We start from the raw sequence: 57,671 nt of genomic DNA, 5'->3' as shown, positions 1-57,671 counted from the left end.
GTCGGCTTTTTTGCCACCGCCGTGGCGATGATTGTGACCGGATCAATCTCTGCCCGCGAAGCCTATGAGGCGGTGGACTGGTCGCTGGTGGTGATGCTGGGGGCACTGATTCCCGTCTCTGACGCCGTGCAGGGCACCGGGGCATCCGACCTGATCGCCGGGGGGCTGGCGCAGGTCTCGCACATGCTGCCCTCGATCGGGGTGATCGGCCTGATGATGCTGACAGCCATGGCCCTGACCCCGTTCCTGAACAATGCCGCCACCGCGCTGGTGATGGGGCCGATTGCCGCCAGTCTGGCCATCCAGCTCGGTATCAATCCTGATGCTGTGCTGATGGCGGTCGCCGTTGGCGCGGCCTGTGACTTTCTGACCCCGATCGGCCACCAGTGCAATACGCTGGTGATGGGGCCGGGAGGATACCGCTTCGGGGATTACTGGCGTCTTGGCCTGCCCTTGACCTGCCTTGTGCTGGTGGTCGGCACCATACTGATTGATCTGGTCTGGACCTGATCCCGCGTGACACAGCGGTGTCATTTTTGATGCTTGACACCGGTTTTCCCCACGATTATAAGGGCGCTCCCACCACGGTGGGGGCCAGTATGGCGGAGTAGCTCAGTTGGTTAGAGCACGGGAATCATAATCCTGGGGTCGGGGGTTCAAATCCCTCCTCCGCTACCAAATAAAAGGCAGACCTTCGGGTCTGCCTTTTGCTTTTACAGTCCATCTTTCTTCTGGCCTGCCAAACCTTGGTTGGATGAATTTTTTGTCTTTACAGCACAGTAGGGACCGATTATAAGGGCGCTCCCACCACGGTGGGGCCGGATATGGCGGAGTAGCTCAGTTGGTTAGAGCACGGGAATCATAATCCTGGGGTCGGGGGTTCAAATCCCTCCTCCGCTACCAAAAAAACCCTGATGACCTTGGTCGTCAGGGTTTTTTTCTGCCTTCAGCAAACAGCCATCCCCCGGATGAGACCCGCCGCAGGGCTGTGGTCAGCCCTTTTCCTCGACCAGCACCACCGGCACCCGGACAGTCATCCGGGTACCGCCGCCGGGATTTTCCTCGGCGCTGACAGTGCCGTGCAGCAGGCCAGTCACCAGATTAAACACGATGTGCAGCCCCAAACCACTGCCACCGATGCCCCGGCGGGTGGTAAAGAACGGATCGAAAATCCGCCCGCGCAGATCCGCCGGAATTCCCCGTCCATCATCAGAGTAGACCAATTCCACCCACCCCGGCTGAGGCATTGAGACCATCAGACGCAGACGCCCATGCTGCCCGGCGGGAAAGGCGTGGTCGATGGAGTTGGTGACGAAATTGGTCAGAATCTGTGACCATGTCCCCGGATAACTTTCAATCACCAGCCGCTGCGGACATGACAGGCTGAGGGTATGCCCCGCTTTCCGCAGCATCGGTGTAAAGCTGCGGATCACTTCCCAGAGGTATTCCTCGACATTGAACTGGCGACGGTCACCGCTGCTCTGGTCAACGGCAATCTGTTTAAAACTGGTGATCAGATCCGCCGCCCGGCGGATGTTGGTTTCCATCAGCGCCGTTGTTTCAGCCGCCTGCTCGACATAATGAGCCAGCTGCGACCGCCGCAGGGCGTCCTCCTTCAGGGCGGACCTCAGCTCCCGCGTGCGTTCAGCCAGAAAAGACGCGGCGGTCAGCGTAATTCCCACCGGGGTATTGATTTCATGGGCCACACCGGCGACCAGTTCGCCCAGTGATGCCATTTTCTCAGCCTGAATCAGGCTGTCCTGTGCGCTGCGCAGCTCTTCCAGTGCCGTTTCGGCAGCACGGCGGGCCTGCATCAGCTCCCGCTCCCGGCGGCGTTCGTCAGTGACATCAAGATAAATCTGGACTTCACCGCCATCGGCCATAAAGCGCCGCCGGACCTGTATATGCATATCCCCGGCCAGCTCCACCTCCGCCGCCAGCTTGTCGGGGTAGACCGAGCGCCCTGCCGCCGCCCGCTCCATCAGGATCTCGGCCAGACGCTCCGACAGCACGCCGGAGGCAATGGTGGATGAGATCAACGCCGCCTGCGATACCCCCCGCCGCCGCAGAGCGGGCGGAAAACCGAACAACTCCATCGCCCGGTTGTTCCACACCATCATCCGGCCTTCGGCATCAAACAGGATCAGGCCATCACTCATGTTATCGAGTGTCGCTTCCAGCAGCCGGGTCTTTTCGGTCGCCTCGCGGGACCGCTCCTCCACCTGCCGTTCCAGATCGCGGTTCAGCGCAGCCATGTTTTCATAAAACTGGGCATTCTCCAGCGACACCATCACCTGTGCCGCCAGCAGGCGCAGCACCTCCAGCCGGTCAGCCGTGAACAGGCCGGGGACCAGATTGTTTTCCAGATACAGCACACCGGTCAGATCCCCCCGCTGATACAGGGGCATGGCCAGAATCGACAGCGGCCGGGTCCGCATCACGTAGGGATCAGAGGTAAAATCCCCCCCCCGGACCGCATTCTCCAGAATAACCGTCTCGCCCGAACGGGTGACGAAATTAAAGATCCCCCGGGAAAACGGCAGAAAGTCTGCGGGCAGGTCTTCCGTTACCGGTATCTGCAGGCGATGCACCAGAAAACGGTCTGCCTCGGCCTCTCCATCGGCTTCAATCTGCCATCCGGACGGGCCTTTCAGCAACAGAACCCCGCGCTGCGCCCCCACCGCCCCCATGGTGATCCGCATCAGCCGCTCCAGCAGATCAGGCCGGTGAATCTCGCCGGAAATCGCCTGCGCCGCCCGCACCACCGCCATCAGATCAGCCTGGCTGTTGCTGCGCCGGGGAACCGCTGCCGGAACCCCATGCCCCCACGCCGGTCCGGCACTCATCCCCCGCCACAGGCTGTCCGGGGTTTCCCGCCAGCGGGAACGGAGCAGATCAGACAGGCCGGCAGCCCCCCAGATGTCCAGTGTCTCAAAAATCTGCCGCCGCAGCATACCGGCCACCGCCGTGCGCTGCCCCTGCTCATGGAAGGAGGCGGCAGCACACAGCACCAGAACCTCCTCCCCGATGTTGCCATTATCACGGGCAGCCTGCAGCGCCCGGGCATAAAGGTCAGAGGCATCCTGCCCGTCACTGATCCGGGCTTCCTCTGCCCGCAGCAGCAGCAGGCGGTGCAGATGCTGGACCGGGCATTCCGCTGTCCACAGTTCAAAATCCCGGATTGCCCGGCGCAGACGCTGCCGCCAAGGGCCATGGCCGGTGCGCCCGGCGCGGTCAATACTGCGCGCCACGATCAGGGCCCCGTAGAACACGTGAACCGAACGGGATACGGTTCCCTCAGCCCGCTCAGCCAGTGCATCGGCGGCAGACAGGGCTTCCAGCGCCTGAGAAAAGATCTCTGCCGCCGTCAGGGTGATCACGGTCAGCAACAGGGTGCCATATGCCATCAGCGGCATGCCGGTCGCCTGCAGATGACGGGCCTGATCCCGGCTGTCGGGCCACAGGGTCGAGATATCGGTTAACCCCCCGGGCTCTGTCAGGCGGGACAGAAGACGGTTGACCGCACCGATATAAGCACCGGCGATCCCATTGGGATAGCGGCGCAGAAAGGCTGTAGCACGGGCACAGTCCGCCACCAGATCCCGCAACGGTATGCCGCAGAACAGCCCCTGTTCCAGGGTTGCGGCAAGGGCATAGCCGGCGGTTTCCATATCCCCGCCATCCATCGCCAGACGGTGACAGTCCAGCAGGCCCCGCCGAGTCTGCTGCAACGGCTCCTGCCAGTGCAGGCCAAGATAATAGACCGGCAAAAGCGCCCGCGCTTTCAGGGTATCCGGCGGCGCGGCGCGCAACAGGGCCAGCGCCCGGCTGGCCAGACGGAAGGCCCGCTCCCGGTCCCCCTGCGCGGCACAGACCGACGTCAGCATGGCGTGGGCATACCCCAGATGCAGCGGGGTTCCGATCTCCAGCGCCAGCGCCGTGACCCGCAGGGCGTAAGCCGGGGCCAGATCCGGGCGGCTGATATGACGGGCCGCCGACACTGTCAGCAGCAACCGCAGCGCAGCCTCGGCCTGCGGCGTGCTCCTGCCGTCGGTTTTTCTGGCCTCAGCCGCCAGCAGCAGCTTTTCCGTCAGACGGAGACGGCAGAAAATGCCAAACCGACGCACCAGTCCTGTCTGGGACGGGACCGGATATCCAAGGCGCGCCGCCCCCTGTAAGGCGGTATCCACCGCAGCAGAAGACTCCCCGCGCGCCGACAGGGACAAAACCCGCAGCTCCATCGCCCGCGCTGCGTCAAGCGCACTCAGGGGCGGTGTCAGGGGCTGGTGCAGCAGCACATCCAGCACACTGTCCAGACGGCCCCAGTCACGCAGGACATAGGCGGCTTCCGCTGCCGCCAGAAAAAGGCTCAATGCCAGATCCCGCTGCGCCCCCCACGGATCCGGCTCCAGCAGGGCAATTCCACCCTGCGCAAAGGTCAGGGCGGACGCGGACCCGGCCGAAGCGATGGCAGCACGGGCAGCCCGCAGGTTGAGGGACGCCATCTGTTGCCGTTCAACCGGATCCGTCAGCTCCCCCGCCCCGGCATTGATCTGGTCAAGGGCAGAAAACAGCGCCGGGCCAGACAGATCCTCCCCCTGTGCCTGCAAACGGATCCGTCCGATCCGCAGATGCCAGCGGACCCGGTTTTCCGGCACATCAGAGGCAGAAACCATCTCGCGGATACGGCCATGCTGAAACCGATAACGGTGATCCGCCGCCCTGTCACCAGCCTCGGGGCCGACATCCCCCTCTGCTTCGCCAAGGGGCATGATCAGGCCGACCGCCAGGGCTTCCTGTATCGCCACCTCGACCGCCGCAGCCTGCACATCCAGAACACGGCGCAGCTCTTCGGGGTCAAACACCATGCCGATACAGGCTGCGGCCTGAAGGGTCGTCCGGGTAAAGGGGCTGATATCCCGCAGGGATTGTAAGAGAAAACCGACCAGAGTCTCCGGGGCCGGAAGGTGCGGAATCATCGCCGCATCCCACCGCCACACCGCCGCGCCCCCATCAAAGCGCAGCGCCCGGCGTTCATGCAGAATCGCGATGAACCGCTTCAGGAACAGAGGATTTCCGAAGGTGCGGCGGATACAGAGATCGGCCAGAGCCAGACCGTTTTCCAAGGCCGGGGTAAACGTCTGTTCCAGCACTGTCAGGGCATCGGCAACCGTCAGCGGGGGCGGACACAGGGTTCTGACCGGCACCCCCGCCTGCTCGACCGCTGTCAGGAACGCGCTGATCGCAGGGCTATCCCCATCACCGCTGTCATCCGGCAGAGTCGCGATCAACACCATCGAGCGCAGGGCATTTTCCTGCAGAAGGTACAACAGCAGATCCAGCGTGGACCTGTCGGCATGGTGCAGATCATCAAGCAGCAGAACCAGCACCTGACCGGGATCCAGCAGGGCCCGGACGAAACGGACAAAAACAGCACGGAAGGCATCACCGATCAGATCCGCCCCCGAAGACACTACGGGCTGTCGGTGCCCGATCAGCACTGACAGCGGCGGCATCGCCGCTGTCAACATCCACACCGGGCCGCTGTCATCACGGTCCAGCGCCGCTTCCAGCCGCGAGCGGACCGCGATCAGATCCCGTTCTGATCCGGACAGAATCCGGCGGAGAACCCGGGTGAAGGCCGCCATCAGCACGCCGAAAGGCACATTCCCCTGCTGACCGTCAAAATCACCGCGCACCAGCAGGGCCGATGCCGCCGCATCACAATCCCCGACCGCATCAAGCAGCGTAGACTTCCCGCCGCCGGAAGGGCCCCGCACCACATGCAGCGAGCCCCGGCCTTTCATCGCGTGCAGCAGGGCATCGCGCAGGCTGTCCAGCTCAGGGGCCCGGCCAACCAGACGGGACGATGCCGCACCGTTACCCTTGGGCGATGTGCCGCTGCCCGCTGCCCTGTCAGACACCGGGGCTGCCGGAACCGACTGCAGACTGAGGCCGGACAGGCACCTCTGTAACGCCTCCAGCAGGTCGCTGCCCCGGCTGAACCGGCCATCGGGATCTTTTTCCAGCAGGCGCATCACCACCTGACCGGTCTGCATTGAAACGGACGGCACCACCACATCCGGGGCATCCGGCAGACGCCCGAGGTGGGCATGCAACAGATCCTGCGGATCGTGGTCGGTAAACGGCAGACGCCCGGTCAGCAGAGCATACAGGATGATTCCGACCGCATAAAAATCAGTCCGTGGATCAACAGGGCGCGGCAGAAGACCGGTCAGCTCCGGTGCCAGACAGGAGGCATCCGGGCCATCGCCGAAACGCTGCCAGACTTCGCCCACCGGCATCGCCCACCCCTGCCCGGTCAGACGGACCGTCCCGTCAGGATCAAGCAGAATGTGTGAAGGATGAAGCACCCCCAGAATCAGGCCGCAGTGATGCAGCCGGATCACCGCATCGGTCAGTGCAATCCCCAGACGCAGGACCGCAGCCTCTTCCCACCGCTGCCAGCCGGTGTCGGCCCCCTCTCTGCCATCCGGCCCCAGACGAAGGGCCTGCGCCCCGGTATCAGCCATGACCAGAACCGGCCCAGATCCGCGGACCGGGCTGCCGTTAGGCATAATGCAGCCATAAGAGGATGGCTCCAGCGCCAGAACCGGCGGCGCCCCGCGCCCGGCCAGCTGGCACAGGACATTGTACTGGCGGGACAGATGCTCTGCCATCTCAGGGGCCGTCGCCACCTCGTCCTGCGCCAGCAGGGCGGTATCAGCCGGGAGCTTGAGAATCACCGGGCGGTCTTCTCCGCCGTCAACCGCCCGCAGCCAGCCCCGCCAGACGGCAAAGCTGCCACTGACGTGCAGGCATTCCTCAAACACATAGGGCATGGCAGGCCGGGCCTCTGGTACGGGCAGGGTGGATCTCTCCAGAGTCAGGAAAGATATGGCTTTTGGCAAGCTGGCAGTTGCCTGCCGACATAATTATCCCTGATCATACGACCCAAGGGATGCCGACCTATGGATTAGTCCCTAAACTTTATATCTTCCGGCCAGAGTGCAGCGCCTGCGGACCCTGAAAACCCCTTTAGAATCACATCAGGCCAGTGATCATAACACCGTCACCGACCGGGATTGGTTAAACTAAGGCGCCGCGACTCAAGTTTTTTCTCCCCCCGCGCCGCAGAACCCTTTAATATTTAGTCATCGGGGGGATGTTTTCGGGGAAGCCACCGGGCAACCGGTGCATATGGCAGTCAGACATCGAGGATATGATGGCACGCAAAACCGTTGAGCTTGGGCAGCGTTTTCAGGATGTGGGTAATCCGCGCGTGCTTTGGGAAGTTGAGTTTCTTTATACCGACGGTCATGGGGTGCCCCATGCCCGGCTGCGGAATGTTCAGACCCGGGTCGATGCGCGGACCTACAGCTGTACGGTTCTGACCGATCCGCGCCGCTTCAAGGTTGTCTCTGCCCCGGTGGCCGCCCCGGCTGCCGCCGCGCCGGACGCGTGACGACGGCGCAGCCCCGGCTGCGCTTCCATCCGCACACTGTTTTTTTTTCACAAAGCCGCCCACCCGGGCGGCTTTGTGTCTTCAGAGACTGAAGTACCCTTCTGAACAGCAAGCAGACAAAAACCCCACGCCCCTTATCAGGACGTGGGGTTTTGTTCTTTCAGTCCGGGCCGACGCCCGGTCTGGCTGACAATGCCAGAGCGGCTGTCCGTTACTTCGGCAGCTTGCCCTGCACGCCTTCGACGTACCAATCCATCGACAGCAGATCCTTATCCGTCAGGGCCTCACCGGCCTTGACGCGTTCTTTGCCATCCTGATCCTTGATCGGACCGGCGAACGGGTTCAGGGTCCCGGCTTCGATACCGGCCTTCACGTCCATCGCCGCCTTCTGCACATCAGCCGGGATCGCCGGATTCAGCGGGCCAAGCTTGACCATGCCAGCCTTGAAGCCGCCCCAGGTGGTGTCAGCCTTCCACTTGCCGTCCATCACCGCCTGTACGCGATCGATGTAATAGCCGGACCAGTCATCGATGATCGAGGTCAGCAGACGCTTCGGGCCGAACTTGGCCATGTCAGAGGCCTGACCGAAAGCCCAGACGCCCTTTTCTTCGGCGACCTGCACCGCAGCCGGGCTGTCCGTGTGCTGGGTGATGATGTCGGCACCCTGCGCGATCAGGGTCTCGGCGGCTTCACGCTCCTTGCCCGGATCGTACCAGGAGTTGACCCAGATCACCTTAACCTGAACGTTCGGGTTGACCTTCCGGGCCGCCAGAGTCACGGCGTTGATACCACGCACCACTTCCGGAATCGGGAAGGAGCCGATATAGCCGATGACGTTGGTCTTGGTCATGTGACCGGCAATGGTGCCGATCACCGCACGGCCTTCATGGAACCGGGCATCATAGATGCCCATGTTCTCGGCAGTCTTATAACCGGTGGCGTGTTCAAACTTGGTCTTCGGGAACTTCTTGGCGACCTTCAGGGTCGGGTTCATGAACCCGAACGAGGTGGTGAACACCAGATCATAGCCCTGCTGGCCGAACTGGGCGATCACCCGTTCGGCATCGGCACCTTCCGCCACGTCTTCGACGTAGGCAGTCTTGATCTTATCGCCAAAGTGGGCTTCCAGCGCCTTGCGGCCCACGTCATGCTGATACGACCAGCCGAGGTCGCCGACCGGGCCGACATACACAAAGCCGACCTTCAGCGGATCAGCCGCCTGTGCGGTGACAGCGCCACCGAACAGGCCCGCCACCACGGCAGCAATCGCCGCCAGACGGGTTCCCTTGAACATACCCATTGCTTCACGCTCCTGTCTGCGGGCTGCCTGCGGGCGGCTTGTTCCCCCGCCGGTCATCAGCCGGTAAAGACCAGTCAACACACCACACACCCACCCCGGAGGACGGCTGAAACCGTTTATCCTTCCGGGTGAAAAACCTTGCCGATACTGGCCGGGGCATTCAGGCGGATGCGCGTGCTGTCGCGGGAGATCAGCACCAGCACCACAATCGTCGCCAGATACGGCAGCATCGACAGCACCTGAGAGGGCAGATCAACCCCCATTCCCTGCACATGCAGCTGAATGATGGTGATTCCACCAAACAGCCATGCCCCCAGCATCGCCCGCCACGGCCGCCAGGTGGCAAACACCACCAGCGCCAGCGCGATCCAGCCACGCCCGGCCGTCATGCCTTCCACCCACATCGGGGTATAAACCAGCGACAGATAAGCCCCGGCCAGACCACAGCAGGCCCCGCCGAACAGCACCGCCCCCAGACGGATCAGGCGGACCGGATACCCGATGGCATGGGCTGCATGCGGGCTTTCCCCCACAGCCCGTACCACCAGACCGGCGCGGGCCCGGGCGAAGAACCACCAGATACCGCCGGTCAGCGCCAGCGTCAGGTACACCATCGGGTCCTGCCCGAACACCAGCTTGCCGATGAAGGGAATCCCGGACAGGGCCCCCAGCGACACAGCCGCCATCGGCTCCACCGTCTGACCGACGAAACCCTGCCCGACAAAAGCCGACAGCCCGATCCCGAAAATGGTCAGCGCCAGACCTGTCGCCACCTGATTGGTCAGCAGATACAGAGTCAGGAAGCCGAACAGCAGTGCCATCGCCATACCGGCCAGAACTGCCGCCAGCAGGCCGAACGTCATCGACCCGGTGGAGACTGTCGCCGCAAAAGCCGCCACCGCCCCGGTCAGCATCATTCCTTCAACCCCGAGGTTCAGGACCCCGGATTTTTCGGTCACCAGCTCCCCCAGCGCCGCCAGCGCCAACGGCACCGCAGCCCGCATCATCGCCACCAGCAGCAGGGCGGTGGCATCCAGCAGTTCAACACTCACGCCTTTGCCTCCTGCTGCGGGCGACCGAAGCGCACCCGGTACCGGATCAGAACATCAGACGCCAGCAGGAAAAACAGCAGCATCCCCTGAAACACCCCGGTGACCGCCAGCGGCAGCCCCATGCCGATCTGCACCGCCTCGCCCCCCAGATAGGACAGCGCCATCAGCAGCGATGCCAGCAGAATACCCACCGGATGCAGCCGACCGAGAAAAGCGACGATGATAGCGGTAAAGCCGTACCCCGGCGACACGGTCGGCTGAAGCTGACCGATCGGTCCGGCCACTTCCGACACCCCGGCCAGACCGGCCAGCGCCCCGGAGACCAGAAACGACAGCCATACCACCTTACGCTGGCTGAACCCGGCATAGCCCCCGGCGGCAGGTGTCAGGCCCATGACCTTGATCTGAAAGCCGACGAAGGTGCGGGCAATGATGAACCACCCCCCGACAACCGCAGCCAGAGCGAACAGGGCGCCAAAGTGCAGGCGGGTCTCCGCCAGCAGGACCGGCAACAGCGCTGAGTCACTGAACATCCGCGATTCGGGGAAGTTGAAACCTTCCGGATCCCGCCACGGGCCATGGACCAGCAGGCTGAGTATCAGGGTGGCCACATACGTCAGCATCAGGCTGACCAGAATTTCCGAGGCATGAAAACGGGTTTTCAGCAGGGCCGGAATCGCCCCCCACAGCATGCCGCCGACCATACCCGCCACGACCATCAGCGGCAGAATCCACCAGCCTTCCATGTCATAACAGGCCAGAGCCACACCGCCGCCGAAAATCGCCCCGAAGGTAAGCTGACCTTCCGCACCGATGTTCCAGACATTGCCCCGGAACCCCAGCGCCAACCCGATGGCACACAGGGCCAGCGGCGTCGCCTTCACCACCAGCTCGCCCAGCCCATAGGCCGTGGTCAGCGGTGAGACAAAAAACGTATACAGCGCTTCGGGTGCGTTGAAGCCCAGCACCTGAAACAGCAGCCCCCCGGCCAGCAGGGTCACCGCCAGCGCCAGCAGCGGGGTGACATAGACCATCGCGGGGGACGCGTGACCGCGTGGCTCCAGACGCGGCATGAACGACGGCTTATGCGCCATGGTCGCCCTCCCACTCATCAGCGGTTTCAAACAGGCCCCCCATCAGCAGCCCCACCTGCTCCACCGTTGTGTCACGGGCAGACCGCAGGGATGACAGGCGGCCATGACACATCACAGCAATCCGGTCAGCGATGGTGAACAGCTCATCAAGATCCTGACTCACCACCAGCACCGCCGCCCCCTGATCCCGCAGATCCAGCAACGCCTGATGAATCTGGGCCGCAGCCCCGGCATCAACCCCCCATGTCGGCTGAGCACAGATCAGCAGCTTCGGCTTTTGCAGGATTTCACGGCCAATGATGAACTTCTGAAGGTTCCCGCCCGACAGCGACCGCGCTTCCGCCCGCCGCCCGTGGGTGCGGACGTTGAAAGCATGAATGATCCGGTCCGCGTAAGCATTGACCTTGCGGAAAGAGATCAGGCCCCGATTGACCAGCGCCTGACGCCCATACCCGGACAGCAGCGCATTATCGGCCAGCGACAGATCCGGCACTGCCCCGCGGCCCAGCCGCTCTTCCGGCACAAAGCCCATCCCCAGATCACGGCGGCGCTTTGGCCCCAGACGGCCAACCGCCTGCCCGTTGATGTGGATCGCATCGTGGTCGGCACAGCGGTGTTCGCCCGACAGCGCGGCCATCAGCTCGTTCTGGCCATTGCCGGCCACCCCGGCGATCCCGACAATTTCCCCGGCATGCACCGAAATCGAAATATCTTTCAGATCAACACCGAAAGGCTGAAGCGCACCAAGACTGAGATTGGTGACCTGCAGGCGAGCCTCGCCCCGCCGGGTGCCTGACACGCTGCTGCGGGCGGTTTTCAGTTCCGTCCCGATCATCATCTGGGCCAGTGCCCGGGCGCTGTTCTCGCGCGGATCGCAGGACCCCACCACTTCACCGGCCCGCAGAACGGTCGCCTGAGAACAGAGCGCCCGGATTTCCTCCAGCTTGTGGGAAATATAAAGGATGGTGCAGCCTTCATCCCGCAGGCGGCGCAGGGTCTCGAACAGCGTCTCAGCCTCCTGCGGGGTCAGCACCGAGGTCGGCTCGTCCATAATCAGCAGGCGCGGGTTTTGCAGCAGGCAGCGGGTAATTTCCACCCGCTGGCGCTCCCCCACCGACAGATCATGGACATGACGCTGCGGATCCAGTGGCAGCCCGTAGCGCTGAGAAACCTCAGCGATGCGGGTCGCCAGTGTCTCCAGCGGCTCTTTCGCATTGATGCCAAGGGCAATGTTTTCGGTGACGGTCAGGGATTCAAACAGCGAGAAGTGCTGAAACACCATGCCGATACCCAAGGCACGCGCCTGAGCCGGGCTGCCGATGTGCACCGGCTGCCCATCCCACAGGATCTCGCCGCTATCGGCCTGCTGAACGCCATAAACGATTTTGACCAGAGTCGACTTGCCTGCTCCATTTTCCCCGAGCAGGGCATGGATTTCCCCCGGCTGCAGGGTCAGGGAGACCGCCTTGTTGGCGTGACAGCCGGGAAAACGCTTGTCAATGCGCCGCAGCTGCAGGCGCGGCGGGGGAAGCTGATCCGTCTGCACTCGTTGAAACCGTCTGCAAAGATCGAAAAAACCGACGCCGCCCCTACTTTTCAACGATAAGGACGGCGATCGCTGCGGCACATGCCACATGAAGCTGGTATGACAGGCGAAAAATAAAAGACAGTCCGCATGGCGTCCAGAGGATTCACAGACTCTGCGCGGGGATTTTTTGCACCAGCGAAACCTCCCCCATACCGGTCAGGCCTGCCAGACTTTCAGGGCCTGCACCGTTTCCGCCACATCATGCACGCGGACAATCTGCACCCCTTGCTCCCAGCCACGGATTGCAGCGGTCAGCGACCCCGGCAGGCGGTCTTTCGGCCGGTCTACCCCGGCCAGCCGCCCGATAAAGCTTTTGCGCGACGCCCCCAGCAGCACCGGGCAGCCCAGCCCGTGCAGCATGCCGAGGGTCCGCATCAGGGCTGCATTGTGCTCAACCGTCTTCCCAAACCCGATACCGGGATCCACACAGAGAGCCTCGCGGCTGATCCCTGCCGCCAGACAGGCCTCAACCCGCCGGGCCAGTGCCTCAAACACCGCAACCGGCGCATGGGGGTAGGACGGATCCGCCTGCATGGTGCGGGGATCTTCGCCCTGCATATGCATCAGCATCACCGGCTTACCCAACCGCACCGCCGTCGGCAGACTGTCCGGGTCACCGAGAAGGCCGGTCACATCATTCAGTATGGCTGCACCGGCAGCGACCGCGGCCTCCATCACCACCGCATGGCGGGTATCAATCGAGACCACCGCCCCGCGGTCAGCAAAAGCCCGGATCACCGGAACAACACGACGGATCTCTTCCTGCGGGGAAACCGGATCAGCCCCGGGACGGGTCGACTCCCCCCCGACGTCAAGAACTGTCGCTCCGGCGGCCAGCATCTCCAGCCCCCGTTGTACCGCCGTACCCGGATCAAAATGATCGCCGCCGTCAGAAAAACTGTCCGGCGTCACATTAACAATCCCCATCACGTGGGGGCGCGCCATATCAAGCCCGGCGAACGCAGGCCGACGCCCTTCCACCGCGGCCAGACGGCGCTTGACCATGCCCCAGACCGCCTCTCCCGCATCGCGGGCCCAGCCGGTCAGCGCATCCCGCGTGCAGTCCACCTGCGTCAGCTCTGACGGCCCGGTCTGCAACCAGACCCGCCAGGCCAGAACGGGAACGCCGGTCGCAGGAATTCCCCCGCCCAGCGGCGACAGCCACAGGGGCGGCAGCCCCGGCGCCGCCAGAGAATGATCCCCGGCTGCCACCATGGAAAAACCCCGCACCAAGGCGGGGCTTTCCACAACCGTAAAGGTCGATGTCATGCGGTTACTGCCCCGGCTGCGGTTCCGGCCCGGAGACCGGCGGAACCGAGGTCGGGACCGACGATTTGCGCGGGGCAGCATCGCCGCCACCGGCGGTCCCGGTTCCGGTGCCATCCCTCACCACCGGCTCACCGTTCATTACCGCCCGCAGTTCCTTACCCGACAGGGTTTCATATTCCAGCAGGGCCTGCGCAATGCGCTCCAGCTGGTCGCGGTTTTCGGTAATGATATCAAAGGCGCGCTTGTAGCCTTTTTCGACCAGACGACGGATCTCAAGATCAACTTCCCGGGCGGTCTGCTCGGAAATGTTCTTGTGGGTGGTCACCGAATGGCCGAGGAACACTTCACCTTCCGGCTCGCCATAGGCGATCGGGCCGAGGGATTCCGACATCCCCCACTCGGTCACCATGCGGCGGGCCCGGTCGGTTGCCATTTTAATATCCTGTGCCGCGCCGCTGGTCACTTTTTCCGGCCCGAACACCACCTCTTCAGCAATCCGGCCCGCCATGGCAATGGCAAGGAAGGATTCCAGATAGGCGCGGTTGGCGGAATAGCGGTCGCGTTCCGGCAGGCTCTGCACCAGCCCCAGCGCCCGGCCACGCGGCACGATGGTCGCCTTGTGGATCGGGTCATAATCCGGGGAATGCAGGGTCACCAGCGCATGGCCCCCTTCATGGTAGGCGGTCAGCTTCTTTTCATCTTCGGTCATGACCATGGAACGGCGTTCCGCCCCCATCAGGACCTTATCCTTGGCTTCTTCAAAGTCAGACTGCGACACCACCCGCTTGCCCTTCCGGGCCGCAAGAAGGGCTGCCTCGTTGACCAGATTGGACAGATCCGCGCCCGAGAACCCGGGGGTGCCACGGGCGATCACCCGCACATCCACATCCGGCCCCAGCGGGGTCTTGCGGGTATGGACCTTCAGGATCTTTTCACGGCCAGCCACATCGGGGTTCGGCACCACCACCTGACGGTCGAAACGGCCGGGACGCAGTAGCGCCGGGTCAAGCACGTCAGGGCGGTTGGTGGCAGCCACGAGGATCACGCCCTCGTTGGCCTCAAAGCCATCCATTTCCACCAGCAGCTGGTTCAGGGTCTGCTCACGCTCGTCATTGCCACCGCCGAGGCCGGCACCGCGATGACGGCCCACCGCATCGATTTCGTCGATGAAAATGATGCACGGCGCATTCTTCTTGCCCTGATCGAACATGTCGCGGACACGGCTGGCGCCGACGCCGACAAACATTTCAACAAAGTCAGAGCCGGAAATGGTGAAGAACGGCACATTGGCTTCCCCGGCGATCGCACGGGCCAGCAGGGTCTTACCGGTGCCCGGCGGGCCGACCAGCAGCACCCCTTTCGGAATCTTGCCGCCAAGACGCTGGAACTTCTGCGGATCGCGCAGGAACTCCACCACTTCTTCCAGTTCCTGCTTGGCTTCGTCGATGCCTGCCACGTCCTCAAACGTGACGCGGCCCGACTTCTCGGTCAGCAGGCGGGCCTTGGACTTGCCAAACCCCATCGCCCCGCGGGAACCGCCCTGCATCTGACGCATGAAGAAAATCCACACACCGATCAGCAGCAGCATCGGGAACCAGGAGATCAGAATCCCCCAGAACGTCGGGGTTTCATCATCGCGCGGCATCGCATTGATGCGCACATTGTGGTCACGCAGCGAGGTGACGATATTCGCCCCTTCCGGCACATACACCGAGAAGGTCTGCCCGGTCTGCATCTGCCCGGTTACCCGGTCGCCCTGAATGGTGACGCTGGCAATGTCGTTACGGTCCACGTGTTCCATGAACTCGGAGAACGCCAGCGACGACGCATTGGTGCGCGGCGTCGAGGTCTGGAACAGGTTGAACAGCGCCACAAGAAGAACGGCGATGATCACCCACAGCAGCAGATTCTTGCTGAAATTCAAGGGACAGCCCTTCCGTACCAAAAGCCGGTCCGGCAGCAGCGCCGGTCGGCAGACAAACATATAACTCTTCACATAAGTCGGTCCTGCGCCGACGCAAGCGCCGGTGCCGATCCTTCAATACCTGTGGCAAGAAAGCCACAATTCTGTCAACGCAGTCCGCTGCTCCGGATCATTCCGGCAGCGGATACAGCCCGAACGGGGCGGAACCGGACGAGAGGGAACTCTACCTCCGGCCCGTCAGCTAATCTCTGCTTCATGAAATAGCCCAGATGCGGCACCGATACCAGTATCCGATCGAACCATAGAGAGAGAAGAACCGGCAAGGCCCGCCGGGGAAGCGCGGGCATCCCCTGCCTTCCTTCCAGAAGCCGCACCCCCTCGGCCCCTAAAGGCCGCACCGTCAGGGCAGGAAGGGCAGACCGTCCCCGAGTCGCCTCTGTCCAGTCCAGATCAAACCGTCGGTCCCACCACAGGCGTTGACCGGGGTGCAGCATCGTGACCGGGATCCCCCGGTCCTCGCGCCAGATCCAGAGCGCACCCCGCTCCACCACCATCCGGCACCCGCCGAGGGTCATCGGCTGCCCCCATCGGGTCAGCGCCTGACGGATCCGCTCCGCCCGTGGGGGATAAGCATGTCCACCAAGACAGCCCAGCAAGCCGGACAGAGCCCGGCAAGAGACCTCCTGCGGTTTTGTCAGCCAGCGTTGCCAGTCATGAAGACAGGCTAGCCCTGCAGGCAGGATCGCAGCTGTTTCCGCCACAAGGGTCGCCGCCAGAGCATCCACCACCTCACGGGCACCGAACAGAGTGTGGGCAGTTCCGGCCAGCCGGGCCTCCGTCAGCCCCAGAGAGGCCATCTGCGGCGCGGCCTGACGCATCTGCACCCGCTGGTAACGGTCCGATTCGTTTGACGGATCAGAAATCCACGGTTGCCCCTGCTGCTGCAACGTTGCCTGCAGACGGGCCTTCGGGATGCCCAGCAACGGACGCAGCACCCGGCATTCCGGCAGATAAGACACAGCGCTCATGCCGCTCAGGCCACTGACCCCGCTGCCCCGCGCCAGACGCAGCAGCAGCGTTTCAGCCTGATCCCCCCGGTGATGTGCCAGCAGAAGATGCAGGACACCCTGTGACCGGCACCAGTTGCGCAGCAGCGCATAACGCTGGGTCCGCGCCCAGTTCTGAAGATCTGACTGCGGCGGCGGAGCTGTCACGGTCAGGGCGTGATGCCGGATCCCAAAGCCTGCCAGCCATTGCCCGACCTGCCGGGCCTCCGCCGCCGCTTCAGGCCGCAGGCCATGATCGACGGTCAGGCCAACCACAGACCCACCACGGTCCTTGGCCCAACGGTGGGCAAGCAGGCACAGAGCCAGACTGTCAGCCCCCCCGGAAACGGCAATGGCCAGACCGGGTGCCGTCTCAAACGGACCCAGCCCGGCCATCAGGGCTGCAAACTCGCTGTCGCTGACCCTCAGGTCTTCGGACACTTCAGGCGATCCCGTTCCGACTCAGCCCGGCGCTTGGTCACATCCGACGCCGTCGGATACTCCTTCGGGATCCGTGTCAGGGCGGCACAGGCCTCTTTGGTCTGGTTCAGGGCCCCCATCGACAGGCCCAGCTTCAGCAGATTATCCGGGGCCTTGTTGTTTTTCGGATAATTGCGGTAGCCATCAAGAAAGGCGACGGCTGCATTTTTGAAGTCCTGCCGGACGTAATAGGTTTCCCCCAGCCAATACTGGGCGTTTCCGGCCAGATCATGCTTCGGGTTCTGCTTAACGAATGCCTCAAGCGCCGACTGGGCCCCGGCATAGTCCCCGTTCCGCAGCAGGGTTGACGCGTAGTTATACTGTTGCTCCGGGCTGCCGGACGGCAACCCCGCCGGAGCCGCAGGCGCAGCAGCGGCAGGAGTCCCCGCCTTAGGCGCAGCAGATTGCGGCAGCACCCCAAATACACCGGGCTGACCGCCCGAGGCCGCCGGAGCGGGAGCCGCAGCAGCCGGGGGGGCCGCAGACGCCTGAGCCCCTGCCCCGCCATGCTGCTCCAGCTGCTGAAGCCGGAAATCCATATCCTTTGAAATATTATCGACTCGGGTATTCACCCGGGAGACAGCGTGCTGGGTTTCTTCCATCCGGCCGGTCAGTTCCGCCATCTGGCGCTCAACTTCTGCCAGACGCAGCATCAGCTGCGAAGCCATGTCACCGCCCATTGCGGCACCGCCGCCGGACGGCAGCGCAATACCGTTGCCCCCGGACTGCCGCTGCAGTACCGACAGATCCCGCTCGAGCCTCTGAATCCGGTCCGCCATATCACTGATGTCCTGCGCCATCGCCGACACCGGGCCAAACCCCACCGACAGGGCAACCGCAACCGCTGCCGTCAGGGCGCGGACACGGACGGAGACACCGGTAAGCATCTGGCTGGAAAGCACCTGACCGGGAAGCATAGGGGCGACACGCATTCTCTGCACTCTCTGCGATTCCGACACCACTCCCGACCCGGCTGCCAGACCTGCGGCAGACAGAAGACGGGACATTGTAACACCGGGACCGAACTGCGTCGGCCCCCGCTCTGCTCAGAACGGGCCGACAATGCCACGGTAACCACACGATTGCTATGCAACAGTTGGTTTCCGCGCGCAAGACAGACGATGGCCCCACACGTCCGCCGCTCACTCCGATCCTCTTACCCAAACAGCAGAGGATGGCAAAAACGTGGCGGCCCGACTCAAGCTGACTGCCAGAGCCGGGCCACGAACGCTTTCCGGGACACAAACGGCGACGCCTGCGCCTATCCACTTTCCTTCGTAAAGGGAGCGGACAAACGCAGGCGCCATGATGCCGTTTCCGTCAATCAGTCCTGTACCGCTCTACGCGGTACGGTGCTGCTCCGGATTACTGCAGGACGGAAACGCCGCGGCGGTTCTTGGCCCAGCAGGCTTCGGTGGAGTCACCGCATTCCGGACGTTCCTTACCATAGGAAACGACCTTCAGACGGTCAGCCTTCACGCCCTGAGCAGCCAGGAACGCCTTCACGGAGTTCGCGCGGCGCTCACCCAGAGCCAGGTTGTATTCACGGGTGCCGCGCTCGTCAGCATGGCCTTCGACGACGACAGAGTACTTGGTGTACTTGTTCAGCCAAGCAGCCTGGTTCTTCAGGACGGCCTGACCTTCGGCGCTCAGGTTGTACTGGTCGAAGCCGAACAGGACGCGGTCACCGACCACGACCTTGAATTCTTCGACGGAACCGGCGACCGGGCCAGCCTTGCCAGCGGTGGTCGGGGCGGTGTTGCCGGTGGCGGTTTTGCTACCAGCATCTTCAGAGGCGGTCGAGCAAGCGGCGAGCAGCGCAGCAGCAGCGACGACAGGCAGCAGACGGAACTTCATCTTATTTCCCCTCGACTTCTTTAGCATGGGGTTTGAGTTCATTATGCGCAGTCGGGAGTCCAAGGCTCCGGCTGCGCCAAATCGACGGGCACCTTCCTACCGATGCCCATCGCGTGGCTTATATAGCCTTTTTGCGGCAGCGTACAGAGGGACTTTACAGGTTTTTTATTCTGATATCAGGGAAGAAGCGGCGACCATGCCGGATCCGAGGATCCCTGCGGGGTCACAAGGCGACGTTCATTGAAGCCGGTCAGGTCAATGCTGAACAGTTGCGGTGCAGCACCATTGGCTTCCTGACGGTAGTACATCAGCACGCGGCCATTGGGGGCCCAGGTCGGGCCTTCCATCAGGAACCCATTGGAAAGCATACGCTCTCCGGTCCCGTCAGGACGCATCACACCGATGTAGAACTCGCCGCCCTTCATCTTGGTGAAGGCGATCAGGTCCCCGCGCGGCGACCACACCGGCGTGGCATAGCGGCCATCACCGAAGGAGATGCGGCGCACATTATTGCCCTGCGCATCCATCACATACAGCTGCTGGGCACCACCACGGTCAGAGTTGAAAACAATCTGCTGGCCGTCCGGAGAATAGCTCGGCGAGGTATCAATCGCCGGATGGTTGGTCAGGCGGGAGGTCCGCCGAGTCCGCAGATCCATGTCATACAGCTCGGAGTTACCGTCCTTTGCCATCGACATGACGACCTTGTTACCGTCGGGCGAGAATCGGGGTGCAAAGGTCATCCCCGGGAAGTCGCCCAGCAGCTCCTGACGGCCGGTGTCGATATTGAGCAGGTACACGCGGGGCATCCCGTTGTAATAGCTCATATAGGTGATTTCCTGCGCCGTCGGCGAGAAGCGCGGGGTCAGAACCATATTCGAGCCATCGGACAGGTAATGATGGTTCGCGCCATCCTGATCCATGATCGCCAGACGTTTGACGCGCTTGGTGGCCGGGCCGCTTTCCGCGACATAAACGACGCGGGTGTCGAAATAGCCGTCTTCGCCGGTGACACGCTTATAAATCTCATCGGCGATGATGTGCGAGACACGGCGCCAGTTTTCCGGCTGGGTCACATAGGCCTGCCCCTTCATCTGCTCACCGCCGTAGATGTCCCACAGACGGAAGGCGAGACGGAGGCGGCCATCGGGCTGCGGCTCAACCACACCCTGCACCAGAAGCTGGGCATTGATGGTCCGCCAGTCGGCAAAGCGCGGCTGGGTATCCAGCGACGGCAGATCCTGAATAAAAGCCGCCTTGTTGATCGGGGCGAACAGGCCTGACCGCTCAAGGTCAGCAGTGATCACCGAAGCGACATCACCGCCGAATCGGCCCGCTTCACCGGGACCCGCAAAATCAGGAATGGCGACCGGCATCGGCTCGACCTTCCCGCGGGTAATGTCGATCTTCACCTCGGCACGGGCCGTCTGCGGGGCCACGGCCGCCGCCAGGGCAACGCCGGCGACGGCAAGCCCAAACAGCGCCGCACCCATGCGGCGCAGAGACATCTGACGGACACTCTTCATCATCGCTGCGCTGGTCCTCTCACCTCGCCCCGGGATCTGGGGCACATCAGACAAACCGCCTGCCGTCAGCAGACGCCAACAAAACACAGGAACGTTTTCCGCAAAGGCGGGCACCGACCTGATGACAGAAGGGGCCCTATCTCCGCTCACGGCAGGACAGCCCCTTCAGTCAACCGGCGCCCGCTGTATCAGAAAGCGCTCTTTTCAAGGATCACAAGCGGTCGCGCGGGGCGAAGCTCAGTTCCAGAACCTTAAACTCTTCGTACTTCTGTGCCGGATACTTCAGCGGCTGGGATTTCAGCACCGCCCGCTTGGCTGTATCGGCAACCGCCCGGTATCCCGAGTCGGTGTTGTATCGCACGGTATCGACCACATCCACCCGGGTCACGGTGCCATCCGGATTGATCGCAACCCGCAGCACAATGACCATTGATTCAATGCCTTTGGCACCGACATCAAACACCCAGTTCTGTTCAATCTGGGCCCGGATCGCGTCTTTTTCGCTCATCGTCGCCCGGTCAGCCAGCGGCGCATTGAGAATACGCGGCGAGTTGGCCGAATTGGTAGCCCCCTGCGTCGGCGCAGACGGCGCAGCCTGTGATGGCGGCGGCGTGCTGGACTTCGGCTGCTGACGGTACTTTTCGACGTTCTTCATCAGGTCTTTAAACGGGTCTTCCTCCACCGGTTTCTTCGGCGGTGTCTTCTCCGGCTCAGGCTTCGGCGGCTTCGGCGGCTCCGGCTTCGGATCGGGCTTTTTCGGCTCCGGCGGCAGGGTTGGATCAACCTGTTCCGATTTCGGTTCCGGTTTCGGCGGTTCAGGCTTCTGCGGCTGGGGCTGCGGCTTTGGCGGTTCCACCGGTTTCGGCGGCTCCGGCTTCGGGGGCTCGGGCTTCGGCGGTTCCGGTTTTGGCGGCTCCGGCTTCGGCTCGACCTTCGGCGGTTCCGGCTTCGGCTCCACCTTCTGGGCCACCTGTTCTTTCTGCTTGGCGCTTGGCGGCGGCGCGGCGGTCCGCTCAGCGATTTCCACCAGATCAATAACGATGGGCGCGTCCTCAACCGGCATATCGCGGGTGAGGAACGGCAGCCCCAGATACGACAGGGCACCGAGCAGCACATGCAGGCTGACCGAGATGATCAGGCTGCGGCGCAGTCCGGAGTCGTTATCGGACACGGGCCCCTACTCCTTACTTCTTCGGTTTGCCGCTGGCGGGCTGGGTAATCAGCGCAGCCTTGGTAAACCCACCGGCGTACAACGCCCCCAGAGCCTGCATCACCACGCCGTACTGGCTGGCGGCATCCCCGCGCACATAAATACGCACATCCGGGTTTGCCCCGGCGATGGCCTTCACCTTTTCCGGCAGCTGCTCCAGCGTCACCGGGCTGTCGTTCAGGAACAGCTTGCCGTCACCCTGCACGGTCACGTACAGCGGCTTGTTGTCCTGTTCGTTCATGGCCGGGGCCTTGGCCTTGGGAAGATCAACACTGACCCCGGTGGTCACCAGCGGTGCGGTGACCATGAAGATCACCAGCAGCACCAGCATCACGTCGACCATCGGCGTAACGTTGATATCCCCCATCGGCCGACGCTTGCGGCGTCCGCCCCGGCCACCGCCACCCACATTCATGCCCATGCCTGCGGTCTCCTGCTCGTCCGATCCGGGGTTTAGCCGCGCTCGTCGAGCTGACGGGACAGAATCGCCCCGAACTCGCCGGCGAAGTTTTCCAGACGCTGGGCAAAACGGTCCATGTCAGAAGAAATCTTGTTGTAGGCCAGCACCGCCGGAATCGCCGCCACCAGACCGATCGCGGTGGCAAACAGGGCTTCGGCGATCCCCGGGGCGACGGTGGCAAGGCTGGTATCCTTGCTGGCGCCAATGGCGGCGAAGGAGTTCATAATCCCCCAGACCGTCCCGAACAGACCGATGAACGGTGCCACCGAGCCGGTGGACGCCAGAAAGCCGACGCGCTTTTCCAGCCCTTCCATCTCGCGGGTGACGGTGATGTGCATCACCCGTTCCAGCCGCTGGGCCAGACGCACGCGCATGGTGACATCCCCGGCGTTGTTCCGGCCGGAGGAGCGGCGCCATTCCCGCATTGCCGCGACGAACACCGCTGACATCGGATCAAGCGGCCGGTTCCCGATCCGCTCAAACAGATCTTCCAGCGAACCGCCGGACCAGAACCGCTCCTCAAAATCATCAGCAAGCGTCACAACGCGGCGCATCTTCATCACCTTGTCGATGATGATCGCCCAGCTCCAGACCGAGGCCCCCACGAGGGAGAGCATCACCATCTTGACGATGATATCCGCCTGAAGAAACAGGCCGATCATCGACAGATCGTGTGAGGCAGCAGGAAGAGACGAGGCATCCATGATGGTATTTCCGAGCCTTCAAAGAGTCTGTGATTCGGAGGGTTCTACTACAGGAGCAGCCGGTCTGACCAGCAATGCCCGCACAGCAGCCGGAATTCTGGCCGGACGGCCATCAGCCGCACCGCCGACACGCATGCAGGCCAGTGTCACACTGACCTGCACCAATGTCTCTCCGTTCAGGGTGATGTCCTGTCCGATGGTCAGGGTGGCACCGGTCACGGCGTCCACCCGGCTGACCACCACCAGCGCATCGTCAAGGCGCGCCGGGCGGCGGTAATCGGCAGAGCAGTGGCGCACGGCGAAGGCGACACCGTCCTGCTCCAGCATCCGCCGCTGTTCAATCCCCAGCAGGCGGACCATTTCCGAACGGGCCCGCTCGGCAAATTTCAGATAATTGGCGTAATAGACGATACCCGCAGTGTCCGTGTCTTCATAATAGACCCGCAGCGGGTACAGATGCGTCCCATCGGCCAACCGGCCGGACGTCGGCGCGACAGAAGTCATTCCCCGTCCTCCGGATCAAGAAGATCAAGCTGGGCTTTCACCGCCTTCGGCACCGCCAGCCCAAGGTGAGCAAACCCGGAGTCGGTCAACATCCGCCCCCGGGGGGTCCGCTGGATCAGCCCCTGCTGAAGCAGAAACGGCTCGATCACCTCTTCCAGCGTATCACGCTCTTCCGACAGGGCGGCGGCCAGCGTGTCGACCCCGACCGGGCCACCCCCATAATTCTCGGCGACGCACTTCAGATAGCGGCGGTCCATGGCATCCAGGCCACGCTTATCAACTTCCAGACGGCCCAGCGCCGCATCCGCAATGAAGGCATTGACCGGCAGACGCTTTGCAACCACCGCAAAATCACGGACCCGGCGCAGCAGGCGCCCGGCAATACGCGGCGTGCCGCGTGACCGTCGCGCCACTTCCAGCGCACCGTCGTCGGTGATCGGCAGATCAAGAATGGCTGCGGCCCGGCGCACGATGGCGAGCAACTCCTCCGGCTCATAGAAATTAAGCCGCAGCGGAATCCCGAAACGGTCCCGCAGCGGTGTGGTCAACAGGCCGGACCGGGTGGTCGCCCCCACCAACGTGAACGGCTGCAGGTCAATCCGCACACTGCGGGCCGACGGGCCATCCCCGATGATCAGATCCAGCTGGAAGTCTTCCATTGCCGGATACAACACTTCCTCTATGGCAGGATTAAGGCGATGGATTTCGTCGATGAAAAGAACGTCATTGCGTTCCAGATTCGTCAGAAGCGCCGCCAGATCCCCGGCTTTGGCAATCATCGGGCCGGAGGTGGCCCGGAAGCCAACCCCAAGCTCCCGCGATACGATCTGCGCCAGCGTGGTTTTCCCCAGCCCCGGCGGGCCGAACAGCAGCACATGATCCATCGCCTCGCCACGGGCGCGGGCAGCCTGTACGAAGACAGACAGATTCTCGCAGACCTGCCGCTGGCCGGTAAAGTCTTCCAGCCGCTGCGGGCGGATGTGGGTATCATCGCCGTCCTGCCGGGTACTGGTGATCAGGCGGTCCGTTCCGGCGGCCTCCTCGCTGCGGGCCATAACTTAGGTCCCCTTGCCAAGATCACGCAGGGCAGCGCCGATCAGGGCTGATACCGCGGCCCCCTGCCCCAGCGCCACAGCGGCACGCCCAACCGCAGCGAAGGCATCCAGACGGGCATACCCAAGATTGACCAGTGCCGAAACGGCATCTTCCATCACCGATGGCTCCGCCGGGGCGGCCTTGGGCGTGGTCAGAGCCACCCCCGCCACCGGAGCGCCAAGCGACAGACCGGACACCTTATCCTTGAGTTCAGAAGCAATGCGGGCAGCCAGCTTCGGCCCGACCCCGGCGGCCCGGCTGAGGGTTGCCTTGTCCTGCGCGGCAATCGCCTGCGACAGCTGGGTGGTATCCCCCACCGACAGCAGCGCCAGCGCCACCTTGGCCCCCACCCCCTGCACGGTCAGCAGCAGACGGAAGAAGGACCGCTCCGCCTCGCTGATAAAACCATACAGGTGAATGTGGTCTTCCCGCACATGGGTCTCGATCACCAGCGCGGTACCCTCACCGGCTGCGGGCAGCCGCGACAGGGTCCGCGCCGAGCAGAACACCAGATAGCCGACGCCGTTGACGTCGATCACCACCCAGTCATCCCCGCTGCTGTCGACCAGCCCTTTCAGCTTGGCGATCATCGGCGCCGTTTCCCTGCCTGTTGGAGTTCCGCTTTCAAAATCGCCTGCCCCAGCGTCTGCGCTGAAGACCGGTGGTGGGCGTGACACACCGCCACCGCCAGCGCATCGGCGGCATCCGGCGACGCGATCATACAGCCGGGCAACAGGGTGCGGATCATCATCTGCACCTGCTCTTTGGCCGCCGCCCCGGTGCCGACCACCGCCTTTTTCACCTGTGACGGCTGGTATTCCGCCACCGGCAGGCCCCGGCGGGCCGGTGCCAGCAGCGCAATCCCCCGGGCCTGCCCCAGCTTCAGCGTCGACAGCGGGTTGCGGTTGACGAAGGTTTCCTCCACCGCTGCCTCATCCGGGGCATAGGCGGCGATCACCTCCACCACCCCGTCATAGAGCTGCGACAGGCGCTCGGCCAGCGACAGCGTGTCGTCGGACCGCACCACACCATCGGCAACCACCCGCAGGCGGTTGCCATCAGCCTCAATCACGCCCCAGCCGGTGTTGCGCAGGCCGGGATCAAGGCCAAGGATACGGACCGACGCCACGGTATACCCTTACTCAGCCCAGCTTCTCGAGAATCTCGTCAGAGATCTCTTCGTTGGAAAACACCCGCTGCACGTCGTCGTTATCTTCCAGCGCGTCGAGGAACTTAAACAGGCTGCGGGCGGCATCTTCGTCCAGCGACGCGGTATTCAGGGCTTTCCAGTCCAGACGGGCGGTCTGGGCTTCGCCAAGGGCGGCTTCCAGCGCCGTCCGCACTTCGCCCAGCATATCCGGGCCGCAGTAGATGGCGTGCTCTTCGTCGTTGGTCACCACGTCATCGGCACCGGCTTCGATCGCGGCTTCCAGCACCGCATCCGCCGAGCCCGCCGTCAGCGGGTAAGAAATATAGCCGACGCGTTCGTAGTTGAACTGCACCGGGGTCAGCGATCCGCCAGCCTTCGAGAAGATCGAGCGCACTTCTGACGCGGTGCGGTTGCGGTTGTCGGTCAGGGCCTCGACGATCACCGCCACATTACCCGGCCCCATGCCTTCGTAGCGGATTTCTTCGTAATCTTCGCCTTCCCCGCCGGCCTGAGCCTTCTTCAGGGCGCGCTCGATATTGTCCTTCGGCACGGAGTTGCGGCGGGCTTCCAGAATGGCGGCACGCAGGCGCGGGTTGCCGTCGGGTTCCGGGCCACCGGTCTTGGCGGCAACATAGATTTCCTTGGCCAGCTTGGTGAACAGCTTGGCGCGCTTGGCATCCTGCGCACCCTTGCGGTGCATGATGTTCTTAAATTTGGAATGACCAGCCATAACTCACGATCCCTGCTGAGGGCGCCGACGGAGGGCAGATAGTTTCAGATATTTCCGGCAACGGGTTCCCGGCCTGCACAGGCCCGGCACCCGAACGGAGAAACCCGGCACAACGCACTCCCGGCGGGCCTGATTGACAGGCACACCGTGGGAGGTCATCAGACCGGGTCCCGGAAAAAGCGGTGCACTATGGCAGCAACGCCCCATCAATGGCAAGTGCGCCGATGCAGAAGGGAACAATTAAAGAACATCCATCTTCACTCCTCCCGCAGATGTGATCAGGCCCACCCGTCACCCCATGGTAAGACCATAACGTCCGGCCACCCGAAACCTATACGCGGGGAGAAGATGCCCCTCTGGAAGGTATACGAATGCACTGGGGCATTTCTTCTTCTTCCCGGCCCACACATCGCACGAACTGGCGTAAGGGTTAGGCTGCCGACATATAAGTCTGTCACAGGAAAACCACGAGCCACCAAAGGGCTGGGAGCAGACAGGCCACCAATGGCCGCGGCAGGGAGAGCGTTCGGGCCGGAAACGGCCCGTATCCACAAAAAGACTCTGGATTGACGACAGGAACGATTTCGGAAGCCCGCGCATGACCTTCAACCGTATTTCCGCCCGCTTACCGGGCCTCATCAGCCTGCTGACCCTGATTGCGGTGGTCGTGACCAGCGGCGTCGCCTATATGCAGCAGTCAGCGGAACTGACGCGACAGGCAGACCTGCGCCTGAGCGGGCAGCTGAACACCATCACCCGGGCGCTGGATGACGCTTTCGACTCAGTCCACGATGACGCCACCCTGCTGTCGACCAATCCGGCCATCGCCAATGCCCTGCTGGAGATGTCGGAAAGCTACAGCAGTGTCGGGTCTAACCCGGGGGAAAGTCTGCGCGCCCTGTATGTCACCAAAAACCCCAATCCCGAGGGTGAAAAAGAGAAGCTGAACAAAGCCAGCGACGGATCATCGTATTCGATGGCCCATGACAAATGGCATCCGTGGTATCGGGGGGCCCGTCAGGAGCGGGGCTATGCCGACATTCTGCTGATCGATGCCAACGGCAACGTGGTCTACAGCGTGACCAAGGGGGCCGATTATGCCACATCCCTGACCGCTGGCCCTGCGGCGGACAGCGCACTGGCCACGCTGTTCAAGAGTATTGAGAGCAACCCTAAAACCGGGGAAGTCGCCTATGCCGATTTCTCGCTCTACGCCCCGGCCAAAGGGGTCCCGACCGCGTTTGTCGGCGCCCCGGTGATTGATGGGTTCGGCGAGTTTCTCGGTGCGCTGGTGTTTGCCGTGCCGTCCACGGCGGTCGAGCAGATTCTCCGCAGCGCCTCAGGCATGGGGGAGACCGGGGATGTCTATCTGGTCGGCCCCGATCATAAAATGCGCAGTGAAAGCCGGTTTTCCAAAGAGCCCCAGACGCTCCGGCGGGTGATCGAAACCACTCCGGTGGCCGAAGCGCTGGCCGGGCGCAGCGGCCTTAATGAGGCCGAGAATGCCGAAGGGGTCAGCGTCATCGCCGCCTATGCCCCGCTGTCGGTTCTTAACACCCCCTATGCCGTCATTGCCGAGATTTCTCACGATGAAATTCTGGCTCCGGTGATGGCGATGCGGCAGACACTGATCCTGTCCGGCGTGGTGATCGGGCTGATCGTGATCGGCATCGGTGTTGCGTTCTCGCTGTCGATCACCCGTCCGCTGGTGCGGATGACCGCCGCAATGAACGCGCTGGCCACCGGCGCGCTTGACACGCCGATCCCTGACCGCAGCCGCCGCGATGAAGTCGGTGACATGGCGGCATCAATGCAGGTGTTTAAGGAAAACATGCAGCAGGTGGAACGCCTGAAAGCAGAGGAAGAGCTGTCAAAGCAACGGGCGGAGCAGCAGCGCCGTCACGAAATGCACGCCCTCGCCGATGCCTTTGAGACCAAAGTGCGCGGGGTGGTTGATACAGTCAGCAATGCCGCCGCGCGTATGAACGGGCAGGCAACCGCCCTCAGCGGTATGGCATCACAGACGCAGTCGCAGTCTGCCGCCGTTGCCGCCGCGACCGAAGAGGCGTCGGCCAATGTGCAGACCGTTGCCGCCGGAGCGGAAGAGCTGTCCGCCTCCATCGGGGAAATTGCCCGGCAGGTGGAACAGTCGCGGCAGGCCGCCGATGAAGCCACCCGGCAGGCGCAGGAAGCACAGGAGATGGTGCAGGCAATGGTCCGCACCTCCGAAAGCATCGGCGAAGTGCTGACCCTGATCGGCAACATTGCCGGGCAGACCAACCTGTTGGCCCTGAACGCCACCATCGAGGCCGCCCGCGCCGGGGACGCCGGGAAAGGCTTTGCCGTCGTCGCCAACGAAGTCAAGGCACTGGCGACCCAGACCGCCTCCGCCACCGAGGAAATTGCCCGCCAGATTGGCGGGGTGCAGGACCAGACCCGTACCGCCGTGCAGATGATTGACGCCATTGCCGCCGCCGTGCGGTCGATGAGTGAGGTCTCCGCCGTCATCGCCGCCGCTGTGGAGCAGCAGAACGCCGCCACGCTGGAAATTGCCCGCAACACCCAGCAGGCCTCCGCCGGAACCTCTGAGGTTGCCCAGCACATTCAGGGGGTGACTCAGGCGGCCTCAGAAACCGGGACTGCGGCCGGGCAAGTGTCTTCGGCGGCAGCCGACGTCAACCACCAGTCAGAGATCCTGCGGCAGGAAGTTGACGGTTTTATCGCCAGCATCCGCAACGCCTGATCCGCCCATAATCACGTTCCGATTTTAAAAAACCGGCCCTCACGAGGGGCCGGTTTTTTTGTCATCTCTCCCCTCAGGTCTGTCACTGACCAAATGGCACGGTATGGACCACCGGTGTCTCCGTGACTTCCGCATGGCTGTTCACCCGCAGGATGGTCAGAATCCGGTCAAAGCCACCATCCAGCGGCAGCGGACGCCCCATCACCAGCAGACCGGCTTTCGGGAACTCCCGCTGAAGAATACGGATCATCGTATGCTCGGCATCAGGGTCAAGGCCGTCGGTGGCATCCTGCAGGCAGATCCAGCGCGGACGGGTCAGAAGCAGCCGGGCAAAGCCAAGGCGCTGCTGATCACCGACCGCCAGCACATTTTCCCAGGTTGCTTCCGTCCCCAGTGACGGGATCAGATCTTCCAGACCGACCCGCTGCAGGACCTCAACAATCTGTTCATCGCCATAATGCTCGGGTGGCATCGGGTAACAGACCACGGCCCGCAGGTCACCAATCGGCAGATAAGGGCGCTGTGGCATGAAGAACAGCTCCTCCCGCTGGGGAAGATCCAGCCGTCCGCGCCCCCACGGCCACAGACGGGCCACGACCTTAAACAGTTTGTTGACCATCCCCGGATCACCGGTGATCAGCATCTTCTGTCCCGGCCCGATCTGCCCGTCAAAGGCGGAAATCACCAGAGATCCATCGGGCTCCTGTACCTCAAGGCCGGTAAAACCGAACACCTGCTCAGCCGTGCGGCGCAGGGAAATGGTCGGGCCTTCCGCCACCATATTCCGGCGGGACAGGGCCAGCATGGCATCATGCAGACCCAGCACCCGCTCCACCGAGGCCCGCCACTCCGCCACTTTCGACAGATTGTCGATCGGCCACGACAGCGCCGCGATCATCTGCTGAAACGCCTGCGCCGTCTGCATCAGACCGCCAAGGGTAATCGCCCCGGAAATATAGCGCGGGGCCGCGATCAGCACCGGAAACACCTGCGACAGCACCGACCAGCTGGCGGTGAAAAAGAAAATATTGGTCAGCGCCCCGGTCTGACGGTCCCACGCCCGCGACACCCCGCGGAACAGCAGGTTCAGGCGGCGGCGCTCATCCGGCTCGCCGTGCAGCACCGCGATGGCCAGAGAGTTTTCCCGGGCATGCACCAGACCGAACCGGAAGTTCGCCTCATCCGTCTGGCGGCGGTTGACCGCCCGGACCAGCGGACGGCCAAGGAAAAACGCGACAGTGGTCCCGACGGTGGCATAGATCAGCGCCACCCAGACCAGATGCCCCGGCAGGTACAGATCGGTTCCGAACAGGGTGATCTCCGGCGACCCTGACAGGGTCCAGAGGATCTGGGTGAAGCTGATCAGCAGCAACACCGAGTACAGCAGGGAATGGGCCAGATCGACCGCGTATTCCGTGGTGATGCGGATGTCTTCGGCGATACGGCCATCGGGGTTGTCATGCTCCCCCTCAATCAGGGTAGCCTGATAATGACGCCCGGCCGCCATCCATTCATCCAGCAGCCGCCGCGACAGCCAGCCACGCCAGGCCACCTGCAGGCGGCGCTTGGTGCGCAGGTGCAGGGCCACAATCATCACATTGCCGCCAATGATCAGCAGCAGTGCCCCGATCAGGGTGACAAACATCGGGAAGGCACGCTGCTCCAGTGCGTCAAACAGCCGCTCGCTCCAGACATTCAGGGCCACCGGCACCGAGACCTGACCAATGGTCAGGATCACCAGCGCAACGGTCCAGCCAATAGCCTTCCAGCGGTCACGCGACCGCCAGAAGGGACCGGCCAGCGCCAGAATATCGCGGAACAGAACCCGCCAGGTCCGCATCGGTGCAGAGCCCCGGCGGGGGGCCCCGCTGCCGGAGCCGCCTGTCGGCCCAACGGTCGGCTTTCTGCCGGAACCGGCAGAGTCCGGAGTATCCGGGTGTGATGTCATCGGCTTTCCGGCACCAGTTCTTCCCCTGTGGCCCGACGGCTTCTCCGGCAGCGGATCCCCGGACTGTCGTCCGCCGGATTCCGTCCTGCTCTGGGCCGCACGCGGCACGTATCACTCTGATTACCTTTGTCCCTGACACCGGTCAATCAAACGTTCACAGACCCGTCATAGGTCTGCGGACGGATTTTTAAGCGGTCTGCGGAAAGATTCATCCGGCGGAGCCGTCATTTGTGTTGCGTTGGCATCGCGGCAGATTATTCTTCATGAAGCAGGGGTTATCCGGCCCACAGGGAAGGGGCTGCGGAAACTGCGCAGACCGGCAATTAATCCGGTCGCGCGGTCAATCCGGCGGGATCCTTTGCCACGCAACGTTTGGCCAATCGTACAGCCGCCGACAGGGGACAGATCCATATCCCGGCGGCCGCCATCAAAAAAACTGGGGTGGTACCGGAATGCATGACACTCAAGACACTGTAACGACTGCCCCGGCTGTCTCGTCCGGATCCCAGTCCCGGTTTGACAGTGCCGTCGCCGACATGTTCACCCAGTGCGACACGGCCCTGCACGCCTTTGTCCGTCTGCGCGAACTGTCGGAAGACATGCGCATCCTGTCGCTGAATGCCGAACTGGCCGCCGGGCGCGCCGGAACCGCCGGTGTTGCCGTCCGGGCGCTGACTCAGTACACCCGCCAGCTGGTCAGCCAGCTCAACCGGGTGCAGGAAGACATGCACACCCTGCAGGGCAAGGCGCAGGATCTGGCCAAAGGTGCCAGCGACGAGAGCGACACCGACGACGATGTCGTCTCCTCTCTGGCCGAACATGCCAAGCAGATTTCCGTTCACGCCCAGACCATCCGCCGTATCGCCGAGCAGTCCAACGGGATTGCCACCAATATCGCGATCGAAGCCGCCGGTGCCGGGCGCTATGAGCCGGAATTCCGGACCGTTGCCAACACCATGAAGCGTTACATCACCGACCTGCGGGCAATGGTTGATGATTCCGACCGCGCGGTGAAAACCGTTCTCGACGCCGCCGAACGCCTGAACATGCGCCGCAAATCCTGATATCCGGCACCGCCAGAGACCGTTGATCTGAAAACACCCTGCCCCCGGCGGGGTGTTTTTTTTCGCGTGCCGGTGACAGGCAAGGCACCGGAACCATCTGGTTCTTCAGCAGGATTGGACAAACGGCACCCACCCTGCTTATCCTGATTCTCCAAAATACGGTGATGATCCAGACAGCAGCACGATGCTGCGCCACACCCAAAAAATCCAGCAAGGCAGGTGTCCGATGTCCGGTGTTTCCCCTTCCTCAGCGCCGCTGCTTGTTTATGCCGACAGCCGCTGGCACCTCGGCAACCCCGGTCTGCTGGGTCCCCACAGTCATGCGGTGTGGCTGGGATCCTCTGTTTTTGACGGAGCCCGGTACTTTGAAGGGATGGCCCCCGACCTGATCGCCCACTGCGAACGGGCGGTCCGGTCAGCCCGCGTTCTGGGGCTGCGGCCGATGCTGACCGGCGCGGAAATTGCCGAACTGGCATGGGAAGGGATCCGCCGGGCCGGTCTGGACAGCACCCTGTACATCAAGCCGGTGTTCTGGGGCGAAGACGGTATGCTGGTGCCTGACCCGGCATCCACCCGCTTTGCCCTGTGCCTGTTTGATGCCCCGATGCCACCGGAAGACGCCGGTTTCACCGCCTGCCTGTCCAGCTACCGCCGCCCTGCCCGCGACATGGCCCCGACCGAGGCCAAGGCCGCCTGCCTGTACCCCAATGTCACCCGCTGCGTGGTCGAAGCCCATAACAAGGGCTTTGACACCGCCGTGGTCCCTGACCCCTCCGGCAACGTCGCCGAATTCGCTTACACCAACCTGTTTTTCGCCAAAAACGGCGTGGTCCATACTCCTGTCCCCAATGGCACGTTCCTCAACGGACTGACCCGGCAGCGGATCATCGGACTGCTGCGGCAGGCCGGGGTCGAGGTGCAGGAACGTTCCATCACCTTCACCGATGTCCTGCAGGCCGATGAAGTTTTTTCGACCGGCAACTACGCCAAAGTGCAGCCCTGCCTGCGGGTGGAGGACCGGGGATACGCCATCGGCCCGCTGTACCGCAAAGCCCGGGAACTGTACTGGGACTTTGCCCGCGCCAGCGCCGGAACCTAATCCGCCGGTCTCAGCACAACAAAATCCCCTGCCGGGACCTTCCGGCAGGGGATTTTCAGTTTCGGTTCTTCCGTGGCGTTACGGGGCCACGGGATTGACCAGTGCCTGACCAGCATGCGGGGCATCAATCCGCACCACATCCCCGTCAACCACGGCCCGGCCTTCAGCAATCAGCCGCAGGGCCAGCGGATAGATCCGGTGTTCCTGCTCCAGCACCCGGGCTGCCAGAAGGTCGGCGCTGTCACCAGGCAGCACCGGCACCGCCGCCTGCGCCAGCACCGGGCCATCATCCAGCGCCGGACGGACGAAATGAACGGTGCAGCCATGCACCTTCACCCCGGCCTGAAGCGCCTGAGCATGGGTATGCAGCCCTTTGAAAGACGGCAGCAGTGACGGATGAATGTTAATCATCCGTCCGTCCCAGCCACGGACAAAGCCTTCTGACAGCAGCCGCATGAACCCGGCAAGGCAGACAAACTCCACCCCGGCCTCACGCAGGCAGGCATCAACGGCGGCGTCAAAGGCTTCCCGGCTGGAATACTCCCGGTGCCGGATCAGCGCGGTGGGAATCCCGGCACGCCGGGCCCGTTCCAGCGCATAGGCCCCTTCGACGTTGGACAGCACATGGACAATCTCCGCCGGAAAGGACGGGTCGGCACAGGCGTCGATCAGGGCCTGAAGGTTAGACCCCTGCCCCGACGCCAGAACCCCGACCCGCAGCTTGCCGGCGGCCATCAGAGACCCCAGGCCTCGGCCAGACCATCCATCCGCACGGCTTCCCCGCCGTTGCGGTCGGCCAGACGACCGATCACCCGGGCAGTTTCGCCATGCTCAGCGAAGACGGCCAGCGCCGCCTCGACCCGGTCCGCCGGAACCACCACGACCATCCCGGTCCCGCAGTTGAAGGTACGGGCCATTTCCGGGGCCGCAATAGCGCCCGTTTCAGCCAGCCAGCGGAACACCGGCGGCAGCGGCAGGGCGCTGACATCCAGATCGGCGGCCACCGCGTCGGGCAGAACACGCGGAATATTCTCGGTGTAGCCACCGCCGGTGATGTGGGCCAGCGCCTTGACATGACCGGCACGGATGGCGGCCAGACAGCTCTTCACATAAATCCGGGTCGGGGTCAGCAGGGCTTCGCCCAGCGACTTTTCCGGGGCAAACGGGGCCGGGGCGTCGTAAGACAGGCCGGACCGTTCGACAATGCGGCGCACCAGCGAATACCCGTTGGAATGCACCCCGGTGGAGGCCAGACCGATCAGCACATCGCCGACAGCACAGGTGCTGCCGTCGATCATCTCACCGCGTTCGGCAGCGCCGACCGCAAACCCGGCCAGATCGTAATCGCCGGACTTGTACATGCCCGGCATTTCAGCGGTTTCGCCACCGATCAGGGCGCAGCCTGCCTGCAGGCAGCCTTCGCTGATCCCGGCGATCACATCGCGGGCCTGCGCCACATCCAGCTTGCCGGTCGCGAAGTAGTCGAGGAAGAACAGCGGCTCTGCCCCCTGCACCACCAGATCATTGACACACATCGCCACGAGGTCGATACCAACGGTATCGTGACGGTTGGCATCAATCGCCACTTTCAGCTTGGTACCGACGCCGTCGTTGGCGGCGCAGAGGATCGGGTCTTTAAAACCCGCCGCTTTCAGGTCAAACAGACCGCCGAACCCCCCAAGGGCCGAATCGGCCCCGGAGCGCGCGGTTGCTTTGGCGAGCGGCTTGATGGCTTGCACAAGAGCGTTTCCGGCGTCAATGTCAACGCCAGCATCCTTGTAGCTGAGTCCGGTGGTCTTTGAAGGAGTAGACAATGGCGCCCTCGCGCTGGTTCGGTGGTTTGAAGATGGGAGGCATGGCCTTCTCGGGTGGGAACATACTGCAACGCTCCGGCATTGCAACGCCCGTTGCCATGTCGCCGCGCCGGATGGCCGCGTTGGCAGGCGTTTTTGTCGCGGTTTCCGCCCTGTCTGCCTTTGCCGGAACGGTCCCGGCCCGGGCGCAGATGGCGGCGCTGACCGCGCCCGCCAGCAATTCCGCCGATCTGATGGCGGTTTATACCATAACCGGGGTTCCGGTGGATGCGACCGCCGGGAATGCTGTGCAGGCCCGTGAAAAAGCCGTCGCCGAAGGGCAGAAGGCCGCTTTCCGGCAGCTGGCGGCCCGGCTGTCCGGCCCGCAGGCCCGCGACTCCGTCAGCGCACCGACGGATGCCGAGCTGCCGTCGCTGGTACTGGGTGTGGCTGTGGAGAATGAAAAGACATCCTCCGTCCGCTATGTCGGCACCATCAGCGTCAGCTTTTTCCCCGACACCGCCAAAAAGCGGCTGCAGGCTGCCGGGCTGCCGGTGTTTGACACCCCGGCCAAGCCGATGGTGGTGCTGCCGATTTTTCAGCCTGCCCCGGATGCCCAGCCCCAGCTGTTTGATGAGCGTAGCCCGTGGAAAGCGGTCTGGTCCGGGCGCCCCCGCTCTGGCCTGACCCCGCTGGTGGTGCCATCCGGCGATCTCAGCGATATCGCCGCACTGGACGCCACCAAGGCGCTGGCGCTGGACCAGACCGGCCTCGCCACCCTGATGCGCCGGTATCACACCGAAGATGCGGTCGTGGTGAAAGCCGTGCTGTCCGGTGACGGGCAGACCCGGAAAATCGACCTGTCACTCGCCAGACCCGGCGGCACCTTCCAGTCGCTGGGCAGCGTCGCCGCCCCGGTGACCAGCAGCCTGACCGCCGCGCTGGATGCCGCCAGCGACACCATCGCCGACTGGCTGGATGCCCAGTGGCGGACGCAGGCGGGCTCCGCCGTGTCCCTGATCGGCTCAGGCTCGCTGACCATCACCGTCACCCTGCCCGGCGGCCTGACCGACTGGCTGGCCGTGCGTCAGGCCCTGTCGCAGCAGATTGTCAGCGGCTGGTCGCTGCAAAGCCTGACCAACCGGGAAGCCGTGGTCAGCGTCACCCATCGCGGGGCGGCGGCTGATCTGGTGCATGCCATGGCTGAGAACGGCATCATCCTTGCCGATGACGGCACCGGTCGCTGGGTCATGACCAGAGGGGTCCCCCCGGCAGCAGCCCCCCAGCCGTCCCCCTCCCAGCCGTCAACCGTCGTCATTCAGTAGTGGTATCGCTGTGGCCCCGGGTGTTGCCCCGGGCCGTAATCTGCTTTTCCGGCCCGGGGTTTACCAGTAAGCTGCCGGGCCGGTTGCTTTTTTAAGGCCATCCCGGCACCTTGCCAATCCTGCCGCCCCTGTAAACCCTGCCGTCCCTGTAAACCCTGCCACCCCTGTAAACACGGTGTGCCCCTGCCATGACCACTCCGCCCCCCTCTGTGCCGGATCCCGATCCGCAGGATTCGCCGTTGCCGAGCCTTGAGCGGCACGCCCTGTTCTGGGCGGCAGTGATCCTTGGCACCCTGATCGGCGTCTATCTGCTGCGGTCAGTGCTGCTGCCGTTTGTGGCCGGGGCGGCGGTTGCCTATTTTCTGGATCCGGTGGCCGATGCGCTGGAACGGCGCCGCCTGTCGCGCACTCTTGCAACCGCCAGCATCACGGCCCTGTTCCTGCTGCTGGTCGCCGGTATCCTGCTGGTTCTGGCCCCTGCCATCGAGTCCCAGGTTGTCGGTTTCCTGCACCGGGTGCCTGACTACCTGCATGCCATTGAAGACCGCATCGCCCCACTGTGGAAGCAGGCAGCAAAAATTCTGCCCAAGGCCCAGATCCAAAGCCTGACCGACAGTGCCAAAGGCATGATGGGTCAGGGGGCCTCATGGTTCCTCGGCCTGCTGGGGCAGGTGCTGACCAGCGGTCTGGCACTGGTCAATCTGCTGTCGCTGCTGGTCATCGCCCCGGTGGTGTCGTTTTACCTGCTGCGGGACTGGGACCGGATCGTCGGGCAGATCGATTCCCTGCTGCCGCGCCGCCACGCCGACACCATCCGTATGCTGGCGAAAGAAGCCGACAGCGTTCTGGCCGGGTTTGTCCGCGGGCAGGCCACCGTCTGCCTTGCCCTCGGCACCTTTTATGCCATTGGCCTGACGCTGGTCGGGCTGGATCTGGGGCTGGTGGTCGGGCTGTCAGCGGGGCTGATCTCTTTCATCCCCTACGTCGGCACCGTTCTGGGCTTTGTGGTGTCGATGGGGCTGGCGCTGGCGCAGTTTTCTGACACCCTGCCGATTGTGCTGGTCGGGGCCGTGTTTGTGGCCGGACAGTTCATTGAAGGCAACTTCCTGTCGCCATGGCTGGTCGGGGAACGGGTCGGCCTGCATCCGGTCTGGATGATTTTTGCCCTGCTGTCCGGCGGCACCCTGTTCGGTTTTGTCGGCATCCTGCTGGCGGTCCCGGTGGCGGCGGTAATCGGGGTTATGGTTCGCCACTTTCTGAAGCGCTACCGCGACAGCGCCTATTATCACGGCGGCCTGGCGGATGATACCGGGGCGGAACCATGACGCAGATCCAGCTTCCCCTGCCGTTCGGGCACCGCCCCGCCCTGGGACGGGATGATTTTCTGGTCGCTGATCACAGTGCCGTTGCCCTCGGCTGGCTGGACCGCTGGCCGGACTGGCCTGCCCCGGTGCTGCTGCTGTGGGGACCCGCCGGATGCGGTAAGACCCATCTTGCCCATGTGTTTGCCGCCGCCAGCGGGGCCCGGATCGTCACCGGCGACCCCGGCCTGCGGCTTGATCCGCCCGCGCTGCTGACCGCCCCGGCCGTGGTGATTGACGATGCCGACCGGGTCAGCGATGAAACCGGCCTGTTCCATCTCTACAACGCCGCCCGCGATGCCGGAAAATCGGTGCTGCTGACAGCCCGGAGGCCGGCCAGCCGCTGGAACATCGCCCTGCCCGATCTGCGCAGCCGCCTGCAGGCTGCCCCGGCGGCGGAAATCGGGGCTCCGGATGATCCGGTGATTGCCGGGGTTCTGGTCAAGCTGTTTGCCGACCGTCAGATCAAGGTCGGCGCGGAAGTGGTTGAATATCTGCTTCGCCATATGGACCGCAGCTTCGAGGCGGCGTACCGCACGGTCGCCGCCGCAGACACCCTGTCCCTTGCTGAAAAGCGCCCGGTCACGGTGCCGGTGCTGCGCCGCATTCTGTATGGCGGCGAGCAGTCCTGATCCCTTTTTTCTCTGACACAGGCGGACTCCCCTTCATGCCTTCCCCGTCCTCTTCCCGTGCGGTCCTGCTGATACATGGCGGGGCCGGAACTCTGTCCCGCGAGGCAATGACCCCGGAGCGGGCTGACGCCTTCCATGCCGGTCTTGCGGAGTCACTCCGGGCCGGTCACGCTATTCTGGCCGCCGGAGGATCGGCGCTAGATGCCGTCACCGCTGCGGTACAGGTGATGGAGGATGATCCCCTGTTCAATGCCGGGCGTGGTGCCGTCTATACCACTGACGCCCGCCATGAGATGGATGCTGCGGTGATGGAAGGCAGCGCCCGACGGGCCGGGGCTGTGACCTCGATCTGCGGTCCGCGCTATCCGGTGCTGGCAGCGCGGGCAGTGATGGAACAGACCGAGCATGTGCTGCTGGCCGGAGACGGCGCCGAACGGTTCTGCCGCGACGCCGGGCTGGAATTCTGCCCGCCCGACTGGTTCGGCACCCGCAACCGGCTGGATGCCCTGCAGGCGGAAATGCGTCGCCGCGCCAAAGGCCTTGCCGATGATGGCGACCAAAGCCGCAAACATGGCACCGTCGGGGCGGTGGCGCTGGACAGTCACGGCACACTGGCCGCCGCCACATCCACCGGCGGCATGACCGCCAAACGGCCGGGCCGGGTTGGCGACACCCCGGTGATCGGGGCTGGAACCTGGGCAGATAACCGGACCTGCGCCGTTTCCTGCACCGGGCATGGCGAATATTTCATCCGCTACGCTGTCGGGCATGAACTGGATGCGCGGATGCGCTGGGGCGGTCAGGCCCTGACCGATGCCGCCACCACACTGGTCGAGCAGGAACTGGCAGCCGTTGGTGGCTCCGGCGGCCTGATCGCCGTTGCTCACGACGGATCCTTCTGCCTGCCCTTCAACTCTGTCGGCATGTACCGGGGATTTGTCCGGACCGAACAGGCTGTTCTGCATACCGGCCTGTTCCGGGACGGTGAACGCCAGACCCCGGCCTGACATTTCGTTACCCTCCCCCTGCCAGTGCTTTGGCGGCAGGGGGATTTCCTCACCATCAGGGGTCAGTCGACAATGAACAGCCGGGCCCCGGTCTCAGTCCGGGAGCGGTGAGCCTCCGCGTTGTCGGCAACCTGATAGCTCATGCCCGGCCTCAGGGTAATGACCCGCCCGTCGTCCAGCTCGGTAACCAGCTCGCCGTCCATCACAAACAGGACGTGCCCCTTTTTGCACCAATGGTCGGCCAGATACCCCGGCGAGTAGTCCACCATACGGACACGGATGTCACCGAACTGGCGGGTCCGCCAGCGGGCAAACCCTTCCTCTCCGGGGTGGATCGTCGCCTCGACCTGCAGCCAGTCCACGGTCGCAAACGGGATATCGCTGATTTTCATGTCATCCTCTGCGCTTCAGCTCCACCGGGCAGGAACGGGGCAGCCCGGTGCAAGACAGGCATCATCCTATCCAGAAAGTGAGACAGCGCGTTCGCGGTAAATTCTCAACCGCAGGCCAAGGCAGATTTAGCCTTTCGCCCAGTCTTTATACTGAAAACCGCATTCAGCCTCCCCGACCAGAAGCACATTGCCCCGGCCGATGATCCACCGGCCGGGGCAATGACTGTACAGGGGTATGATGGGCAGGGGTATGACTGGGCATAAAGCCGTCAGGTGATGACGGTCGGCGCATCGCGCCCGGTCCGGGCCGCAATCTGTGCCACATCACCCGCCAGAGCAATCAGGTCTGCCAGAGCCTGCTGGGTCGGCTGATCATGACGGCTGCTGTCGGCCTCATAACGCTCGACATACACCCGCAGGGTTGCCCCGCTGGTCCCGGTGCCGGACAGACGGAACACCACCCGAGAGCCGTCGGTGAACAGAATCCGGATCCCCTGCCCCGCCGAAACAGACCCGTCAACCGGATCGGTATAGGCAAAGTCATCGCACATGGCGACCGTATACCCGTGCAACACCGTTCCGGGCAGGCTGGCAGCCGTATCACGCAGATGGGCTATCAGCCCATTGGCGGCGGCAGACTCCACGCCCTCATAATCGTGGCGGGAATAATAGTTCCGGCCATACTCAGCCCAATGCTGCCGCACGATCGCCTCGACACTTTCGCCGCGCCGGGCCAGAACGTTCAGCCACATCAGCACCGCCCACAGGCCATCCTTCTCCCGCACGTGGTCGGACCCGGTGCCGAAGCTTTCTTCGCCACACAGGGTCACTTTTCCGGCGTCCATCAGGTTCCCGAAAAACTTCCAGCCGGTCGGCGTTTCAAAGCAAGGGACCCCCAGCCGGGCGGCAACCCGGTCAGCCGCACCCGAGGTTGGCATCGACCGCGCAATCCCGGCAATCCCCTTGGCATAGGCCGGGCACAGCGTCGCATTGGCCGCCAGCACCGCCAGACTATCAGACGGGGTCACGAAGAAGTTGCGGCCCAGCACCATATTGCGGTCGCCATCGCCATCAGAAGCGGCACCAAAGTCCGGGGCGTTCTGCCCGAACATTTCGGCCACCAGCTCTTCGGCATACACCAGGTTCGGATCCGGGTGCCCGCCGCCAAAGTCTTCCAGCGGCACACCGTTGATCACGGTGCCTGCCGGGGCACCAAGACGGCGTTCCAGGATTTCACGGGCATAGGGCCCGGTCACCGCATGCATGGCATCAAAGCGCAGACGGAAACCGCCCGCAATCAGGCCGCGGATCGCGGCAAAATCAAACAGGCTTTCCATCAGGTCGGCATAATCAGCGACCGGATCAATCACCTGCACGGTCATCGCCCCCAACCGTACCTCGCCGATGCGGTCAAGATCGACATCTTCCGCCTCAATCAGCCGGTATTCGGTCAGGGCCAGAGACCGGGCATAAATAGCATCGGTCACACTTTCCGGGGCCGGACCGCCGTTGCCGGAGTTATATTTGATGCCGAAATCCTCGTCCGGTCCCCCCGGATTGTGGCTGGCAGACAGAATCAGTCCGCCAAAAGCACCGTACTTCCGGATCACGCACGATGCCGCCGGTGTTGACAGAATCCCGCCCTGCCCGACCAGAACCCGGCCAAACCCATGCGCCGCAGCCATTTTCAGAATGGTCTGAATGGCCGTGCGGTTGTGATACCGGCCATCGCCACCAACCACCAGAACCGCCGTTGCCGGAACCGGCCCAAGGGTGTCAAACACTGCCTGCACAAAGTTTTCCAGATAGTGCGGCTGGGCGAACACTTTGACTTTCTTCCGCAGGCCGGACGTGCCCGGCTTCTGACCGTCAAAAGGGGTGGTGGCGACAATACGCATGGCAGTTTCCTGTAATCCCGGTTTTTGTGGCCCACGCGGTGCGCAGGCCCGATAACCCTAACGGAAATGGGGCACGAACGGCAATGTTCCGGCTCACCGGCTCCGGATACACGAACGGGGGCCACCGGAGATCCGGCCAGCCCCCGTCCGGAAACGGAACAACGCTTTAGCGCACCGGTGTCGGACGTCCGATGCTTTCATAGCGGAAGCCCGCCGCCGCCATATCTTTCGGCGCATAGACATTGCGCAGATCAATCAGCGCCGGTTCCTTCAGCAGGGCCTTCATCTTGGTCAGATTCAGGTTGCGGAACTGGTTCCACTCGGTGATCAGGGCGGCGGCATCAGCCCCGTCCATCGCTTCGTAGGCATCTTTGCAGTACACCACACCCGGCAGCAGTCTGGCCGCCTCGTGCATCCCTTCCGGGTCATAAGCCCGGACCGTGGCCCCCGCCGCCTGCAGCGCAGGCACGATATCGAGGGAGGGAGAATCACGCATATCATCGGTATTCGGCTTGAAGGTCAGGCCAAGCACGGCAATGGTCTTGCCCTTCACATCCCCGCCGGCGAAAGCGATGATACGGTCAGCCATCTGCCGCTTACGCTTGGCATTGATATCGACGACCGTCTCGATAATCCGCAGCGGTGCGCCGACATCCTGCGCGGTCTGCACCAGCGCCATGGTGTCTTTGGGGAAGCACGATCCGCCATACCCCGGCCCCGGATGTAGGAACTTCTTGCCAATCCGGCCATCCAGCCCGATGCCCTTGGCAACGTCATGTACGTTGGCCCCAACCTTTTCGCACAGATCAGCGATCTCGTTGATGAAGGTGATCTTCATCGCCAGAAAAGTGTTGGCGGCATACTTGGTCAGTTCGCTGGTTTCCAGCGACGTGAACATGATCGGGGTCTCGATCAGGAACAGAGCGCGGTAGAGCTGCCGCATCACCTCGCGGGAGCGGTCGGTTTCCGCCCCGATCACCACACGGTCGGGCCGCATGAAATCTTCGATGGCAGAGCCTTCCCGCAGGAACTCCGGATTCGACACCACATCGAAATCGGCGTCGGGGCGGGTCTCGCGAATCACCCGCTCCACTTCCCGGCCGGTACCGACCGGCACGGTCGACTTGGTGACAATCACGGTATAGCCGGTGATCGCCTCAGCGATTTCACGGGCAGCGGCATAAACATACGACAGGTCGGCATGGCCACCGCCCCGGCGGGTCGGGGTGCCGACGGCGATGAAGACCGCATCCGCATCCTTCACCGCCGCCTTCAGGTCGGTGGTGAAGCTGAGGCGCCCGGCCTCGACATTGCGGGCGACCAGATCATCAAGACCCGGCTCGTAGATGGGGATTTCGTTGCGGTGCAGCCGTTCGATCTTGCTGCTGTCCTTGTCCACGCACACCACTTCGGTGCCGAATTCGGAAAAACAGGCTCCGGACACCAGTCCGACATAGCCGGTGCCGATCATGGCTATACGCATACGAAACGTCCCTGAAGATCAGAAAACCAAAGCCACCGGGCCCGGCCCGATGGATGCCACCCCTGCGGAAAACAGGCCCGGCCCGGGTGCTATAGCACACCGGACCGGGCCCTGTCCTCTTTACAGCTTGGTCGAGTAGTCTTTGATGACCTCGGTCAGGCGACCGCGCATCGAAGACCGCTGCAGACCGAAAGCGATGTTGGCTTCGATAAAGCCGACCTTGTCGCCGCAGTCAAAACGGGTGCCGTCAAAGCGGTAGCCATGCAGCGGCACCTTGCCGATGGTGGCGGCGATGGCATCGGTCAGCTGAATTTCGCCACCGGCCCCCTTCGGGGTGTTTTCCAGCGTGCGCATGACCAGCGGATCGAGCACATACCGGCCGATCACTGCCAGATTGGACGGGGCGTTTTCCGGCTTCGGCTTTTCAACCATGCCCTTGGCAACGGCCAGACGGCCATTGTCAGACTCAATGTCGAGGATGCCGTACTTGTCGGTCTTGTCGTGCGGCACTTCTTCCACCGCCAGCACGTTGCCGCCGCCGATATCCTGCCACGCTTCGATCAGCTGGCCGATACACGGGCGGTCAGCCATCACCAGATCGTCCGGCAGGATGACGGCAAACGGCTCGTCGCCGACGAAGGAACGGGCGCACCACACCGCATGGCCCAGACCCAGCGGCTCCTGCTGGCGGGTGGAGACGATGGTGCCGGGTTCCGGCAGGCCGCCCAGCAGCCCGTCCAGCGGCTCTTTCTTGCCGCGTTCACGCAGCAGGCTTTCCAGTTCCGGCGCATGGTCAAAATGGTCAACCAGCACAGCCTTCCCGCGGCCGGTGACAAAGATGCAGTATTCGATACCAGCCTTACGCGCCTCTTCCACCGCGTACTGGATCAGCGGCTTGTCGACGACCGGCAGCATTTCCTTGGCCACCAGCTTGGTGGCGGGCAGGAAGCGCGTCCCCAGACCGGCGACAGGGAACACCGCCTTACGAACACGACGAGTCATAATGTCCTTTCGCGGAAAAATGTCCGCAGTGGTTATTGGTTACGGAACCCCCGCCCACGGCCCTTGAAACCGCAGAGAGATCCGGGGGTTTCCCCCCGGGTGATCCCGGATCAGCGCGGCACCTTCCTCAATCCTGCCGCTTTAAGTCCCCTGCGGGACGCTGGCCCTTACGGGATGACCTTATGATCTTCTGCCATGGTGGCGAAAGCGTGGCAACAGGTGTTGTTTTTCAGGGCACGTGCGCCGCAATGCGGCAAAAACTCAGCGGAATTTAATGTACTGCACGATATGCTTATCAAGCATATCCGAGTTCTGCACCAACGTCCGGATTTCCGGCTCCGCCTTCAGCTGGCCGCCGCGGCGCATATCCTCGACATCCTTTCGCAGGTTGTTCAGGGCCCGCACCCCTTCCGGGGTCTTCAGGGCCTCTTCGAAGAACTTACGCCCCACCCCCGGCTTGGAGAACAGGCCTTCGCAGATAAACAGGGCCTGCCCGAAGCTGCCCGGACGGGACCCGGACAGTCCCAGCGCCCGGAACACATCCGGGCTCATGAATTCCAGATAGCGGTCAAGAAACAGACGGACCTCGTCGATGCGGTGCTTGCGGTCCACTTTTTCCGCCCGGCGGATGTCGGCGACGACCTTGCCGATCCCCTCAATGATATCCGGCGGCTCTGACATCAGAGAGGTGAAATAGGAGCCGAAAATCTTGTCGGCAGCCGCAATATCGGTTTCGAATCGGTTGCCCGCGACCTTGGGTTCGCCCCGGGCCGCGCGCTCTTCGTTGATCCGGTCGGTGATATCGCGGATTTCCCACGTTCCGATCGCGGCCATCGACTCCGCACTGGTGACCACACCCAGGGCTTCACCCAGATCAAGCATCTGTTCGACACAGGTGAAGGTGGTCCCGATCGACCGGATCACGCCCGGATCCCATTTGACGATATTCTTGAATCCGGCGCGGAACACCTGTCGCAGGGCCCGGAGGTGAAAGGCCTTCAGCGTCGCCAGTGCATAAAGCTGGTCGTTTTCAAGGCTGCCGAGGATCTGTCCCATGGAACTGCCAAAGCCCATGGTCAGTTCGGTCAGGGCCAGCGCATCAAAATGCGACAGCAACCGGACCTTCGGCAACAGCTGCGGGTCAGTGATCGCCCCCATTATCCGCCGCTGTACCTTGGGGTTGGAGGCAAAAATCTGCATCAGGGCCAGATTGACGAAATAGCCCATCCCCTGCTCGACCGTCAGGCCGCAGGCCCCCATCGCGGTCTTCACCTTCTCCGGCGGAATCGCCTTGCCCTGATCGTCAAGCAGGCGGAAGATATTCGACTTCCAGGCCGAAACAAACAGCCGCAGCGCCCGCTCGATGGCTTCGTCAGAGTTAAGCGCATCATCAAAGCTGACCCCGACCAGACGCTTTTCCTGATCGGCGACCGCCTTATCCTCAAGGCGCTGCAACAGCGGATAAAACTGTGTGGCAACGCGCAGCAGGCGGTTGATACGCTGCGTCTCAATCCGGTTCTGCGTGCCCCGGATCATTCCGCGCAGCGGCGGCGGAATAAGGCGCAGCAGCGGGCCGTCGCCCTCGCTGTCACCGACCACCAGCACCGCGGTATTGAGCCGAGCCCTGCCTTCTGTTTCCACTGTGTGCCTGCTCCCGTCCTGATTGCCCCTGATAAGCCACGAGCATTCTAGCCGTCCAGGGTTAACCCCCTGTTACCGCACTGCCGTTTCACGGGCAACTGGCAGAAGGCAGAAAACAGAAACCTCCCGCCCGCCCCTGCGCTGCGTCCTGCCCACAGATACCACAGCCCCCGGCCATCGGCCATCGTCCCCACCGGCAACGGGCCCGAGAAAATACAGGGACCCGCTCAGGCATCATTGACGTTTACGTAAACGGAAAGTACGATAGCCGCCATCGGAGCAGCTGACCATCAAGAAGGCAGATCAACCCTGCCCCACACCGCTGCCCCATCAGGAAACGCCGCCGCCCGGCCCGCAGGCCCGGACGGCATCCAGAACAGGGACCGCACAGCCATGACTTTCCCGAGCCTGAATTTTGATCTGGGTGACTCCGCCGATATGATCCGCGACTCGGTCCGGAAGTTCTCGGAAGCCGAGATCGCCCCGCGGGCTGCCGACATTGACCGTACCAACCAGTTCCCGATGGATCTGTGGCGTAAGTTCGGTGAGCTTGGGGTGCTGGGCATCACCGTGGAAGAGGAATACGGCGGCGCCGGTCTCGGCTATCTGGAGCATGTGGTGGCGATGGAGGAAATCTCCCGCGCCTCGGCCTCGGTCGGCCTGTCCTACGGTGCGCACTCTAACCTGTGCGTCAACCAGATCCGCCGGAACGGAACCGCCGAACAGAAGAAGCGCTATCTGCCGAAGCTGATTTCCGGCGAACATGTCGGCGCGCTGGCGATGTCGGAACCCGGTTCCGGCTCTGACGTTGTGTCGATGAAGCTGCGCGCTGAAAAGAAGGGTGACCGCTACGTCCTCAACGGCAACAAGATGTGGATCACCAACGGCCCGGATGCCGACACGCTGGTGGTCTACGCCAAGACTGACGTCGCTGCCGGGCCGAAAGGCATCACCGCCTTCCTGATCGAAAAGGGCTTCAAGGGCTTTTCGACGGCCCAGAAGCTCGACAAGCTGGGGATGCGCGGCTCCAACACCTGCGAACTGGTGTTTGAAGACTGCGAAGTGCCGGAAGAAAACGTGCTGGGTGCGGTCAACGGTGGCGTGCGCGTGCTGATGTCCGGCCTTGATTACGAACGCGCCGTGCTGGCCGCCGGGCCGACCGGGATCATGATGGCCTGCATGGATATCGTCGTACCCTACATCCACGAACGCAAACAGTTCGGGCAGGCAATCGGCGAGTTCCAGCTGATGCAGGGCAAGATCGCTGACATGTACACCACCATGAACGCCTGCCGGTCCTACGTCTTTACTGTCGCCAAAGCCTGCGACCGTGGCGAGACCACCCGAAAGGATGCTGCCGGGGTGATCCTCTACGCTGCCGAAAAAGCCACGTGGATGGCGCTGGAGGCGATCCAGACCCTTGGCGGAAACGGCTACATCAACGAATACGCCACCGGCCGCCTGCTCCGCGACGCCAAGCTGTATGAAATCGGTGCCGGGACCAGCGAAATCCGCCGCATGCTGATCGGCCGCGAGCTGTTCGCCGAAACCGCCTGATCCCTGCCGCTGCACCGAGACTGAAGGACTGTAACCATGAGCGTTTCTGATCCGATTGTGATCGTCGGCGCCGCCCGCACCCCGATGGGCGGCTTTCAGGGGGAACTGTCATCCCTGCGCTGTCCGGAGCTGGGCAGCACGGCGATCCGCGCTGCCCTGTCCCGGGCCGGGGTGTCTGCCGATGCGGTCGATGAAGTGGTGATGGGCTGCGTGCTGCCCGCCGGTCAGGGGCAGGCCCCGGCACGGCAGGCCTCACGCGGGGCCGGGGTGCATGATGCCGCCGGCTGCACCACCATCAACAAAATGTGCGGCTCCGGGATGCGGGCAGCCATGTTCGCCCACGACATGCTGCTGGCCGGGTCTGCCAGCGTCATGGTCGCAGGGGGCATGGAAAGCATGAGCAATGCCCCGTACCTGCTGGATAAGGCCCGCGGTGGATACCGCATGGGGCACGGCGCGGTGCTGGACCATATGTTCCTCGACGGTCTGGAAGACGCCTATGATAAGGGCCGCCTGATGGGCACTTTTGCCGAGGACACCGCCGCCCACTACGGTTTCACCCGGGAACAGCAGGACGCCTTTGCCATCGCCAGCCTTGAGCGGGCCCAGAAGGCCACCGCCTCCGGCGCTGCCGCCGCCGAGATCGAGGCTGTCACCGTGTCCTCCCGCAAGGGGGATGTGGTGATCAGCACCGACGAACAGCCGCGCAATGCCAGACTTGACAAGATCCCGACCCTGAAGCCTGCCTTCCGCAAGGATGGCACCGTCACCGCCGCCAATTCCTCGTCGATTTCCGACGGGGCGGCAGCGCTGGTGATGATGCGCCGCTCGGAGGCTGAAAAGCGTGGCCTGACACCGCTGGCGGTGATCACCGGCCATGCGACGGACGCCCGTGAGCCGCGCTGGTTCACCACGGCGCCGGTCGGATCAATCCAGAAGGTGCTGGCCAAAGCCGGCTGGACCACCGCGGACGTCGACCTGTGGGAAATCAACGAAGCCTTCGCCGTGGTGACCATGGTCGCCATGCACGACCTGAAGCTGGCCCATGACACCGTCAACATCTACGGCGGGGCCTGCGCGCTGGGCCACCCGATCGGTGCCTCCGGGGCCCGGATTCTGGTGACCCTGATCAACGCCCTGAAGCAGAACGGCCTGAAGCGCGGCGTGGCATCGCTGTGCATCGGCGGCGGCGAAGCCACCGCCGTCGCGCTGGAAGTTGTGGGATAATCAACGGCCTGCCCCGGCCCGGCCCGCACCGGACCGGGGCGCTATGCTGCGGAGCGGAAAACGGTTACTGTACGGCCGTTTTCTGGTTCTGACGGAGAGAGAAGCGTGTTGAAGACCATTGACCGGATGATTGCCGGATTCCGCAGCTTCAAGGCCGCTTATTACGAACAGCGCCCGGAACGGGTGATGACACTGGTGGAAGGGTCGCAGAGCCCGGAAGTCGTGCTGATCGCCTGCTCTGACAGCCGTGTTGATCCGGCCATTCTGACCAATGCCGAACCGGGCGAGCTGTTTGTGGTCCGCAACGTTGCCGCGCTGGTGCCGCCGTTTGAAAACGATGGCCGCTATCACGGCACTTCAGCGGCGCTGGAATATGCGGTGCGCGACCTGAAGGTCTCTGACGCGGTTGTCCTCTCCCATTCCAACTGCGGCGGTGTCAAAGCGCTGGTGGCAGCCCAGAACGGCGATGTCGCCGACCGGACCTTCATCAACCCGTGGATGTCGCTGATGGGGGAATGCGCCACCGACGCCGACCCCGACGTGGTGAGCAAGGAGTCGCTGAAGCGGTCTCTGGCCAACCTGCGCACCTTTCCCTTCGTACAGACCGCCGAAGCCTCGGGATATCTCCGCCTGCACGGCTGGTGGTTCGATATGAAGGCCGGTGTTCTGTATGCCCTGAATGAAGAAACCGGGGACTTTGAAGCCCGGGCCTGAGGCCCGTCCTTTTCCTCCTCCGGTCTTTTGGTTCTGTTTTTTTGCTGCGTATCCGGTTCTCCGGCCCTGTCACGGGCCGGGGATGGACCCAAGAAAACGCCGCCCGGCCCGTTAAGGGCTGATAACGGCATCAAAATCTGGTGGAGGACCAATGCATCTCGATGAACAGCATCTGATGGTGCGGGAGACAGCCCGTGCCTTCGCGCAGGCCGAACTCGCCCCCCATGCCGAGGCATGGGACCGTGAACACCGCTTCCCGAAAGAAGCCGTCGCCCAGCTTGGCGAGCTTGGTTTCATGGGGATGGTGGTGCCGGAAGAATGGGGCGGCGCCGGAATGGACAACGTCTCCTACGCCCTGGCGCTGGAAGAGATCGCCGCCGGATGCGGCGCCGTCTCCACCATCATGAGTGTGCATAATTCTGTCGGCTGCATGCCGATCCTGAAGTTCGGCACCGATGCCCAGAAAGAGCAGTGGCTGAAGCCCCTTGCCGCCGGAACCATGCTGGGGGCCTTCTGCCTGACCGAACCGCAGGCCGGGTCCGATGCAGCCGACCTGAAAACCCGGGCGGTCCGCGACGGCGACCACTGGGTGCTGAACGGCACCAAAATGTTCATCACATCCGGCCAGAACGCCGATGTCGCCATTGTTTTTGCCGTCACCGATCCGGCAGCGGGCAAGAAAGGTATTTCGGCCTTTATCGTCCCGACCGCCACCCCCGGGTGGCAGGTGGTACGGGTAGAACAGAAGCTGGGGCAGCATGCCTCTGACACCTGCCAGATTGCGTTCAACGATCTGCGTATCCCGCACAGTCTGATGCTGGGGCAGGAAGGGGAAGGCTACAAAATCGCGCTGGCCAATCTGGAAGGCGGTCGCATCGGTATCGCGATGCAGTCCGTCGGCATGGCCCGTGCCGCCTATGAATTCGCCCGTGACTATGCCAAGGACCGCAAGACGTTCGGCAAGCCGATCATCGAGCATCAGGCCGTGGCGTTCCGGCTGGCCGACATGAAAGTGAAGATCGAGGCCGCCCGCCATCTGGTGCTGGAAGCCGCCCGCCTGCGCGACGCCGGGGAACCGTGCCTGACCGAAGCCTGTATGGCCAAGCTTTATGCCTCGGAAATGGCCGAACAGGTCTGCTCGGCGGCAATCCAGACGCTGGGCGGATACGGCTATGTCGCTGATTATCCGGTGGAACGCATTTACCGCGACGTCCGCGTCTGTCAGATCTATGAAGGCACCAGCGACGTGCAGCGCATGGTTATTGCCCGCGCCATCGCCGCCGAAGCCTGATCTGACCCCACACGCCCACAGGACGGATACCGCACCATGGCGAAAAAAACCCCGATTGAATTCTGGTTCGACTTTTCCAGCCCCTACGCCTATCTGGCGGCGATGCAGATCGCTGACATGGCCGAAGAGCATGACCGCACCGTGCTGTGGCGGCCTTTCCTGCTCGGGGTGGTCTTCAAGGAAAGTGGCTCTGCCCCGCTGACCAAGCAGCCGATGAAGGCCCGATACATGAATCACGATGTCGAGCGGTTTGCCCGCCTGTATGACATCGACTTCACGTGGCCGGATAAGTTCCCGCTGGCGACACAGGCCGCCGCCCGCGCCTATTACTGGCTGGAGCAGCAGAATCCGGCCTTGGCCGCTGATTTTGTCGCCGTGGTGTTTGATGCCCTGTTTGCCCGCAACCGCGACATCAGCGACCCGGCCACCGTGCTGGATATTGCAGAAAAGATGGGGGCTGACCGAGCCGCCCTGTCTGCCGCGCTGGAAGACGAAGCGGTGAAAGACAAGCTGAAGGCCGTCTGTGCCGAAGCGGTGGAGCGCGGCATCTTCGGCGCACCGATGACCATTGTCGACGGCGAGATGTTCTGGGGTGCCGACCGCCTGTGGATGGTCGAAGAGTGGCTGGAAAACGGCGGCTGGTGAGGGAGGGGTCCCCGATGGCTGTGACCAAAGGCTACAAGGCCCTGCTGGATGAGGCTTACGCACAGGTGCAGACCGTGCCGCTGGCCGAAGCCCGGGCGCTGTTCGGTGACCCCGACGTGGTGTTCATCGACATCCGCGACGTGCGGGAGCTGGAACGCGACGGGATGATCCCCGGTGCGTTCCACGCCCCCCGGGGCATGCTGGAATTCTGGGTTGACCCGGAAAGCCCGTACTTCAAGCCGGTGTTTGGCGAAGACCGGCGGTTCCTGCTGTACTGCGCCTCGGCGTGGCGGTCGGCGCTGTCGGCCAAAACCCTGCAGGACATGGGCCTGCCCTTCGTCTGCCACCTCGAAGGTGGTTTCAAAGCCTGGAAAGACAGCGGTGGCCCGGTCGGGCCCCGCACAGCGGGCTGATCCTCCGTCGTCCCCCCCGCAAGCCACCGGCGTGGCGGGGGGGCATGGATCAACAGGACACCGTTAAAAACAATAACACGATCTCTGGAACGTGATTTCCTCTGGAACGTGATCTCTGGGAGAGAAACGGATGACCGTTCTCAAATCATCCATCAACACCCGCTCGGAAGAGTTTAAGGCCAACGCAGCCCACATGCAGGGGCTGGTCGATGACCTGCGTCAGGTGGTGGCCGCCGTTAAACAGGGCGGCGGGGCCAAGGCGCGGGACAAGCACACCGCCCGCGGCAAGCTGCTGCCCCGCGACCGCGTGCGTGAGCTGCTGGATGTCGGCTCTCCGTTTCTTGAATTCAGCCAGCTTGCCGCCCATGGCATGTACGAGGATGGTGGCGTGCCTGCTGCCGGGGTCATCACCGGCATCGGCCGCATCAACGGAACGGAATGCGTGGTGGTCGCCAACGACGCCACCGTCAAGGGCGGCACTTATTACCCGATGACGGTGAAAAAACACCTGCGCGCGCAGGAAATCGCCCGCGAAAACAATCTGCCCTGCGTCTATCTGGTCGACAGCGGTGGGGCCTTCCTGCCCCGTCAGGATGAAGTATTCCCTGATAAGGACCATTTCGGACGGATCTTCTACAATCAGGCCAACCTGTCAGCGGCAGGCATCCCGCAGATCGCCGTGGTGATGGGCTCCTGCACCGCCGGCGGGGCCTATGTACCCGCCATGTGCGATGAAAGCGTGATCGTGCGCAATCAGGGCACCATCTTCCTCGGTGGCCCGCCGCTGGTGAAAGCCGCCACCGGAGAAATCGTCTCCGCCGAAGATCTTGGCGGGGCCGATGTTCACTGCAAGGTCTCCGGCGTCACCGACCATTACGCGCAGGATGACCGCCACGCCCTGTCGATCGCCCGGCGGATCGTCGGCAATCTGAACCGCACCAAGCGGCCGCAGGTTGACATCGCCACCCCGGAAGAGCCGCTGTACGACCCCTCTGAAATCTACGGCATCATCCCGAAAGATACCCGCAAACCGTTCGACGTGCGCGAAATCATTGCCCGTATCGTTGATGGATCGCGGTTTGATGAGTTCAAGGCCCAGTACGGCACCACCCTTGTCACCGGCTTTGCCCGTATTTTCGGCTATCCGGTCGGCATTGTTGCCAACAACGGCATCCTGTTCTCTGAAAGTGCCCAGAAAGGCGCCCACTTCGTCGAGTTGTGCAACCAGCGCGGCATTCCACTGGTGTTCCTGCAGAACATCACCGGCTTTATGGTCGGGCGGAAGTATGAGTCCGGTGGCATTGCCAAGGACGGGGCGAAAATGGTCACCGCCGTTTCCTGCGCCAGCGTGCCGAAATTTACGGTGCTGATCGGCGGGTCCTTCGGGGCCGGAAACTACGGTATGTGTGGCCGCGCCTATGGCCCGCGCTTCCTGTGGATGTGGCCGAACGGGCGGATCTCGGTAATGGGCGGCGAACAGGCGGCCGGGGTGCTGGCAACCGTGCGCCGTGACGCCATGGACGCTCAGGGCAAGGTATGGTCGGCTGAGGAAGAGGAAGCCTTCAAAGCCCCGATCCGCGATCAGTACGAAACACAGGGCCACCCCTACTATGCCTCCGCCCGGCTGTGGGATGACGGGGTGGTTGACCCCGCCGCCACCCGGATGACACTGGGCCTTGGCCTGTCGGCAGCCCTGAATGCCCCGATCGGGGAAACCCGTTACGGCGTGTTCCGGATGTGATCGGGGGAGACCACAGCATGAGCACCGAAACCCTTCTGGTCGAAACCGACGGGCGTGGCGTCTGCCGCGTCACCATGAACCGGGCCGACCTGCACAATGCCTTTGATGACGGGCTGATTGCCCGCCTGACCGGCACCTTCACCACCCTGTCCACCGACCCCGCCGTGCGGGTGGTGGTGTTGCAGGGCGCAGGCAAAAGCTTCTCCGCCGGGGCTGACCTGAACTGGATGAAGCGGATGGTCGCCTACACCCGCGATGAAAACTTCGCCGATGCCCTCGGGCTGGCGCGGATGCTGCACGCCATTCACTCCTGCGCCAAGCCGGTGATCGCCCGGGTGCATGGCCCGGCTTTTGGCGGCGGGGTCGGTCTAGTTGCCGCCTGCGATATTGCCATCGCCGGTCCCAAGGCCTCATTCTGCCTGTCGGAAGTAAAGCTGGGGCTGATCCCCGCAGCTATCTCCCCCTATGTGGTGCAGGCACTGGGGGCCCGGGCCTGCCGCCGTTACTTCCAGAGTGCGGAACGGTTTGATGCGCAGGAGGCCCACCGTCTGGGTCTGGTCCACGAAGTCACCGACGAGGAAAGCTTCGACGGCGCGGTGGAAGCCATGATCACCACCCTGCTGGCCAACGGCCCCCGGGCCATGGCCGCTGCCAAGTCACTGATTGATGCTGTCACCGATCAGCCGGTCACCGATGCCCTGTTGCAGGAAACTGCCGGACGGATTGCCGATATCCGCGTTTCCGATGAAGGGCAGGAAGGCCTCGGGGCTTTCCTTGAAAAGCGTAAAGCCGCGTGGGTGGAAGGATAAACCGATGTTTTCCAAGATTCTGATCGCCAACCGTGGCGAAATCGCCTGCCGTGTTATCAAGACCGCCCGCCGCCTTGGGATCAAGACTGTCGCCGTCTATTCCGAAGCGGATGCCAACGCCCTGCATGTGAAGATGGCGGATGAGGCCTATTGCCTTGGCCCGGCAGCCGCAGCGGAAAGCTATCTGGTGATCGACAAGGTCATCGCCGCCTGTAAGGCCAGCGGCGCGCAGGCGGTCCATCCGGGCTATGGCTTCCTGTCGGAAAATGCCCGCTTTGCCGAAGCCCTGAAGGCCAACAACATCGTGTTCATCGGTCCGCCGGAGAAGGCGATTGAGGTGATGGGCTCGAAATCAGATTCCAAGCGGGTGATGGAACCCGCCGGGGTGCCGCTGGTGCCCGGCTATCACGGGCAGGATCAGGACGATACCCTGCTGGCCCGTGAGGCTGACCGCATCGGCTATCCAGTGCTGGTAAAAGCCTCCGCCGGGGGCGGCGGGAAAGGGATGCGCGTGGTGCGGGCCGCCTCTGAGCTGGCCGTCGCCATTGCCGGGGCCCGCCGTGAGGCAAAGGCCGCTTTTGGCGATGACAGCCTGCTGATTGAGAAGTATCTCGACCATCCGCGCCACGTGGAAATGCAGGTGTTCGGGGATACCCACGGCAATTACGTCCATCTGTTCGAACGGGACTGCTCCCTCCAGCGCCGCCACCAGAAGGTGATCGAAGAGGCTCCGGCTCCCGCCCTGCCTGATGCGGTCCGCCACAAACTGGGCGAAGCTGCCGTTGCCGCAGCCCGGGCGGTTGATTATGTCGGGGCCGGTACGGTGGAGTTCCTGTATCAGGACGGAGAGTTCTATTTCATCGAAATGAACACCCGCCTGCAGGTCGAGCATCCGGTGACCGAAATGATCACCGGACAGGATCTGGTGGAATGGCAGCTCCGTGTTGCCTCAGGCGAACCCCTGCCGTTGACGCAGGATCAGCTGGTGCCGCGCGGCCATGCGTTCGAGGCCCGGGTCTATGCTGAAGACCCGCAGAAAGAGTTCCTGCCCTCCATCGGCACCCTGTCCCACCTGCGCCCGCCGGTTGAAACCGCCGGGGTGAGGGTGGATACCGGGGTCTTACAGGGCGACGCGGTGTCGATGCACTACGACCCGATGATCGCCAAGCTGATCGTCTGGGATCACGACCGAGACAGCGCCCTCCGCCGCCTGCAGACCGCACTGGCGGATTATCAGGTGGTCGGGGTGGCAACCAATATCGCCTTCCTGTCAGCGGTGGCGGCTCATCCGGCGTTTGCCGGACTGGAAATCTCCACCAAATTCATCGACACCCACCGCGCTGACCTGATCCCGGAACCCGGTAAAGCCAGCGACACCCAGCTTGCCTATGCGGTGCTCGACAGTCTGTTGCGGCGCGAAGATGAAGCCCGGGCACAGGCTGCCGCCTCAGCTGATCCGTACAGCCCGTGGCATTCCACTGACGGCTGGCGCCTGAACGACGACAATCACCATGATTTCGTATTCCTTGATGGGGATACCGAGGTCAGGGTGGTGGTCCATTACCGGGGGCCGGGCCGGTGGCAGATTGACCTGCCGGGCGGCGCGGTGCAGGCAAAGGCTGAACGCGACAGCCATGGCGATCTGCTGGCCGATCTGGATGGCGTGCGTCAGCGCGCCACCGTGGTCCGGTTGGGTCAGGATCTGGTGATCATGGCCAACGGCCATCAGCATCGCCTGACGCTGGATGATCCCGCAGCCCGGGCCGGGCAGGATGCCGGACACGGCGGATCGCTGACCGCCCCGATGCCGGGCAAGGTCATTCAGGTGCTGGTGAAGGAAGGGGACACCGTCTCGGCGGGACAGGCCCTGATGGTACTGGAAGCGATGAAGATGGAGCACACCATCACTGCCCCGCAGGCCGGAACTGTCGCCAGCGTCGCGTTCGCCCCCGGTGATCAGGTCACCGATGGCGTCACGCTGCTGGTGATTGAGGACGGAGAGAGCCAATGAGCCTGCCCACCCGCGTCAAAATCGTCGATGTCGGGCCGCGTGACGGCCTGCAGAATGAAAAAGGCGTGGTCCCGACCGAAGCTAAGGTGGCGTTGATCGCCGCCTTGGCCGACGCCGGATTGCCCGTGGTGGAAAGCGGCAGCTTCGTCTCCCCCAAGTGGGTACCGCAGATGGCCGACACCCCGGACGTTCTGGCCCGGATCCCGCGCCGGGCCGGGGTCTCCTATCCGGTTCTGGTGCCTAACCTGAAGGGGCTGGAAGCCGCCGAAGCGGCTGTCGGGGTCGAGGAAATCGCAATTTTCGGGGCGGCCTCTGAAGCATTCTCGCAAAAGAACATAAACTGTTCGATCGCTGAAAGCCTCGACCGCTTCACCCCGGTGATGGAGCGGGCCAAGGCCCGGGGCTGGCGGGTCCGTGGGTATGTCTCCTGCGTCCTTGGCTGCCCTTATGAAGGCGAGATCGCCCCGGAGAAGGTCGCCGAGGTCGCAGCAGCCCTGTACCGTATGGGCTGCTATGAGGTGTCTCTGGGCGATACTATCGGCACCGGCACCCCCTTGAAGGCACGGCGGATGATTGAGGCTGTCGCAGCCGAAGTCCCGCTGGAAAAGCTGGCAGCTCACTTCCATGATACATGGGGGCAGGCACTGGCTAATCTTCTGGCCGTGCTGGAGCTGGGGGTGTCCGTCATTGACAGTTCCGTCGCCGGGTTGGGGGGATGCCCCTATGCAAAGGGGGCCAGCGGCAACGTGGCAACTGAAGACGTCGTGTATATGCTGAATGGGCTCGGCATTGAAACCGGCATTGATCTGGACGCGCTGGCGCGGGCCGGGTGGGCCATTTCGCAGACGCTGGGCCGGGCCCCCTCCTCTAAAGTCTCGCAGGCCCTTCAGGCACGCTGTCTTTAAGGCAAAGCGTCTTTCAGAAATAAGACAAGAGGCCGGAACGATCTGTTCCGGCCTTTTCTCATTCCAGAGACTCGCGTGAGAAGAGGACTTTCCCTATTTGCCTGTGTCCCCCCATACAGAAACCAGCCTCTTTAAAGCGACAGCACCAATGACAAAACCACCCAGCTTTTGTCTGGGTGGTTTTGTGTTCCTGCTGGAACGTCTCGTGAGAAGCGATGCGTCGTTTATTGTTTTGCGTGACGTGCGTTTAGAAGACCTGGCAGTTACCTACTCTCCCGCATCTTAGGATGAAGTACCATTGGCGCGACTGGTTTTCACGGCCGAGTTCGGGATGGGATCGGGTGTTTCCACAGCGCTATTGCCACCAGGTCATCGAAACGCACGTTGCGTTGTGACGACGGTTTATTAAGGGTCCGTGCGGATATCGTATTTCTGGGATTGAGGCGTGCGCGGGGTTATCCGCTGCGCACGGGCTCTTCAAGCCTATCGAGCGATTAGTACCGGTTAGCTTCGCAT

Annotated in this window: 46 protein-coding genes, 2 tRNA genes and 1 rRNA gene (1 of these 49 running past the window's edge); 21 read left to right on the top strand and 28 right to left on the bottom strand. The window is 63.2% G+C overall.

The genetic code is table 11. The annotated features are described in order from the left end of the window. From G365_RS0106000 to G365_RS0105990, 3 genes are all read left to right on the top strand, one after another. Positions 1–510: the 3' end of an SLC13 family permease gene (locus tag G365_RS0106000; protein WP_019644601.1), read on the top strand. The gene continues 1,254 nt to the left of window position 1, outside the view; only the last 510 of its 1,764 coding nucleotides appear in the window; its start codon lies beyond the left edge, outside the window; its stop codon occupies positions 508–510. 91 nt (positions 511–601) lie between these two features. Beyond that, a tRNA-Met gene (locus tag G365_RS0105995) sits at positions 602–678 on the top strand. 148 nt (positions 679–826) lie between these two features. After that, positions 827–903 (top strand) — tRNA-Met (locus tag G365_RS0105990). Between the two features lie 89 nt (positions 904–992). Here the strand turns inward: G365_RS0105990 and G365_RS0105985 are convergent. Beyond that, entirely contained in the window at positions 993–6,842 is a 5,850-nt protein-coding gene (locus tag G365_RS0105985) for an ATP-binding protein (RefSeq protein WP_019644600.1), read from the bottom strand. A gap of 380 nt (positions 6,843–7,222) precedes the next feature. Between G365_RS0105985 and G365_RS20540 the strand changes: the two genes are divergently transcribed. Next, the gene (locus G365_RS20540) at positions 7,223–7,465 is read left to right on the top strand and encodes a hypothetical protein (RefSeq protein WP_155976151.1); all 243 of its coding nucleotides are present in this window, start codon (positions 7,223–7,225) and stop codon (positions 7,463–7,465) included. Positions 7,466–7,676: 211 nt separating this feature from the next. Here the strand turns inward: G365_RS20540 and G365_RS0105975 are convergent, their stop codons facing one another. From G365_RS0105975 to G365_RS0105890, 18 genes are all read right to left on the bottom strand, one after another. After that, the gene (locus tag G365_RS0105975; RefSeq protein WP_019644598.1) at positions 7,677–8,765 is read right to left on the bottom strand and encodes a BMP family ABC transporter substrate-binding protein; all 1,089 of its coding nucleotides are present in this window, start codon (positions 8,763–8,765) and stop codon (positions 7,677–7,679) included. Positions 8,766–8,881: 116 nt separating this feature from the next. Beyond that, a complete protein-coding gene (locus G365_RS0105970; RefSeq protein ID WP_051089856.1) occupies positions 8,882–9,772 on the bottom strand; it encodes an ABC transporter permease in 891 nt (296 codons plus the stop codon). A 41-nt stretch (positions 9,773–9,813) separates the two neighbouring features. Next, on the bottom strand, positions 9,814–10,911 hold the full coding sequence (locus G365_RS0105965; protein WP_026345137.1) for an ABC transporter permease: 1,098 nt from the start codon (positions 10,909–10,911) through the stop codon (positions 9,814–9,816). Further along, positions 10,901–12,457 (bottom strand): ABC transporter ATP-binding protein, encoded by a 1,557-nt coding sequence (locus G365_RS0105960; protein ID WP_019644595.1) that lies wholly within the window; start codon positions 12,455–12,457, stop codon positions 10,901–10,903. Before G365_RS0105960 ends, G365_RS0105965 begins: the two co-directional genes overlap by 11 nt. 198 nt (positions 12,458–12,655) lie before the next feature. Beyond that, on the bottom strand, positions 12,656–13,768 hold the full coding sequence (gene folP, locus G365_RS0105955) for a dihydropteroate synthase (protein WP_019644594.1): 1,113 nt from the start codon (positions 13,766–13,768) through the stop codon (positions 12,656–12,658). A 4-nt stretch (positions 13,769–13,772) separates the two neighbouring features. Beyond that, positions 13,773–15,692, bottom strand: a complete 1,920-nt coding sequence (ftsH, locus tag G365_RS0105950) for an ATP-dependent zinc metalloprotease FtsH (RefSeq protein ID WP_026345136.1) — start codon at positions 15,690–15,692, stop codon at positions 13,773–13,775. Between the two features lie 146 nt (positions 15,693–15,838). After that, the gene (gene tilS, locus G365_RS20535; protein WP_019644592.1) at positions 15,839–17,179 is read right to left on the bottom strand and encodes a tRNA lysidine(34) synthetase TilS; all 1,341 of its coding nucleotides are present in this window, start codon (positions 17,177–17,179) and stop codon (positions 15,839–15,841) included. Further along, positions 17,164–18,150 carry a tol-pal system protein YbgF gene (gene ybgF / locus G365_RS20530; RefSeq protein ID WP_169545056.1) on the bottom strand — a complete coding sequence of 329 codons (987 nt, stop codon included), beginning with the start codon at positions 18,148–18,150 and terminating at the stop codon, positions 17,164–17,166. Before ybgF ends, tilS begins: the two co-directional genes overlap by 16 nt. A 433-nt stretch (positions 18,151–18,583) precedes the next feature. Beyond that, positions 18,584–19,075: a peptidoglycan-associated lipoprotein Pal gene (gene pal, locus G365_RS0105935; RefSeq protein WP_019644590.1), complete on the bottom strand. Its 492-nt coding sequence runs from the start codon at positions 19,073–19,075 to the stop codon at positions 18,584–18,586. A gap of 176 nt (positions 19,076–19,251) precedes the next feature. Continuing rightward, positions 19,252–20,583: a Tol-Pal system beta propeller repeat protein TolB gene (gene tolB / locus G365_RS0105930; RefSeq protein ID WP_245554707.1), complete on the bottom strand. Its 1,332-nt coding sequence runs from the start codon at positions 20,581–20,583 to the stop codon at positions 19,252–19,254. Positions 20,584–20,812: 229 nt separating this feature from the next. Continuing rightward, positions 20,813–21,772: a cell envelope integrity protein TolA gene (locus tag G365_RS0105925; protein ID WP_019644588.1), complete on the bottom strand. Its 960-nt coding sequence runs from the start codon at positions 21,770–21,772 to the stop codon at positions 20,813–20,815. Positions 21,773–21,785: 13 nt separating this feature from the next. Then, on the bottom strand, positions 21,786–22,232 hold the full coding sequence (locus G365_RS0105920) for an ExbD/TolR family protein (RefSeq protein WP_019644587.1): 447 nt from the start codon (positions 22,230–22,232) through the stop codon (positions 21,786–21,788). Positions 22,233–22,264: 32 nt separating this feature from the next. Then, a complete protein-coding gene (gene tolQ, locus G365_RS0105915) occupies positions 22,265–22,975 on the bottom strand; it encodes a protein TolQ (protein WP_019644586.1) in 711 nt (236 codons plus the stop codon). A gap of 18 nt (positions 22,976–22,993) precedes the next feature. Continuing rightward, a complete protein-coding gene (gene ybgC / locus G365_RS0105910) occupies positions 22,994–23,479 on the bottom strand; it encodes a tol-pal system-associated acyl-CoA thioesterase (protein WP_019644585.1) in 486 nt (161 codons plus the stop codon). Next, a complete protein-coding gene (gene ruvB / locus G365_RS0105905) occupies positions 23,476–24,534 on the bottom strand; it encodes a Holliday junction branch migration DNA helicase RuvB (protein ID WP_019644584.1) in 1,059 nt (352 codons plus the stop codon). Before ruvB ends, ybgC begins: the two co-directional genes overlap by 4 nt. 3 nt (positions 24,535–24,537) lie before the next feature. Continuing rightward, positions 24,538–25,164: a Holliday junction branch migration protein RuvA gene (gene ruvA, locus G365_RS0105900; protein ID WP_019644583.1), complete on the bottom strand. Its 627-nt coding sequence runs from the start codon at positions 25,162–25,164 to the stop codon at positions 24,538–24,540. Next, positions 25,161–25,703: a crossover junction endodeoxyribonuclease RuvC gene (gene ruvC, locus G365_RS0105895; RefSeq protein WP_019644582.1), complete on the bottom strand. Its 543-nt coding sequence runs from the start codon at positions 25,701–25,703 to the stop codon at positions 25,161–25,163. Before ruvC ends, ruvA begins: the two co-directional genes overlap by 4 nt. Positions 25,704–25,716: 13 nt before the next feature. After that, positions 25,717–26,454 (bottom strand): YebC/PmpR family DNA-binding transcriptional regulator, encoded by a 738-nt coding sequence (locus G365_RS0105890; RefSeq protein ID WP_019644581.1) that lies wholly within the window; start codon positions 26,452–26,454, stop codon positions 25,717–25,719. A gap of 598 nt (positions 26,455–27,052) precedes the next feature. On the opposite strand from G365_RS0105890, the gene G365_RS0105885 reads away from it, so the two are divergent. Beyond that, positions 27,053–29,197: a methyl-accepting chemotaxis protein gene (locus tag G365_RS0105885; RefSeq protein WP_019644580.1), complete on the top strand. Its 2,145-nt coding sequence runs from the start codon at positions 27,053–27,055 to the stop codon at positions 29,195–29,197. A gap of 82 nt (positions 29,198–29,279) precedes the next feature. Here G365_RS0105885 and G365_RS0105880 read toward each other — a convergent pair whose 3' ends face one another. Then, positions 29,280–31,037: an ABC transporter ATP-binding protein/permease gene (locus tag G365_RS0105880; RefSeq protein WP_169545054.1), complete on the bottom strand. Its 1,758-nt coding sequence runs from the start codon at positions 31,035–31,037 to the stop codon at positions 29,280–29,282. 560 nt (positions 31,038–31,597) lie between these two features. Here G365_RS0105880 and G365_RS20525 point away from each other — a divergent pair. Together G365_RS20525 and G365_RS0105870 are read left to right on the top strand one after the other, a co-directional pair. Continuing rightward, on the top strand, positions 31,598–32,209 hold the full coding sequence (locus G365_RS20525; RefSeq protein ID WP_155976150.1) for a methyl-accepting chemotaxis domain-containing protein: 612 nt from the start codon (positions 31,598–31,600) through the stop codon (positions 32,207–32,209). A 226-nt stretch (positions 32,210–32,435) separates the two neighbouring features. Next, on the top strand, positions 32,436–33,308 hold the full coding sequence (locus G365_RS0105870; RefSeq protein WP_019644577.1) for a branched-chain amino acid aminotransferase: 873 nt from the start codon (positions 32,436–32,438) through the stop codon (positions 33,306–33,308). A gap of 78 nt (positions 33,309–33,386) precedes the next feature. Here G365_RS0105870 and purN read toward each other — a convergent pair whose 3' ends face one another. Together purN and purM are read right to left on the bottom strand one after the other, a co-directional pair. Continuing rightward, positions 33,387–34,043: a phosphoribosylglycinamide formyltransferase gene (gene purN / locus G365_RS0105865; RefSeq protein WP_019644576.1), complete on the bottom strand. Its 657-nt coding sequence runs from the start codon at positions 34,041–34,043 to the stop codon at positions 33,387–33,389. Next, positions 34,043–35,122: a phosphoribosylformylglycinamidine cyclo-ligase gene (gene purM / locus G365_RS0105860; RefSeq protein ID WP_026345134.1), complete on the bottom strand. Its 1,080-nt coding sequence runs from the start codon at positions 35,120–35,122 to the stop codon at positions 34,043–34,045. The genes purN and purM overlap by 1 nt, the downstream gene beginning before the upstream one ends. Here purM and G365_RS24220 point away from each other — a divergent pair. From G365_RS24220 to G365_RS0105840, 4 genes are all read left to right on the top strand, one after another. After that, positions 35,122–36,426, top strand: a complete 1,305-nt coding sequence (locus G365_RS24220; RefSeq protein ID WP_026345133.1) for a DUF2066 domain-containing protein — start codon at positions 35,122–35,124, stop codon at positions 36,424–36,426. The two genes, purM and G365_RS24220, sit on opposite strands and share 1 nt — an antisense overlap. Positions 36,427–36,614: 188 nt before the next feature. Further along, on the top strand, positions 36,615–37,751 hold the full coding sequence (locus tag G365_RS0105850) for an AI-2E family transporter (RefSeq protein WP_081628458.1): 1,137 nt from the start codon (positions 36,615–36,617) through the stop codon (positions 37,749–37,751). Further along, the gene (locus G365_RS0105845; RefSeq protein WP_019644572.1) at positions 37,748–38,419 is read left to right on the top strand and encodes an HdaA/DnaA family protein; all 672 of its coding nucleotides are present in this window, start codon (positions 37,748–37,750) and stop codon (positions 38,417–38,419) included. Before G365_RS0105850 ends, G365_RS0105845 begins: the two co-directional genes overlap by 4 nt. Positions 38,420–38,454: 35 nt before the next feature. Beyond that, the gene (locus G365_RS0105840; protein WP_019644571.1) at positions 38,455–39,426 is read left to right on the top strand and encodes an isoaspartyl peptidase/L-asparaginase family protein; all 972 of its coding nucleotides are present in this window, start codon (positions 38,455–38,457) and stop codon (positions 39,424–39,426) included. A gap of 62 nt (positions 39,427–39,488) precedes the next feature. Here the strand turns inward: G365_RS0105840 and G365_RS0105835 are convergent, their stop codons facing one another. From G365_RS0105835 to G365_RS0105815, 5 genes are all read right to left on the bottom strand, one after another. Continuing rightward, complete coding sequence (locus G365_RS0105835; protein WP_019644570.1) at positions 39,489–39,818, bottom strand: DHCW motif cupin fold protein; 330 nt, start codon at positions 39,816–39,818, stop codon at positions 39,489–39,491. Positions 39,819–40,087: 269 nt separating this feature from the next. After that, positions 40,088–41,716 (bottom strand): alpha-D-glucose phosphate-specific phosphoglucomutase, encoded by a 1,629-nt coding sequence (locus tag G365_RS0105830; RefSeq protein ID WP_019644569.1) that lies wholly within the window; start codon positions 41,714–41,716, stop codon positions 40,088–40,090. A gap of 166 nt (positions 41,717–41,882) precedes the next feature. Then, positions 41,883–43,199, bottom strand: a complete 1,317-nt coding sequence (locus G365_RS0105825; protein WP_026345131.1) for a UDP-glucose dehydrogenase family protein — start codon at positions 43,197–43,199, stop codon at positions 41,883–41,885. Between the two features lie 120 nt (positions 43,200–43,319). Next, the gene (locus tag G365_RS0105820) at positions 43,320–44,201 is read right to left on the bottom strand and encodes a UTP--glucose-1-phosphate uridylyltransferase (protein WP_026345130.1); all 882 of its coding nucleotides are present in this window, start codon (positions 44,199–44,201) and stop codon (positions 43,320–43,322) included. A 261-nt stretch (positions 44,202–44,462) separates the two neighbouring features. Then, the gene (locus G365_RS0105815) at positions 44,463–45,842 is read right to left on the bottom strand and encodes a hypothetical protein (protein ID WP_026345129.1); all 1,380 of its coding nucleotides are present in this window, start codon (positions 45,840–45,842) and stop codon (positions 44,463–44,465) included. A 393-nt stretch (positions 45,843–46,235) separates the two neighbouring features. Between G365_RS0105815 and G365_RS0105810 the strand changes: the two genes are divergently transcribed. From G365_RS0105810 to G365_RS0105765, 10 genes are all read left to right on the top strand, one after another. Then, positions 46,236–47,399, top strand: coding sequence for an isovaleryl-CoA dehydrogenase (locus tag G365_RS0105810; protein WP_019644565.1), 1,164 nt, complete (start codon positions 46,236–46,238; stop codon positions 47,397–47,399). Positions 47,400–47,435: 36 nt separating this feature from the next. Next, entirely contained in the window at positions 47,436–48,626 is a 1,191-nt protein-coding gene (locus tag G365_RS0105805; RefSeq protein ID WP_019644564.1) for an acetyl-CoA C-acyltransferase, read from the top strand. Positions 48,627–48,731: 105 nt separating this feature from the next. Further along, positions 48,732–49,340 (top strand): carbonic anhydrase, encoded by a 609-nt coding sequence (locus tag G365_RS0105800; RefSeq protein WP_019644563.1) that lies wholly within the window; start codon positions 48,732–48,734, stop codon positions 49,338–49,340. 151 nt (positions 49,341–49,491) lie between these two features. After that, positions 49,492–50,631, top strand: a complete 1,140-nt coding sequence (locus G365_RS0105795; protein ID WP_019644562.1) for an acyl-CoA dehydrogenase — start codon at positions 49,492–49,494, stop codon at positions 50,629–50,631. A 36-nt stretch (positions 50,632–50,667) separates the two neighbouring features. Continuing rightward, on the top strand, positions 50,668–51,276 hold the full coding sequence (locus G365_RS0105790; protein ID WP_019644561.1) for a 2-hydroxychromene-2-carboxylate isomerase: 609 nt from the start codon (positions 50,668–50,670) through the stop codon (positions 51,274–51,276). A 14-nt stretch (positions 51,277–51,290) separates the two neighbouring features. Beyond that, positions 51,291–51,689 carry a rhodanese-like domain-containing protein gene (locus tag G365_RS0105785; protein WP_019644560.1) on the top strand — a complete coding sequence of 133 codons (399 nt, stop codon included), beginning with the start codon at positions 51,291–51,293 and terminating at the stop codon, positions 51,687–51,689. 130 nt (positions 51,690–51,819) lie between these two features. Then, positions 51,820–53,430 carry a carboxyl transferase domain-containing protein gene (locus tag G365_RS0105780; RefSeq protein ID WP_019644559.1) on the top strand — a complete coding sequence of 537 codons (1,611 nt, stop codon included), beginning with the start codon at positions 51,820–51,822 and terminating at the stop codon, positions 53,428–53,430. 17 nt (positions 53,431–53,447) lie between these two features. Next, the gene (locus G365_RS0105775; RefSeq protein WP_019644558.1) at positions 53,448–54,239 is read left to right on the top strand and encodes an enoyl-CoA hydratase/isomerase family protein; all 792 of its coding nucleotides are present in this window, start codon (positions 53,448–53,450) and stop codon (positions 54,237–54,239) included. A gap of 4 nt (positions 54,240–54,243) precedes the next feature. After that, positions 54,244–56,250, top strand: coding sequence for an acetyl-CoA carboxylase biotin carboxylase subunit (locus tag G365_RS0105770; protein ID WP_019644557.1), 2,007 nt, complete (start codon positions 54,244–54,246; stop codon positions 56,248–56,250). Beyond that, complete coding sequence (locus tag G365_RS0105765; RefSeq protein WP_019644556.1) at positions 56,247–57,155, top strand: hydroxymethylglutaryl-CoA lyase; 909 nt, start codon at positions 56,247–56,249, stop codon at positions 57,153–57,155. The genes G365_RS0105770 and G365_RS0105765 overlap by 4 nt, the downstream gene beginning before the upstream one ends. Before the next feature lie 254 nt (positions 57,156–57,409). On the opposite strand, the gene rrf is transcribed toward G365_RS0105765, so the two are convergent. Then, a 5S ribosomal RNA gene (rrf, locus tag G365_RS0105760) occupies positions 57,410–57,524 on the bottom strand. Positions 57,525–57,671: the final 147 nt, after the last annotated feature.

This window comes from Novispirillum itersonii subsp. itersonii ATCC 12639, from assembly GCF_000381985.1.
GTDB classification, from domain to species: Bacteria; Pseudomonadota; Alphaproteobacteria; order Rhodospirillales; family Rhodospirillaceae; genus Novispirillum; species Novispirillum itersonii.
The sequence above is the reverse complement of the archived record's forward strand: the minus strand, read 5'-3'. Positions and strand labels throughout refer to the sequence as shown.

Bases quoted from the DNA above. Each gene is read 5' to 3' on its own strand.
- tolB (WP_245554707.1), bottom strand. From the start codon at position 20,583: ATGTCTCTGCGCCGCATGGGTGCGGCGCTGTTTGGGCTTGCCGTCGCC.
- G365_RS20540 (WP_155976151.1), top strand. From the start codon at position 7,223: ATGATGGCACGCAAAACCGTTGAGCTTGGGCAGCGTTTTCAGGATGTG.
- pal (WP_019644590.1), bottom strand. From the start codon at position 19,075: ATGAAGTTCCGTCTGCTGCCTGTCGTCGCTGCTGCTGCGCTGCTCGCC.
- G365_RS0105965 (WP_026345137.1), bottom strand. From the start codon at position 10,911: ATGGCGCATAAGCCGTCGTTCATGCCGCGTCTGGAGCCACGCGGTCAC.
- G365_RS0105825 (WP_026345131.1), bottom strand. From the start codon at position 43,199: ATGCGTATAGCCATGATCGGCACCGGCTATGTCGGACTGGTGTCCGGA.
- G365_RS0105870 (WP_019644577.1), top strand. From the start codon at position 32,436: ATGTCCGGTGTTTCCCCTTCCTCAGCGCCGCTGCTTGTTTATGCCGAC.
- ruvB (WP_019644584.1), bottom strand. From the start codon at position 24,534: ATGGCCCGCAGCGAGGAGGCCGCCGGAACGGACCGCCTGATCACCAGT.
- purN (WP_019644576.1), bottom strand. From the start codon at position 34,043: ATGGCCGCCGGCAAGCTGCGGGTCGGGGTTCTGGCGTCGGGGCAGGGG.
- G365_RS0105790 (WP_019644561.1), top strand. From the start codon at position 50,668: ATGGCGAAAAAAACCCCGATTGAATTCTGGTTCGACTTTTCCAGCCCC.
- G365_RS0105840 (WP_019644571.1), top strand. From the start codon at position 38,455: ATGCCTTCCCCGTCCTCTTCCCGTGCGGTCCTGCTGATACATGGCGGG.
- G365_RS0105805 (WP_019644564.1), top strand. From the start codon at position 47,436: ATGAGCGTTTCTGATCCGATTGTGATCGTCGGCGCCGCCCGCACCCCG.
- tolQ (WP_019644586.1), bottom strand. From the start codon at position 22,975: ATGGATGCCTCGTCTCTTCCTGCTGCCTCACACGATCTGTCGATGATC.
- G365_RS0105880 (WP_169545054.1), bottom strand. From the start codon at position 31,037: ATGCGGACCTGGCGGGTTCTGTTCCGCGATATTCTGGCGCTGGCCGGT.
- G365_RS0105830 (WP_019644569.1), bottom strand. From the start codon at position 41,716: ATGCGTATTGTCGCCACCACCCCTTTTGACGGTCAGAAGCCGGGCACG.
- G365_RS0105780 (WP_019644559.1), top strand. From the start codon at position 51,820: ATGACCGTTCTCAAATCATCCATCAACACCCGCTCGGAAGAGTTTAAG.
- G365_RS0105765 (WP_019644556.1), top strand. From the start codon at position 56,247: ATGAGCCTGCCCACCCGCGTCAAAATCGTCGATGTCGGGCCGCGTGAC.
- ybgF (WP_169545056.1), bottom strand. From the start codon at position 18,150: ATGCGTGTCGCCCCTATGCTTCCCGGTCAGGTGCTTTCCAGCCAGATG.
- G365_RS0105810 (WP_019644565.1), top strand. From the start codon at position 46,236: ATGACTTTCCCGAGCCTGAATTTTGATCTGGGTGACTCCGCCGATATG.
- G365_RS0105820 (WP_026345130.1), bottom strand. From the start codon at position 44,201: ATGACTCGTCGTGTTCGTAAGGCGGTGTTCCCTGTCGCCGGTCTGGGG.
- G365_RS0105845 (WP_019644572.1), top strand. From the start codon at position 37,748: ATGACGCAGATCCAGCTTCCCCTGCCGTTCGGGCACCGCCCCGCCCTG.
- G365_RS0105795 (WP_019644562.1), top strand. From the start codon at position 49,492: ATGCATCTCGATGAACAGCATCTGATGGTGCGGGAGACAGCCCGTGCC.
- G365_RS24220 (WP_026345133.1), top strand. From the start codon at position 35,122: ATGGCGCCCTCGCGCTGGTTCGGTGGTTTGAAGATGGGAGGCATGGCC.
- G365_RS0105885 (WP_019644580.1), top strand. From the start codon at position 27,053: ATGACCTTCAACCGTATTTCCGCCCGCTTACCGGGCCTCATCAGCCTG.
- ruvA (WP_019644583.1), bottom strand. From the start codon at position 25,164: ATGATCGCCAAGCTGAAAGGGCTGGTCGACAGCAGCGGGGATGACTGG.
- G365_RS0105975 (WP_019644598.1), bottom strand. From the start codon at position 8,765: ATGGGTATGTTCAAGGGAACCCGTCTGGCGGCGATTGCTGCCGTGGTG.
- G365_RS0105770 (WP_019644557.1), top strand. From the start codon at position 54,244: ATGTTTTCCAAGATTCTGATCGCCAACCGTGGCGAAATCGCCTGCCGT.
- G365_RS20525 (WP_155976150.1), top strand. From the start codon at position 31,598: ATGCATGACACTCAAGACACTGTAACGACTGCCCCGGCTGTCTCGTCC.
- folP (WP_019644594.1), bottom strand. From the start codon at position 13,768: ATGACATCGACCTTTACGGTTGTGGAAAGCCCCGCCTTGGTGCGGGGT.
- G365_RS0105985 (WP_019644600.1), bottom strand. From the start codon at position 6,842: ATGCCCTATGTGTTTGAGGAATGCCTGCACGTCAGTGGCAGCTTTGCC.
- G365_RS0105970 (WP_051089856.1), bottom strand. From the start codon at position 9,772: ATGATGCGGGCTGCGGTGCCGTTGGCGCTGGCGGCGCTGGGGGAGCTG.
- G365_RS0105890 (WP_019644581.1), bottom strand. From the start codon at position 26,454: ATGGCTGGTCATTCCAAATTTAAGAACATCATGCACCGCAAGGGTGCG.
- G365_RS0105775 (WP_019644558.1), top strand. From the start codon at position 53,448: ATGAGCACCGAAACCCTTCTGGTCGAAACCGACGGGCGTGGCGTCTGC.
- G365_RS0105920 (WP_019644587.1), bottom strand. From the start codon at position 22,232: ATGGGCATGAATGTGGGTGGCGGTGGCCGGGGCGGACGCCGCAAGCGT.
- G365_RS0105835 (WP_019644570.1), bottom strand. From the start codon at position 39,818: ATGAAAATCAGCGATATCCCGTTTGCGACCGTGGACTGGCTGCAGGTC.
- G365_RS0105785 (WP_019644560.1), top strand. From the start codon at position 51,291: ATGGCTGTGACCAAAGGCTACAAGGCCCTGCTGGATGAGGCTTACGCA.
- ybgC (WP_019644585.1), bottom strand. From the start codon at position 23,479: ATGACTTCTGTCGCGCCGACGTCCGGCCGGTTGGCCGATGGGACGCAT.
- G365_RS0105850 (WP_081628458.1), top strand. From the start codon at position 36,615: ATGACCACTCCGCCCCCCTCTGTGCCGGATCCCGATCCGCAGGATTCG.